The 57,544-nt window shown below is 61.0% G+C and carries 49 protein-coding genes and 4 pseudogenes (1 of these 53 cut by a window edge); 19 read left to right on the top strand and 34 right to left on the bottom strand.

Annotated features, from left to right (window positions below; all coding sequences use genetic code 11):
- From urtC to PMI34_RS01240, 16 genes are all read right to left on the bottom strand, one after another.
- Positions 1-435, bottom strand: partial view of an urea ABC transporter permease subunit UrtC gene (urtC, locus tag PMI34_RS01165; RefSeq protein ID WP_008053998.1) — the start only. The gene continues 645 nt to the left of window position 1, outside the view; 435 of the gene's 1,080 nt are visible here — the first part of the coding sequence; it begins with the start codon at positions 433-435; its stop codon lies off the left edge, out of view.
- A complete protein-coding gene (gene urtB / locus PMI34_RS01170; RefSeq protein WP_008053997.1) occupies positions 435-1,937 on the bottom strand; it encodes an urea ABC transporter permease subunit UrtB in 1,503 nt (500 codons plus the stop codon). The genes urtC and urtB overlap by 1 nt, the downstream gene beginning before the upstream one ends.
- Before the next feature lie 161 nt (positions 1,938-2,098).
- Positions 2,099-3,364, bottom strand: coding sequence for an urea ABC transporter substrate-binding protein (gene urtA, locus PMI34_RS01175; RefSeq protein ID WP_008053994.1), 1,266 nt, complete (start codon positions 3,362-3,364; stop codon positions 2,099-2,101).
- Between the two features lie 329 nt (positions 3,365-3,693).
- Positions 3,694-4,116 carry a hypothetical protein gene (locus tag PMI34_RS01180; RefSeq protein ID WP_008053993.1) on the bottom strand — a complete coding sequence of 141 codons (423 nt, stop codon included), beginning with the start codon at positions 4,114-4,116 and terminating at the stop codon, positions 3,694-3,696.
- A 200-nt stretch (positions 4,117-4,316) separates the two neighbouring features.
- Positions 4,317-5,327: a FecCD family ABC transporter permease gene (locus PMI34_RS01185; RefSeq protein ID WP_008053992.1), complete on the bottom strand. Its 1,011-nt coding sequence runs from the start codon at positions 5,325-5,327 to the stop codon at positions 4,317-4,319.
- A complete protein-coding gene (locus tag PMI34_RS01190; protein ID WP_008053990.1) occupies positions 5,324-6,283 on the bottom strand; it encodes an ABC transporter substrate-binding protein in 960 nt (319 codons plus the stop codon). The genes PMI34_RS01185 and PMI34_RS01190 overlap by 4 nt, the downstream gene beginning before the upstream one ends.
- Positions 6,280-7,068 carry an ABC transporter ATP-binding protein gene (locus PMI34_RS01195; protein WP_008053989.1) on the bottom strand — a complete coding sequence of 263 codons (789 nt, stop codon included), beginning with the start codon at positions 7,066-7,068 and terminating at the stop codon, positions 6,280-6,282. Before PMI34_RS01195 ends, PMI34_RS01190 begins: the two co-directional genes overlap by 4 nt.
- Before the next feature lie 180 nt (positions 7,069-7,248).
- Positions 7,249-8,628 (bottom strand): PepSY-associated TM helix domain-containing protein, encoded by a 1,380-nt coding sequence (locus PMI34_RS01200; RefSeq protein WP_008053988.1) that lies wholly within the window; start codon positions 8,626-8,628, stop codon positions 7,249-7,251.
- A 106-nt stretch (positions 8,629-8,734) separates the two neighbouring features.
- Positions 8,735-10,852, bottom strand: coding sequence for a TonB-dependent copper receptor (locus tag PMI34_RS01205; protein ID WP_008053987.1), 2,118 nt, complete (start codon positions 10,850-10,852; stop codon positions 8,735-8,737).
- A gap of 192 nt (positions 10,853-11,044) precedes the next feature.
- Positions 11,045-11,494: a DUF2946 domain-containing protein gene (locus tag PMI34_RS01210; RefSeq protein WP_008053980.1), complete on the bottom strand. Its 450-nt coding sequence runs from the start codon at positions 11,492-11,494 to the stop codon at positions 11,045-11,047.
- A 21-nt stretch (positions 11,495-11,515) separates the two neighbouring features.
- Positions 11,516-11,995, bottom strand: a complete 480-nt coding sequence (locus PMI34_RS01215; RefSeq protein WP_008053978.1) for a copper chaperone PCu(A)C — start codon at positions 11,993-11,995, stop codon at positions 11,516-11,518.
- A gap of 47 nt (positions 11,996-12,042) precedes the next feature.
- Positions 12,043-12,441, bottom strand: a complete 399-nt coding sequence (locus PMI34_RS28520; protein WP_081498122.1) for a DUF2946 domain-containing protein — start codon at positions 12,439-12,441, stop codon at positions 12,043-12,045.
- A gap of 384 nt (positions 12,442-12,825) precedes the next feature.
- Positions 12,826-13,554 (bottom strand): cobalt-precorrin-6A reductase, encoded by a 729-nt coding sequence (locus PMI34_RS01225; RefSeq protein WP_008053975.1) that lies wholly within the window; start codon positions 13,552-13,554, stop codon positions 12,826-12,828.
- The gene (locus tag PMI34_RS01230; protein WP_008053973.1) at positions 13,551-14,648 is read right to left on the bottom strand and encodes a cobalt-precorrin-5B (C(1))-methyltransferase; all 1,098 of its coding nucleotides are present in this window, start codon (positions 14,646-14,648) and stop codon (positions 13,551-13,553) included. The genes PMI34_RS01225 and PMI34_RS01230 overlap by 4 nt, the downstream gene beginning before the upstream one ends.
- Positions 14,641-15,852: a bifunctional cobalt-precorrin-7 (C(5))-methyltransferase/cobalt-precorrin-6B (C(15))-methyltransferase gene (locus PMI34_RS01235; protein ID WP_008053972.1), complete on the bottom strand. Its 1,212-nt coding sequence runs from the start codon at positions 15,850-15,852 to the stop codon at positions 14,641-14,643. Before PMI34_RS01235 ends, PMI34_RS01230 begins: the two co-directional genes overlap by 8 nt.
- A gap of 138 nt (positions 15,853-15,990) precedes the next feature.
- Positions 15,991-16,638, bottom strand: coding sequence for a hypothetical protein (locus tag PMI34_RS01240; protein ID WP_008053970.1), 648 nt, complete (start codon positions 16,636-16,638; stop codon positions 15,991-15,993).
- A gap of 300 nt (positions 16,639-16,938) precedes the next feature.
- Between PMI34_RS01240 and cobG the strand changes: the two genes are divergently transcribed.
- The 6 genes from cobG to PMI34_RS01270 all read left to right on the top strand — a co-directional run bounded on the left by cobG (position 16,939) and on the right by PMI34_RS01270 (position 23,017).
- The gene (gene cobG / locus PMI34_RS01245; protein ID WP_157222744.1) at positions 16,939-18,246 is read left to right on the top strand and encodes a precorrin-3B synthase; all 1,308 of its coding nucleotides are present in this window, start codon (positions 16,939-16,941) and stop codon (positions 18,244-18,246) included.
- The gene (locus tag PMI34_RS01250; protein WP_008053967.1) at positions 18,239-18,865 is read left to right on the top strand and encodes a precorrin-8X methylmutase; all 627 of its coding nucleotides are present in this window, start codon (positions 18,239-18,241) and stop codon (positions 18,863-18,865) included. The genes cobG and PMI34_RS01250 overlap by 8 nt, the downstream gene beginning before the upstream one ends.
- Positions 18,865-19,596, top strand: coding sequence for a precorrin-2 C(20)-methyltransferase (locus PMI34_RS01255; RefSeq protein WP_032829935.1), 732 nt, complete (start codon positions 18,865-18,867; stop codon positions 19,594-19,596). Before PMI34_RS01250 ends, PMI34_RS01255 begins: the two co-directional genes overlap by 1 nt.
- Positions 19,596-21,299, top strand: coding sequence for a precorrin-3B C(17)-methyltransferase (cobJ, locus tag PMI34_RS01260; protein ID WP_008053964.1), 1,704 nt, complete (start codon positions 19,596-19,598; stop codon positions 21,297-21,299). Before PMI34_RS01255 ends, cobJ begins: the two co-directional genes overlap by 1 nt.
- A 167-nt stretch (positions 21,300-21,466) precedes the next feature.
- On the top strand, positions 21,467-22,297 hold the full coding sequence (locus PMI34_RS01265) for a hypothetical protein (RefSeq protein ID WP_238538842.1): 831 nt from the start codon (positions 21,467-21,469) through the stop codon (positions 22,295-22,297).
- A 69-nt stretch (positions 22,298-22,366) separates the two neighbouring features.
- The gene (locus PMI34_RS01270; RefSeq protein WP_008053962.1) at positions 22,367-23,017 is read left to right on the top strand and encodes a hypothetical protein; all 651 of its coding nucleotides are present in this window, start codon (positions 22,367-22,369) and stop codon (positions 23,015-23,017) included.
- A gap of 58 nt (positions 23,018-23,075) precedes the next feature.
- Here the strand turns inward: PMI34_RS01270 and PMI34_RS01275 are convergent, their stop codons facing one another.
- From PMI34_RS01275 to gcbA, 14 genes are all read right to left on the bottom strand, one after another.
- Entirely contained in the window at positions 23,076-23,672 is a 597-nt protein-coding gene (locus PMI34_RS01275; protein WP_008053960.1) for a MarC family protein, read from the bottom strand.
- A 65-nt stretch (positions 23,673-23,737) separates the two neighbouring features.
- Complete coding sequence (locus PMI34_RS01280) at positions 23,738-26,515, bottom strand: hybrid sensor histidine kinase/response regulator (RefSeq protein ID WP_008053959.1); 2,778 nt, start codon at positions 26,513-26,515, stop codon at positions 23,738-23,740.
- A 100-nt stretch (positions 26,516-26,615) separates the two neighbouring features.
- The gene (gene purD / locus PMI34_RS01285) at positions 26,616-27,911 is read right to left on the bottom strand and encodes a phosphoribosylamine--glycine ligase (RefSeq protein ID WP_008053958.1); all 1,296 of its coding nucleotides are present in this window, start codon (positions 27,909-27,911) and stop codon (positions 26,616-26,618) included.
- A 155-nt stretch (positions 27,912-28,066) separates the two neighbouring features.
- On the bottom strand, positions 28,067-29,674 hold the full coding sequence (gene purH, locus PMI34_RS01290) for a bifunctional phosphoribosylaminoimidazolecarboxamide formyltransferase/IMP cyclohydrolase (protein ID WP_008053956.1): 1,608 nt from the start codon (positions 29,672-29,674) through the stop codon (positions 28,067-28,069).
- 82 nt (positions 29,675-29,756) lie between these two features.
- Positions 29,757-30,077: a DNA-binding transcriptional regulator Fis gene (fis, locus tag PMI34_RS01295; protein ID WP_015093301.1), complete on the bottom strand. Its 321-nt coding sequence runs from the start codon at positions 30,075-30,077 to the stop codon at positions 29,757-29,759.
- A complete protein-coding gene (dusB, locus tag PMI34_RS01300; protein ID WP_008016791.1) occupies positions 30,074-31,084 on the bottom strand; it encodes a tRNA dihydrouridine synthase DusB in 1,011 nt (336 codons plus the stop codon). Before dusB ends, fis begins: the two co-directional genes overlap by 4 nt.
- A 184-nt stretch (positions 31,085-31,268) precedes the next feature.
- The gene (locus tag PMI34_RS01305) at positions 31,269-32,522 is read right to left on the bottom strand and encodes a DUF3426 domain-containing protein (protein WP_008053954.1); all 1,254 of its coding nucleotides are present in this window, start codon (positions 32,520-32,522) and stop codon (positions 31,269-31,271) included.
- Positions 32,523-32,552: 30 nt separating this feature from the next.
- On the bottom strand, positions 32,553-33,431 hold the full coding sequence (gene prmA / locus PMI34_RS01310) for a 50S ribosomal protein L11 methyltransferase (RefSeq protein WP_008053952.1): 879 nt from the start codon (positions 33,429-33,431) through the stop codon (positions 32,553-32,555).
- Between the two features lie 306 nt (positions 33,432-33,737).
- On the bottom strand, positions 33,738-35,096 hold the full coding sequence (gene accC, locus PMI34_RS01315) for an acetyl-CoA carboxylase biotin carboxylase subunit (protein WP_008053950.1): 1,359 nt from the start codon (positions 35,094-35,096) through the stop codon (positions 33,738-33,740).
- Positions 35,097-35,113: 17 nt separating this feature from the next.
- A complete protein-coding gene (accB, locus tag PMI34_RS01320) occupies positions 35,114-35,578 on the bottom strand; it encodes an acetyl-CoA carboxylase biotin carboxyl carrier protein (protein WP_008053948.1) in 465 nt (154 codons plus the stop codon).
- Positions 35,579-35,602: 24 nt separating this feature from the next.
- Positions 35,603-36,058: a type II 3-dehydroquinate dehydratase gene (gene aroQ, locus PMI34_RS01325; protein ID WP_007971361.1), complete on the bottom strand. Its 456-nt coding sequence runs from the start codon at positions 36,056-36,058 to the stop codon at positions 35,603-35,605.
- 132 nt (positions 36,059-36,190) lie between these two features.
- Entirely contained in the window at positions 36,191-37,936 is a 1,746-nt protein-coding gene (locus tag PMI34_RS01330) for a protein-disulfide reductase DsbD (protein WP_008053945.1), read from the bottom strand.
- A gap of 172 nt (positions 37,937-38,108) precedes the next feature.
- Positions 38,109-39,152 (bottom strand): methyl-accepting chemotaxis protein, encoded by a 1,044-nt coding sequence (locus PMI34_RS29820; RefSeq protein WP_443216138.1) that lies wholly within the window; start codon positions 39,150-39,152, stop codon positions 38,109-38,111.
- Between the two features lie 955 nt (positions 39,153-40,107).
- The gene (gcbA, locus tag PMI34_RS01340; RefSeq protein ID WP_008053941.1) at positions 40,108-41,778 is read right to left on the bottom strand and encodes a diguanylate cyclase GcbA; all 1,671 of its coding nucleotides are present in this window, start codon (positions 41,776-41,778) and stop codon (positions 40,108-40,110) included.
- Positions 41,779-42,264: 486 nt separating this feature from the next.
- On the opposite strand from gcbA, the gene PMI34_RS01345 reads away from it, so the two are divergent.
- The 6 genes from PMI34_RS01345 (at position 42,265) to PMI34_RS01370 (ending at position 49,065) form a co-directional block, all read left to right on the top strand.
- Positions 42,265-43,332 carry a DUF2333 family protein gene (locus PMI34_RS01345; RefSeq protein ID WP_008053939.1) on the top strand — a complete coding sequence of 356 codons (1,068 nt, stop codon included), beginning with the start codon at positions 42,265-42,267 and terminating at the stop codon, positions 43,330-43,332.
- Positions 43,333-43,335: 3 nt separating this feature from the next.
- The gene (locus PMI34_RS01350; protein WP_008053937.1) at positions 43,336-43,893 is read left to right on the top strand and encodes an NUDIX hydrolase; all 558 of its coding nucleotides are present in this window, start codon (positions 43,336-43,338) and stop codon (positions 43,891-43,893) included.
- Between the two features lie 330 nt (positions 43,894-44,223).
- Positions 44,224-44,595: a translation initiation factor Sui1 gene (locus PMI34_RS01355; RefSeq protein WP_008053936.1), complete on the top strand. Its 372-nt coding sequence runs from the start codon at positions 44,224-44,226 to the stop codon at positions 44,593-44,595.
- Between the two features lie 219 nt (positions 44,596-44,814).
- Positions 44,815-46,728, top strand: a complete 1,914-nt coding sequence (gene speA / locus PMI34_RS01360) for an arginine decarboxylase (protein ID WP_008053934.1) — start codon at positions 44,815-44,817, stop codon at positions 46,726-46,728.
- Positions 46,729-46,960: 232 nt separating this feature from the next.
- Positions 46,961-48,268, top strand: a complete 1,308-nt coding sequence (locus PMI34_RS01365) for a type VI secretion system Vgr family protein (RefSeq protein ID WP_008053932.1) — start codon at positions 46,961-46,963, stop codon at positions 48,266-48,268.
- Positions 48,265-49,065, top strand: a complete 801-nt coding sequence (locus tag PMI34_RS01370; protein ID WP_008053930.1) for a DUF4123 domain-containing protein — start codon at positions 48,265-48,267, stop codon at positions 49,063-49,065. The genes PMI34_RS01365 and PMI34_RS01370 overlap by 4 nt, the downstream gene beginning before the upstream one ends.
- Before the next feature lie 31 nt (positions 49,066-49,096).
- Here the strand turns inward: PMI34_RS01370 and PMI34_RS01375 are convergent, their stop codons facing one another.
- Together PMI34_RS01375 and PMI34_RS01380 are read right to left on the bottom strand one after the other, a co-directional pair.
- Entirely contained in the window at positions 49,097-50,446 is a 1,350-nt protein-coding gene (locus tag PMI34_RS01375) for an MATE family efflux transporter (RefSeq protein WP_008053928.1), read from the bottom strand.
- 71 nt (positions 50,447-50,517) lie between these two features.
- Positions 50,518-50,811 carry a hypothetical protein gene (locus tag PMI34_RS01380; protein ID WP_008053926.1) on the bottom strand — a complete coding sequence of 98 codons (294 nt, stop codon included), beginning with the start codon at positions 50,809-50,811 and terminating at the stop codon, positions 50,518-50,520.
- A gap of 277 nt (positions 50,812-51,088) precedes the next feature.
- On the opposite strand from PMI34_RS01380, the gene PMI34_RS01385 reads away from it, so the two are divergent.
- The 5 genes and pseudogenes from PMI34_RS01385 to PMI34_RS29565 all read left to right on the top strand — a co-directional run bounded on the left by PMI34_RS01385 (position 51,089) and on the right by PMI34_RS29565 (position 54,089).
- A complete protein-coding gene (locus PMI34_RS01385) occupies positions 51,089-51,391 on the top strand; it encodes a MazG-like family protein (protein WP_008053924.1) in 303 nt (100 codons plus the stop codon).
- Positions 51,391-52,140 (top strand): methyltransferase domain-containing protein, encoded by a 750-nt coding sequence (locus PMI34_RS01390; protein WP_008053922.1) that lies wholly within the window; start codon positions 51,391-51,393, stop codon positions 52,138-52,140. Before PMI34_RS01385 ends, PMI34_RS01390 begins: the two co-directional genes overlap by 1 nt.
- Before the next feature lie 12 nt (positions 52,141-52,152).
- Complete coding sequence (locus PMI34_RS01395; protein WP_008053920.1) at positions 52,153-52,761, top strand: DUF4136 domain-containing protein; 609 nt, start codon at positions 52,153-52,155, stop codon at positions 52,759-52,761.
- 37 nt (positions 52,762-52,798) lie between these two features.
- Positions 52,799-53,362 carry a DUF4136 domain-containing protein gene (locus PMI34_RS01400; protein WP_008053918.1) on the top strand — a complete coding sequence of 188 codons (564 nt, stop codon included), beginning with the start codon at positions 52,799-52,801 and terminating at the stop codon, positions 53,360-53,362.
- Positions 53,363-53,514: 152 nt separating this feature from the next.
- Positions 53,515-54,089 (top strand): annotated as a pseudogene (locus PMI34_RS29565) (hypothetical protein).
- On the opposite strand, the gene PMI34_RS01415 reads toward PMI34_RS29565, so the two are convergent.
- Positions 54,086-56,620, bottom strand: coding sequence for a PAS domain-containing protein (locus PMI34_RS01415; protein WP_008053915.1), 2,535 nt, complete (start codon positions 56,618-56,620; stop codon positions 54,086-54,088). The pseudogene PMI34_RS29565 and the gene PMI34_RS01415 overlap by 4 nt on opposite strands.
- A pseudogene (locus tag PMI34_RS01420) lies at positions 56,617-56,841 on the bottom strand (hypothetical protein); the annotation flags it as partial. The pseudogene PMI34_RS01420 and the gene PMI34_RS01415, both read right to left, overlap by 4 nt.
- Positions 56,842-57,008: 167 nt before the next feature.
- Between PMI34_RS01420 and PMI34_RS29595 the strand changes: the two are divergent.
- Together PMI34_RS29595 and PMI34_RS29465 are read left to right on the top strand one after the other, a co-directional pair.
- Positions 57,009-57,116 (top strand): annotated as a pseudogene (locus PMI34_RS29595) (prepilin peptidase); the annotation flags it as partial.
- A 90-nt stretch (positions 57,117-57,206) separates the two neighbouring features.
- Positions 57,207-57,449 (top strand): annotated as a pseudogene (locus tag PMI34_RS29465) (helix-turn-helix domain-containing protein); the annotation flags it as partial.
- Positions 57,450-57,544 lie beyond the last annotated feature (95 nt).

Raw genomic sequence — 57,544 nt, 5'->3', positions numbered from 1 at the left:
GAACACCAGCGCCAGCAACCCCGGCGCCAATACCACCAGGCACAGGGTCCAGAGGAAGCTGCTGGTGCCGGTCCAGAACCACGGCATTTCGGTCCACGACAGGAACGTCATGAACGCCGGCAAACCATCGCCCGAGGTCTGGCGCATCAGGTACATGCCCATGGTATAGCCGCCGAGGGCGAAGAACAGACCGTGGCCGAGGGACAGCAGCCCGGCGTAACCCCACACCAGATCCAGTGCCAGTGCGACGATGGCGTAGCAAAGAATCTTGCCCACCAGCGTCAGCGTATAGGCTGAAACGTGCAGTGTGCTGTCCGGCGATAACAGCGACAGCAGCGGCAGCGCCAACAGCAGAACGAGGATCACTGTACCGACGGCAATCGAGACTTTAGGGCCGGCTTTTTGGGTCGCGGTAACGAGCAGGGGCTGGTTCATCAGTCGATCACCCGTCCTTTGAGTGCGAAGAGGCCTTGCGGACGTTTCTGGATGAACAGAATGATCAGCGCGAGGATAAGGATCTTGCCGAGCACGGCACCGATCTGCGGTTCGAGAATCTTGTTGGCGATCCCCAGGCCGAACGCCGCCAGCACGCTACCGGCCAACTGACCGACACCGCCGAGCACCACCACCAGGAACGAGTCGATGATGTAGCTCTGGCCGAGGTCCGGGCCGACGTTGCCGATCTGGCTCAGGGCCACGCCACCGAGGCCGGCGATGCCCGAGCCGAGGCCGAAGGCGAGCATGTCCACGCGCCCGGTGGGTACGCCGCAGCAGGCGGCCATGTTGCGGTTCTGGGTGACGGCGCGCACGTTCAGGCCCAGGCGTGTCTTGTTCAGCAACAGCCAGGTCAGCACCACCACAAACAGCGCAAAGGCAATGATGACGATGCGGTTGTACGGCAGCACCAGGTTCGGCAACACTTGAATCCCGCCCGACAGCCACGCCGGATTGGCCACTTCGACGTTCTGCGCGCCGAACACCAGGCGAACCAGTTGAATCAGCATCAGGCTGATACCCCAGGTGGCGAGCAGGGTTTCCAGCGGACGGCCGTAGAGGTGGCGAATCACCGTGCGCTCCAGCGCCATGCCGATGGCCGCGGTGACGAAAAACGCCACGGGCAGCGCTATCAGCGGATAGAACTCGATGGCCTGCGGTGCGAAGCGCTGGAACATCAGTTGCACCACATAGGTCGAGTAGGCGCCGAGCATCAGCATCTCGCCGTGGGCCATGTTGATCACGCCGAGCAGGCCGAAGGTGATCGCAAGCCCCAGGGCGGCGAGCAGCAAAATCGATCCTAGTGACATACCGCTGAATGCCTGGCCGAGCATCTCGCCGACCAGCAGTTTGCGTTTGACTTGAGCGAGGCTGGTTTCGGCCGCCGTGCGCACATTGGCATCGGCCTCAACGCCAGGTTCGAGCAAACCTTCGAGGCGGGTGCGGGCCAGCGGGTCGCCGGTCTCGCCGAGCAAACGCACCGCGGCGAGGCGCACAGCCGGGTCAGCGTCCACCAATTGCAGATTGGCCAGGGCAAGGCTGAGGGCGGCGTGAACGCTCTCGTCCTTCTCGCCCGCCAGTTGCTGGTCGAGGAATTTCAACTGTGCCGGCCTGGCGCTCTTCTGCAATTGCTGCGCGGCGGCCAGACGGGTTTTGGCGTCGGCAGCGAGCAACTGATGACTGGCCAGTGCGGTGTCGATCAGTCCCCGAAGGCGGTTGTTCAGGCGCAAGGTTTTCGGCTGGCCGTCGACAGTCAACTCGCCTTGTTGCAGGGCGTTGATCAGTTCGATGCGGGCCGGATCGGGCTGCGCCGCCCAGGTTTCCAGCAGCCTGGCTTGCTGCACTGGATTGGCGGCGACGAAGTCTTCGGCGTCGCCGGCGTGGGTGGCCATCGGCAATAGCAGTGCGAGAGCCAGAAGAATTCGGTAAAGGGCGGTGGACATAGTTAGTCGCCTTGACGCGGACATTGTGGGAGCTGGCTTGCCAGCGATGCAGGCGACTCGATGTATCTGCTGCACCGAGGTGATGCCATCGCAGGCAAGCCAGCTCCCACAGGGATTTGTGTCGGCCTGAGACAAAGTACCCGGGGCCGACATCCAGTGGCTCAGTTGCTCTTCACCGCATACTCCGGCTTCTTGTCGTTGCCCTGGATGAACGGGCTCCAAGGCTGGGCGCGGATCGGCCCTTCGGTCTGCCACACCACGTTGAACTGACCGTCGGCCTGGATCTCGCCGATCATTACCGGCTTGTGCAGGTGGTGATTGGTCTTGTCCATGGTCAGGGTGTAGCCGGACGGCGCGGCAAAGGTCTGGCCGGCCAGGGCTTCGCGGACTTTGTCGACGTCGGTGGACTTGGCTTTTTCCGCCGCTTGCGCCCACATGTGGATGCCGACATAAGTGGCCTCCATCGGGTCGTTGGTCACTGCTTTGTCGGCACCCGGCAGGTTGTGTTTTTTCGCGTAGGCCTTCCAGTCATCGACGAACTTCTTGTTCACCGGGTTCTCGACCGATTCGAAGTAGTTCCACGCCGCCAGGTTGCCCACCAGTGGCTTGGTGTCGATGCCGCGCAGTTCTTCTTCGCCGACCGAGAACGCCACAACCGGAACGTCGGTGGCTTTCAGGCCCTGGTTCGCCAGTTCTTTGTAGAAAGGCACGTTGGAGTCGCCGTTGACGGTGGAGATGACTGCGGTCTTGCCGCCCGCCGAGAATTTTTTGATGTTGGCGACGATGGTCTGGTAGTCGCTGTGACCGAAGGGGGTATAGACCTCTTCGATGTCCTTGTCGGCCACGCCTTTGGAGTGCAGGAACGAACGCAGGATCTTGTTGGTGGTGCGCGGGTAGACGTAGTCAGTGCCGAGCAGGAAGTAACGCTTGGCGCTGCCGCCTTCTTCGCTCATCAGGTATTCAACGGCAGGGATTGCCTGCTGGTTCGGCGCGGCGCCGGTGTAGAACACGTTCGGCGACATTTCTTCGCCTTCGTACTGCACCGGGTAGAACAGCAGGCCATTGAGCTCTTCGAACACCGGCAGTACCGATTTGCGCGATACGGAAGTCCAGCAACCGAACACCACGGCGACCTTGTCCTGGGTCAGCAACTGGCGGCCCTTCTCGGCGAACAGTGGCCAGTTCGACGCCGGGTCGACCACCACCGGTTCCAGCATCTTGCCGTTCACGCCGCCCTTGGCGTTGATCTCGTCGATGGTCATCAGCGCCATGTCTTTCAACGACGTTTCGGAGATCGCCATGGTCCCGGACAACGAATGCAGAATACCGACCTTGATGGTCTCGGCGGCCTGGACGGTCCAGGTCATGCCCATTGCGGCAATGGATGCCGAGAGAGTGAAAGCCTTGATCAAACTGCGACGCTTCATTGTGCGATCTCCATGAACTTATGAGTTTTCTTGGTTGGCAGATGCGGACTACTGAAGGTGTGTTTTGCAAGGGCTGTGCCCAGTCGGCAAAAGGCAGGGAAATGTCGTTTTAGAGCGGTTGCACGGTTTGATGGCGCACCATGAGAGGACATGGTCGGAGGTCTGGTGCACCGAGGTGCGTCACATTGGGGCGCGAATGTTATGAGCAGCACAAATCAAACGTGGGAGCGGGCTTGCTCGCGAGGAGGGCGTGTCAGTCACCATTTAAGGTGTCTGACCTACCGCTTTCGCGAGCAAGCCCGCTCCCACAAGGTCAGTGGCGCATCAACTCAGCTTTTGATGCAGGTTTCAAAACCATGTCCGCCACCTTCGTACTCCGGGCCGTAATAGTACTTGGTGAATGAAGTTTTCCCGTCAGGCGTGGAAGCGATGTTCGCAATCCCGACGCCGTAATCCTTGAGCGACGGATCCGTGTGAGCAAAGTAAATCGCCAGCGAATTCAAGTTGGCGGCAGCAAACCCGTCATACCGGGAATTGTCGAGCAATGTCAGAGTAAATCCGTATGCGCCATGTTCGCCGGTACTTTGTTCGGCATTGAGCTTCATGTCGACAACACCTTCAAACGCACCGATATGGCTGTCCATGCCGGTACATTGGTATCGGCCACTGTAATCAACGCCAGTAAAGGGGGGCTGGGCTGCCCATGCGGGCGTTGAAACAAGTGCGATGGATATGATGAGTTTTTTGAACATGTTTACCTCTTTCCGCTCTTGTAGGAGTTGTGACGATTAGTATGTAGGAATAATCGCCATTGAAGTGCGCGAGTGTTTTTTATTATTCAACTCGCGGGAGCGGAGTATGAGCGTGGTAATGGATTTGTTAAGTGCTAACTCAATACGAGGTTTTTCCAGGTATACATGCAGTTTTGAAGTTTATTTTAATTAAACATGCGTTAACGACTTCGCATCAAGCCTATGAAGAACAACCCGCCAATCGCCGCCGTGGCCACACCAATAGGCAAGTCTTCGGGCGCGATCATCGTCCGGGCGGCGACGTCGACCCAAACCAGAAACACGCTGCCGAGCAGCACGCACACCGGCAGCAATCTTCGGTGTTCAGCCCCGACCAGACGTCGCGCAATATGCGGCACCATCAGCCCGACAAAACCGATCGAGCCGCTGATCGACACCAGCACCCCGGTCATCAATGACGCAATCAAAAACACCCGCAGGCGCACGGTGCGCGCATTCAGGCCCAGGGTCACTGCGGTCTGCTCACCGGCCATCAGCGCATTCAACGGTCGCGCCATGCCCAGCAGCAGAGTCAGCCCGAGCAACACACTGGCTGTCGGCACCGCCAGCAGTTCCCAGCGTGCCAGTCCGAGCCCGCCGAGCATCCAGAACATCACCGCCGAACTGGCCCGATGGTCGCCCATGAACAGCAGCAAATTGGCAATCGCCATCATCACGAATGACACCGCCACGCCACACAGCAGCAAGCGGTCACTGTCGAGGCGACCGTGACGACTGGCGATCATCAGCACCACCAGCATGCTCAGCAATGCCCCGATAAAAGCAGCGATCGGCAAGGTCAGCAGGCCAACGATTTCACCGACATGCAGCACCACGATCACGGCACCCAACGTCGCGCCGGACGTGACCCCGAGCAAGTGCGGGTCGGCCAACGGGTTGCGCGTGACCGCTTGCAGCACCGCGCCGATCAACGCCAGCCCGGCGCCCACCAACGCGCCGAGCAGCATGCGCGGAACGCGGATCAGCCAGACGATATGTTCCTGCCCAGGACTCCAGTCCGGCACACCGAAGCCGAACAGTTTGTGCAACAGGATGCGCCACACCACGTCCAGCGGTACCCGCGCCGGGCCGAAACCCAGGGACACCACGCACGACACCAGCAACAGCGCACCGAGGGCGATCAGTAACAGGGCATAGCGACGGTTGATCATTCGCCGTGGAAACCCTTGGCCAGGGTTGCGACCGCCTGCACATTGTCGATTCCCGGCGTGGCCTGCACGTACGGGATGACGATGAAGCGCCGGTGCTTGATCGCGTCCACCGATTGCAGGGCTTTGTTGTCCAGCAGGAATTGAATCTTCTGTTCGGCGGTGATTTCGCTGTAGTCGACGATCACGATCACCTGCGGGTTGCGCTCGACCACGCTCTCCCAGTTGACCCGGGTCCAGCTCGCGTCGACATCCTCCAGGATATTGCGCCCGCCAGCGGCATCGATCAGCGCTTGCGGCATGCCCAGCCGGCCGGAGGTCATGGCCCGGTCTTCGCCGCTGTCGTACAGGAAGACCCGTGGTTTTGCCGCGGGCAGGTTTTTGCGAATGTCCGCCACTTGCGCTTGCATGTTGGCGATCAGGGTATTGGCGCGGTCTTGCACGTCGAAAATCCTGCCGAGGTTGCGCAGGTCGTTGTAGGTGTCTTCGAGACTGCCCGGCGGGCGCTTCATCACGAAGGCGCAGGACTCGGTCAACTCATAGACATTGATGCCCAGCGGTTGCAGGGTTTGCGGCGTGAGATCGCCGCCGATACGCATGCCGTAGTCCCAACCGGCGAAGAAGAAATCGACGTTGGCATTGAGCAGGGTTTCCACCGACGGGTACTTGGCCGCCAGTTCCGGAAGGCCTTCGAGAATGCCCTGCATCTCGGGCGTCACGGCCTTCCACCCACTGATGCCGCTGTAGCCGGCCATCCGTGGCTTGAGGCCGAGGGCGAGCATCATCTGGGTCATGTTGATGTCGTGGCTGAGGGCGTGTTGCGGTGCTTGCGTGAAGGTCACTTCGCGGTTGCAGCTTTTGACTGTCAGCGGGTAACGGGTGGCTTCGGCCAAGGCCTGGGCGCTGCCCAGCAGCATCACGAGAGAGAGGCCGCAGCGCAGCAGGGAACGCAAAGTCATGGTTGGGTTATCCAGGTGATTCGTGGGTAGCCGTGCAAGGGATGTTCATCGATCAGGGCTTCGACACCGAACACATTGCGCAGCAGCGCAGCCGTCAGGACTTCTTTCGGCGTGCCGCTGGCGACGATGCGGCCATGGTTGATCACGTACAGCCGATCACAAAAAGCCGCCGCCAGATTGAGGTCGTGGATGCTCGCCAGGGTGCCGATGTCCAGGCGCTTGACCAACTTCAACAGCTCAAGCTGATAGCGCGGGTCGAGGTGGTTGGTCGGCTCGTCGAGGATCAGCAACTGTGGCTGCTGGGCCAGGGCGCGGGCGAGGATGACCCGCTGTTTTTCGCCACCGGAGAGGGTGGCGAACCCGTGGTCTTCGAACCCCTCGAGACCGACCGACGCCAGGGCTTGATTGATGAGATTCGAGTCTTCAAGCGTGTCGCCATCGAACAAGCCTTTGTGCGGCGTGCGGCCCATGGCGACCACCTCAAAGACAGTCAGGCCGAAGGCATCCGGGAACTCCTGCAACACCACGGCGATGCGTTGCGCACACCAGCGTGAGGACTGCTTCCAGACATTGTGGTGATCAAGCCTGACCTCGCCGCTTTCCGGTTTGTTGAGGCGCCAGGCACAACGCAACAGGCTGGTCTTGCCGCTGCCGTTAGGGCCGATCAGCCCGACGAACTCACCGGCGGCCACATGCACACAGGCATCACGCAGCTGGAATTGGTGATGGCAGTGACCGTGACCCAGGGGCGTCCAGGAAATGTTTGCGAGGTTCAGCGAGGTCATGCAGTGGCTCTTGAGGTGATGCTGATGGCCTCTTCGCGAGCAAGCCCGCTCCCACAGGGATTGCGTAAGACCTGTGGGAGCGGGCTTGCTCGCGAAGAGGCCCGAAAGGACACCCTGAATGCGAGAAGGTGACGCGCGGGGGAGTTTACAGCCCATTGAGCCCCGCGCATCTCAGCTGTTTCATGATGAAGATGAGGCGCTCTCAGTCTGCCGGGTAAAACGCGACAGCAGCACACGATCCAGCACCCACACCACCACCAGCGAAGCACCCACCAACGGAAAGGCTACGGCCAGGGCAAACATGATCACCATCGCGGATTTCCATTTCGGCAGATCGTGGCGCAGCGGCGGCACGCCAAGTTTTCCTTGCGGGCGACGCTTCCACCAGATCACCACGCCGCTGACGGCACTGAGCAGAATCATCAGGCAGATCAGCAACACCACGATCTGGTTGAAGGTGCCGAACATCTTGCCTTCGTGCAGCATCACGCCGATTTCCGTGGCGCGGGCGACGCTGCCGTAGTGTTCGAAACGCACGTCGGCCAGAACCTTGCCGGTGTATTGGTCGATGTGCAACGTGGCGTCATTACGCGGGTCGTCGGCGAACACCGAGATGGTGAACACGCCGGTCGCGGATTTCGGCAAAGTGATGCTGTAGCCCGGTTCGACCTTACTCTGCGTGGCGATGTCTTGTACGTCTTGCAGGCGGATCGTCGGCGCGGCCTGGCCGGTCGATGCACCGTCGTGGGCCATGTGTTCGGCATGGTCGCCGGACATCGGCATCGGCGTATTTTCCATGGCCCATGGCACGGTCTGGCGGGTCGCGGTGTTGAGGCTGCGCGCCTCGACATCGGACTTCGGTACGTCATCCCACATCGTCGCCGGAAAGACGTTCCATACCGCCGCGTACTGCTGGCCCCAGAACCCGGTCCAGGTCATGCCGCTGAGCAGCATCACCAGCAACAGGGACGCGCCCCAGAACCCGGTGACCGCGTGCAGGTCACGCCACAATACGCGCCCGCGACTGTTCAGGCGTGGCCACAAAATGCCCGCCGCCTGACCGCGCGGCCACCACAGGAAAATGCCGGAAACCACCAGCACCACCCCCCAACCAGCGGCCAGTTCGATCAGCCGATCGCCGACGGTGCCGATCATCAGCTCGCCGTGAATCGCGCGTGCGATGGCTTGCAGGTTCTTCTTGGCGTCTTGCTCGCCGAGGATGTCGCCGTGGTACGGGTCGACAAAAACGTTCAGCTCGTTGCCGTCGTTGAGCACGACAAACTGGGCGCTGCGTTCGGCATTGACCGGTGGCAGGTACTGTTTGATCGTTGCCTGGGGATACGCATCTTTTACCCGCTTGAGCAGGTCGTCGGCCGGTACGGTGTGATGACCGGCCGGTACGTTGAGCAGGCTGCTGTACATCAGCGAATCGAGTTGCGGCTTGAACAGGTAAATGGTGCCGGTCAGGGCCAGCATCACCATGAACGGCGCAACGAACAATCCGGCATAGAAATGCCAGCGCCAGGCCAGGTTGTAGAAATTCACTTTGGGTTGTTTCATCACGTGTGCTCCGCTTGGCTGGATCTTTTAGTTGTTTGTTTTGCGGTTGCTGCGCAACCGATCGCGGGCAAGCCCGCTCCCACAGAGGGAGCGGGGCCCTCAAGGGTTAGAAACTCATGTCCACTTTGGTCCAGAGCGTTCGCCCCGGTTCCTTGATGGCTTGCGGGTCATTGGCCGGGTAGCCGAAGCCGGCGTTGCCGGCCAGGTTCAAGTGCTCGGCGTAAGCCTTGCCGAACAGGTTGTCGACGCCGCTGCTGACCTTCCAGTTGCTGTTGATCCGATAGGCACCGTTGAGGGAGAACACGCCGAAGCCCGGCGTCTTGCCGAAGTCCTTGCCGACCACATTGCCCTTGTTCTGGTCGATACGGTTTTGTGCGGCGACCACTCTCCACAGTGCGCCGGCACTCCAGTTGTCTTCGCTGTAGGTCAGGCCGAAACGGGCATCCAGCGGCGGCATCTGCGGCAATGCAGAGCCATCGCTGCTGTTCTTGCCCCAGGCGTAGGCCAGGGTCGCGTCGGCTTTCCAGTGTTCAGTGAGGCTGTACGCGGCGCCCAGTTCGCCGCCCATGATTCGCGCGTCGATGTTCTCGGCTTGCGAGGTCGTGCCCATCATCGTTGGGGTGTAGTTGAACAGGATGTAATCGCGCACCTGGCCGACGTAGCCCGAGGCCCAGGCTTCGAGTGCTTCGGTCTTGTATTGCAGGCCGAAATCGAGCTGGGTGGTTTTTTCCGGTTTGATCGAATCGAAGGCATTCACCGAACCGGCGGGGCCGGATTTGGGTGAAAACAGCTCCCAGTAATCCGGGAACCGCTGGGTGTGACCGATGCCCGCGTACAAGGTGGTCGGGCTGTCGGCCAGGTCATGCTCGTAGCGGATGAAGCCACTGGGCAGGGTATCGGCGCGGGTGTCGTTGGCGGTCGGATTCGGGCGGGTCATCATGCCCGAGCCGATGGTCTGCCGATAATCCTTGGCCGAGGCGCGGTCCAGGCGTGCGCCGCTGATCAAACGGTCACGGTCGGCGGCGTACCAGGTCAGTTCGCCGAACACACCGTAGTTATGGAAGTCGGCATCCTTGGTGTACGGCAGGTCCTTGTAGGTGTCGACGCCCATGGCGCCGCGCTGGCGATGCTCGTTGGTCTGCGCGTCGATGCCGCTGATCAGTTGCGCATCTGCCCAGCGCCAGGTGGCCTTGACCCGGGCGCCGAGGGTACGGCGGTCGACGTTGGAGGCCATCGGGCCGGCCATCTTGCCGGTGCCGGACGGCGTGCGCAGGGTGTAGTTGTCCATCACGTGGTCAGCGTAGTTGTAGTAGACCTGGGCTTCGAGCTTTTCCAGTACGTCGCTGATGTTGGATTTCTCGAAGCGCAGGCCGAGGCTTTCGCGCAGGAACTGCGAACCGTCCATGCTGCGCCCGGCGTAGCGCGCCTCGCCGTCACCCTTGCCGGCGGTCAGCTCCAGCAGGGTATCGGCATCCGGGGTCCAACCGAGTGCGACGTCGCCGTTCCATTTGTCGTAGCGCGATGGGACGGTGTCGTTGTTGCCATCCTGGTAGTCGTCTGCATGTGCGGTGTTGCCGATTACCCGCACGTAGCCCAGTGACCCGCCGGCAGCAGCGTCCACCAGTTTGTCGAAGCGCCCGTTGGAGCCGGCCAGCACGCTGGCGTTGACCCGTGTGCCGAGCTCGCCGAAGTGTTCCGGCTCACGGTCGAACAGGATGGTGCCGGCCGAAGCGCCCGGTCCCCACAGCACGGTTTGCGGGCCTTTGATCACGGTGAGCTTGTCGTAGGTTTCCGGCGAAATGTAGGAGGTCGGTGCGTCCATCCGCCCAGGACAGGCGCCGAGCATCAAACCGCCGTTGGTGAGGATGTTCAGCCGCGAGCCGAACATGCCGCGCAGCACCGGGTCGCCGTTGGTGCCGCCGTTGCGCACTTGGGCGAAACCCGGAATGGTTTTCAGATAATCCGAGCCGTCGCTGGCCGGCACCGGTTGGCGCGGGTCCTTGGGGTTGGTGACGATGGTCAATGGCGAGCTGGGGGCAACGGCGGTAATCACCGTCGGGCTCAGTTCTTCAGTGTGACCGGCGTGTTCATCGGCCAGCGCGGAAGGAACCAGCAATGCACTGCACAAAATCGCAGTGGCGTGCCTGAAACGAATGCAAGACTCGTTCAGGGCAAAAGAGGCTTGGGCAGTACTCAAGCACGGGACAGCAGAAAACCTGGACATGACAACTTCCATCGAACAGTCGTAAACGACACGGCCGGCAGCCTGAAGCTGTCCCTGTGGGAGCGGGCTTGCTCGCGAAAGCGGTGTGTCAGACAACATCAACGTTGACTGACACTCCCTCTTCGCGAGCAAGCCCGCTCCCACAGGTTGCTGTGGCTGTCTTGCGGACCGTGTGAGATCGGAGGTGGGTGTTTACGCGACGGAAGGCGGGGCGCGGGTGCGGGCGCCGGGGAAGAAGGTTTGCCGGGCATGGCCCAGGCGCGGAGAGGGTGTGGTGAAGGTGTTGACGGGCGGGATGACGAAGTTGGCGAAAGACACGCCACCGGTCAGCGCCGGGCAATTGAACAACAGGCTGCAATAGCCGCACTTTTCCCACAGCACATGCTGACCCGGGGCAGGCGGGCAATGCTCGGCGGAGGTTTGCGTGCCGTGGTCGGCATGCTCCATCGCCGCCATGCTCATGTCCATGCTCATACCCGCAGGCATGCTCATCGACATGGCGCGCGAATCCATCGGCATCGACTGAGAAATCAGCGGACCGATAAAGATCATCAGCATGGCGAACAGGCTGATCCAGCTGCCGCGTGTCAGGCTCAATGCCTGACTGCGTGGCCTGGATGACCTGGCGCTAAGCGGGCGCATGGGCGTTTTCAGCTCAGGCGATTACGGCTTGTGCACGTGCGCTTGCATGGTGTCCGGCGCCTGTTTCTGTACCGCGACTTCGACCGTCACGTCACCGGACTTCTCGAAGTGCAGCGTCATGGGAAAGCGCTTTCCGTCAACCAGCAGACTGCGGTCCTTGAGGCCCAGCAACATCACGTGATAGGCCATCGGCGCGAAAGTGACCTGGCCACCGGCGGGCACCTCCACGCTCGGTACGTGCTGCATTTTCATCATGTCGCCTTGCATCACGTGCTCATGCAATTGCGCTTCGCCCGCAATCGGAGTGTCGACGCTGAGCAGGCGGTCGGCGGTCTTGCCTTCATTGTCGATCACGAAATACGCCGCAACGGTGGGCGCATTGGGCGGCAACTCCTGGGACCACGGATGAGCGATTTCCAGTACTCCGACCTTGTATTCGTGGGCATTGGCAAAGCAGGCAGGCAGCAGCAACGCAGCCAGAACGATGAGTTTGTTCAACATGGCAGTTCTCCGGAACGATTTGAAACGCAGGTCAATTGCGAAAAAAATCACACCAGAGGGGATGCGCGGGGGTTGAGACTCGGCCATTGCTGGCGCGGTGACGGGCTTTCGAGAGAAGTCGCAGGCAGGCTTCGGTTGGATTCGAAGTGCGCGAAATACAGCTGTGGCGAATGCCCCGGCAACGCCACCAATGGCGCAGAACCCGAGCAGCACCAGCAATGCTGCATGTTGGAGTGATCGTCGCTTTGCGGGGCTTTCTGTTCAAGGTCGCCGATGGAAATCGCCACCATCCTGGTGCCGCTGGAGCTGCAGAAACTGCCCCACAACAACTGCTCGGCCGGTGACTTCACCGTTTGCGCCATCGCTCCGGACATCGGCATGGCGAGCAAATTGAACAGCACTGCGAAGCAGGCTATCCAGGCAATTGCGAGCCGATGTCGGGACATGGGACAAAATCCGTTTGAGTGGGCGATCAGGCGCGGGCTATTTAGCCTGATCAGGGCCGATAAGTAAAAAGGCGGCGTGCGGTTTGGTGTCGCAGCGCGTTGCGTTCATTGATTTCATCATAGCCGCGAATTCCAGAATGCCAGCACCGCTTAAACATTGTTCAGAATCTCAAGAGAGTCAGTCGTTCCTTAAAGGTTTGTATGTAAAGTCTGAGTGACTGGCAGGTTCCAGCCTTTGCGTCACCCCTGGTGGCGCTTCGCGGCAAGCCCGCTCCCACAGGTTTCTTTGTCTAACCCTGGATTTGTGCTCAGTGAGGTCCACTGTGGGAGCGGGCTTGCTCCGGGCGGTGATCCGACGAAGGCGTCCTGACGTGTTCGCAAAAATCAGATCAATTGCTGCTCTGCCATTACCTGCAGTATCTCGGCCACCGCCGCAAACTCTCGCTCAACCCCAGGCAACACCGGGCGTTTCAAAACAATCACCGGCACCCCACGCTCACGCGCCACTTCCAGCTTCGGTTCAGTCGCCGTGCTGCCGCTGTTCTTGCTGATCAATACGTCGATGTTTCGCCGCTCGAACAACGCACGTTCATCGTCGATCAGGAAGGGCCCACGCGCGCCGATCACTTCGCAGCGCTCGTTGCCCGGATAGACGTCCAGCGCGCGCAGGGTCCAGAATTGCTCCGCAGGAATTTCATCCAGGTGTTGCAGGGGCTCGCGACCGAGGGTGAACAGTGGTCGACGGAAGGGCTTCAGGGCTTCGATAAGTTCGGCCCAATCGCTGACTTCCCGCCAGTCATCACCTGCCTGGGCTTGCCAGGCCGGACGCCGTAGCGCCCAGCAGGGGATGCCGCTCAAGCGCGCTGCGGTCGCGGCGTTCTGGCTGATCCGGGCGGCGTAGGGGTGAGTGGCGTCGAGCAGCAGATCGATGCCTTCATCGCCAATGAATTGCGCCAGGCCTTCGGCGCCGCCGTAGCCACCGACGCGAACCTGGCATTGCAGATCCGTTGGTATCCGACCGACACCGGCCAGGCTGTAGATATGTTGCGGTCCCAGCGTGCGGGCAATGGCGAGGGCTTCGGTCACGCCGCCGAGCAACAGAATGCGCTTCATTGAAAAGCTCCCGCATGGCCAACAATCCCGCCCTGGCGATCGATGGCGAAGACTTCCACCTGAACCTGCGCCGGTACCACGCTGCGGGCAAAGTCCAGGGCGTGCCGGCAGACTGCATCACCCAGGGCGACTCCGGCCGCGGCGGCCATGGCCAGTGCCTGCTGGCTGGTGTTGGCTTCGCGGATGCTCTGCTGCAACGCTGCATCGGCGCCGACCTGCGCCGCCCATAACGCCAGTTGCGGCAGGTCAATGCTCGAATGACGACTGTGCAAATCCATATGCCCGGCCGCCAGTTTGCTGATCTTGCCGAAACCACCGCACAGGCTGAGTTTATCCACCGGTACCTTGCGCAGGTGCTTGAGCACGGCACCAACGAAGTCGCCCATTTCGATCAGGGCGATTTCCGGCAGGTTGTAGACCCGGCGCATGGTGTCTTCGCTGGCGTTGCCGGTGCAGGCGGCGATGTGCAGGTAACCGTTGGTTTTCGCCACGTCGATGCCCTGGTGGATCGAGGCGATGTAGGCCGCACAGGAAAACGGCCGGACGATGCCGCTGGTGCCGAGGATCGACAGACCGCCAAGAATGCCCAGGCGCGGGTTCATGGTTTTGAGTGCCAGCGCCTCGCCGTTCTCGACATTGACCGTGACCTCGAAACCGCCGCCGTAGCCGAGTTCGTCGGCCAGTCGGGTCAGGTGTTCGCTGATCATTTTGCGTGGCACCGGGTTGATCGCGGGCTCGCCGACACCCAGCACCAGCCCGGGCCGGGTCACTGTGCCGACGCCGCGACCAGCCTTGAAGCGAGTCCCCGGTTCGCTGCTCAGGCGCACCTGGGAGTAGAGCAGGGCGCCATGGGTCACGTCCGGATCGTCACCGGCGTCCTTGAGGGTTCCCGCTTCGGCGCCATCCTCGGTGAGGCGGCAGAACTCCAGGCGCATCTGCACTTGCTTGCCTTTGGGCAACACGATTTCCACCGCATCGGCCGTCGTGCCAGCCAGGAGTAGGCGCGCGGCGGCGAGGCTGGTGGCCGTGGCACAACTGCCGGTGGTCAGGCCGCTGCGCAGGGGGGCGGGTTGTTCGGCGGTTTCGTCACGCATCGAAGGGTTTCGTCACGTCCAGCAAGGTAATCGGCAAGGCTTGGCGCCAGGTGTCGAAGTCGCCCAGCGGTTGTGCCTGGGCGATATGAATGCGGGTCAACTCCCCGCCGTGTTGCTCGCGCCAGGCCATCAGGGTCATTTCACTTTGCAGGGTGACTGCGTTGGCGATCAGCCGGCCACCGGGTTTGAGTTCGGCCCAGCAGGTATCGAGCACGCCTTCGCGGGTAACGCCGCCACCGATGAAAATCGCATCCGGCCGCTCCAGCCCAGCCAGGGCCTGTGGTGCGCTGCCACGAACCAGTTGCAGGCCGGGAACGCCGAGGGCATCGCGGTTGTGTTCGATCAACGCTTGTCGACCCGTATCCGCCTCGATGGCCAGTGCTCGGCAACCGGGGTGAGCGCGCATCCATTCGATGCCGATCGAACCGCTGCCGGCGCCGACGTCCCACAGCAGTTCGCCGGGGATCGGGGCCAGGCGCGCGAGGGTGATGGCGCGTACATCGCGTTTGGTCAGTTGGCCGTCGTGCTGGAAGGCCGAGTCCGGCAGGCCGGCCAGTCGCGACAGGCGCAGTGTGTTCGGCTCGGCGATGCACTCGATGGCGATCAGGTTCAGGTCGGCGATCGGCGAATCGTTCCAGTCGCTGGCGATACCGTCGATACGCCGCTCGGTTTCGCCGCCCAGGTGTTCCAGCACGGTGAGCCGGCTGGGGCCGAAGCCACGTTCACGCAGCAGGGCGGCGATGGCGACGGGGCTGCGGCCGTCGTTGCTCAATACCAGCAAGCGCACGCCGCTGGACAGGTGGGCATTGAGTGCGGCGACCGGCCGGGCCACCACCGAAAGGGTGACCACCTCCTGCAAGGGCCAACCCATTCGCGCAGCGGCGAGCGAGCAGGAGGAGGGGGCGGGAAGCGTCAGCATTTCGCTGGCAGGGAGTTGTCGGGCAAGGCTGGCGCCGACGCCATAGAACATTGGATCGCCGCTGGCCAGGACGCAGACGGGCTCGCCACGTCTGGTCAGGACCGGTTCGAGGGAAAAAGGACTTGGCCATAATTGCCGTTCGCCACGGATGCAGGATGGCAGCAGATCCAGTTGTCGTTGACCGCCAATGATCCGCGAAGCCTTCAGCAGAGCATGTCGGGCATTTTTTCCAAGCCCCTTGAAGCCTTCCTCTCCGATGCCTACTACTGTCAGCCAGGGGGTCATGCCGTTCCTCTTCTATCAATCGAAGCCAAATCATCACGCAGCCGATCCGTGTCGACCCGTGCGGTTGTGCATCATAGCGCGGTGTGGGTTGTATTCGCCTGTCGCCAGTGTCTGTAAATGTGCTCAGGGCTTATCCGGTTAACGGTTCTTTTTCAGGTCAAATCTCTTCATTCTGATTTCGAGCCGCTTGCGTTCCATGAGTGGTCTTTTGCTTTCGAGTATGTTTTTGTCCAGTTTAAGATAGGCGCGTTGCTGGATGATTTTTGCAGCGTGGTCTTCCATGTTGAAAAATAGAAAGTCACTTTTTTTGATTGTAGTAACTAATTCAAGATTAAATATTGCGATTTCAAGAAACCCCTTTGAATCGTAGCGCGTGGGTATTACTTGAAAGCGCGCTCCCAGGGAACTTTGTTGATCCAGTGAAAGAAGCGCCGGCTGGTTGGGTTTCAGTGCGTCGAGCGTGTCAATCATGGCATTTCCTTGCTGGCTATCCGGCATGCTTTGAGCACTTTGGACCAAGAACTCGGCAATGCTTTTCGAGACAGAGTGTTTAGTGCGGGTGAAGATGGCATCCTGATAGACCGACCAACCGAAAAAATTCAATGTCGTTATGTATTCATTCAGCCAGGTTGTCGAGTCCGCGAAGCGGCTGCCGACCATGTCTGCAGACTGGGTGGCTATCTGTGTGCAATGGGCGAAGTCGTCGTAATCTTGCAGTGAAAGTTCTTCGGTGCACGAAACAAGATTGTGGGCCGTCAGTATTCCATTCGGTTTTTCAATGTTCATTTTTTTCCTTTGATGTAGCTGATTTTTTTGCTGTTGTTTTTCTTCGGGTTGCGGTGAAAAGTACAAGAGTTAGTGTGTGGTTTAAATAATTCGGGTTGGTTGAATTGATTCTTGCTGTTAGCTTTTTTCGCTGAGTGTTCAACTAGAACTTGCGATGGCGGTCAGGCTTGAAGCGAAAAACCTGGGGCCGGGATCACGCGCTTTTCGTCGTCAACCCGCCAGGGTTTTTCATCAGGCCGGGCAAAGCAGGCATAATGCTGTCCTTCGTCTTGTACCGGTCGTCCTGTGAAGTCACGTCAGATACCCAACCGCTTGCGCCCTTCCGCCTGTCCCGGGTTGTTGCGTGTCGTCCAGGCATTGGACGGTGGTATTTGCCGGATCAAACTCGACGGTGGCGCCATCCGTGCGCACCAGGCAATCGCTGTGGCCGATGCCGCCGAGCGATATGCCAGCGCAGCGATCGAGGCGACCAACCGGGCCAACCTGCAGATCCGCGGCATCGGCAACGAGCAAGCGGCGTTGATCGACAGCCTGCTGGCCGCCGATCTGGGGCCGCGAACGGCGGCTGGCGATGATGTGCGCAACCTGATGCTCAGCCCCGGCGCCGGGATCGATCGGCGCATGCTGTTCGACACTCGCCCGCTTGCAGGACAGATCCTCGCCACACTGCAAAGCCACGAAGCGTTCCACGACCTCAGTGCGAAATTCGCCGTGCAACTCGATGGCGGTGAAGACCTGGCGATGCTCGAACATCCCCATGACCTTTGGCTCTCGGCGTTTGAGCAAGATGGCGAGCGACGGTTGGCGTTCGGTCTGGCGGGATGCCCGACGGACAGCCCCGTCGGTTCGGTTGCACTGGCTGACGGGCACGCGCTGGTGGTTGCGGTCCTTGAGTTATTTCTTGAACTGGCGCGCCCCGAGCAGACGCGGATGCGTCATTTGCTGGTCGGGTATTCGGTCGAGGACGTTGTGCTTCGGTTGGCTGAGCGTGTATCGATCCAGGCTGTTGTCGGTTGGCAGCGGGTTTCGGGCTCCAGTGACATGCACATTGGCGCCCATCCCCAGGCCGAGCCCGGAGTTGTCTATGTGGGGGCTGTGCCGCCGCTGGGGCGACTCGATCCGGCGATGCTGCGGGGCGTGGCGCAACTGTCACGGGAGTTCGGTGATGCCAGTCTGCGCTTCACACCCTGGCAAAGCCTGCTGTTGCCCAATGTCCACACGAACAATGCCGCCGACGTCATGGGGCGTTTGCAACGCTTGGGTTTGGCGTGTGAAGCCGATCAGCCATTGTCCCGGCTGGTCGCCTGCACCGGTTCCAGCGGTTGCGCCAAAGGCCTGGCCGAGACCAAGGGCGATGCCCTGCAATTGGCCGCGTTGCTGCACCGCCACGGACCGGCGCCGAACATACACCTGAGCGGTTGCCCGCGTTCCTGCGCCGCCGCGCATATCGCACCCGTCACCTTGCTGGCCGTCGCCCCCGGTCACTACGATCTATATTTTCGCGATGCAGCGCAGCCGGGTTTCGGCGCGCTGCACGCACGCAACCTTACTATTGAAGCGGTCGCGGCCTTGCTCGACGCCCGCTCACGGAGCCCCCTTGATGCTTGATTACATCCGCGACGGTCAGGAGATCTATCGCAACTCCTTCGCGATCATTCGCGCCGAGGCCAACCTCGACCGAATCCCGGCCGATCTGGAGAAACTCGCAGTCCGTGTGATTCACGCCTGCGGCATGGTCGAGGCCATCGACGGTTTGCAGTTTTCCGAAGGGGCGGGCAAGGCCGGGCGTGATGCGCTGGCGGCCGGCGCGCCGATTTTGTGCGATGCGCGAATGGTCTCCGAAGGCGTGACCCGCGCGCGGTTGCCGGCGAACAATTCGGTGATCTGCACCTTGCGCGACGAAAGCGTTCCGGAACTGGCCCGTGAGTTGGGCAACACCCGCTCAGCCGCTGCGCTGGAACTGTGGCGTCCCCATCTGGAAGGTAGCGTGGTAGTCATCGGCAACGCCCCGACGGCACTGTTTTACCTGCTGGAAATGCTCGACGCCGGTGCGCCGAAACCGGCGCTGATCCTCGGGTTCCCTGTAGGTTTCGTCGGCGCCGCCGAATCCAAGGCCGCGCTGGCTGCTGACAGCCGTGGCGTGCCTTTTGTCATCATGCAGGGACGCCTGGGCGGTAGCGCCATGGCTGCCGCTGCCGTCAATGCCCTCGCTACGGAGATCGAATGATGCAGCAACCTGGACGTTTGATCGGCCTCGGTGTCGGCCCCGGTGATCCGGAACTGATTACCGTCAAGGCCCTGCGTTTGCTGCGCGAATCCCCGGTGGTGGCGTACTTCGTGGCCAAGGGCAAGAAAGGCAACGCCTTCGGCATCATCGAGGCGCATCTGCAGCAAGCACAGAATCTGCTGCCGCTGGTGTACCCGGTGACCACCGAAGCCTTGCCGGCACCGTTGTCCTACGAGCAAGTGATCAGCGACTTCTACGATGACGCTGCCGATGAGCTGGCGATGCATCTCGATGCCGGTCGCGATGTGGCGGTGATCTGCGAAGGCGATCCGTTCTTCTACGGCTCCTACATGTACCTGCACGACCGGCTCGCCGAGCGTTATCAGGCCGAAGTCGTGCCGGGTGTGTGCTCGATGCTCGGCGGTGCCTCGGTGCTCGGTGCGCCGCTGGTGTATCGCAATCAGAGTCTGTCGGTGTTGTCCGGTGTGCTGCCGCACGACGAGCTCAAGCGTCGCCTGGCCGATGCGGATGCGGCGGTGATCATGAAACTGGGACGCAACTTTCCCAAGGTCCGCCAGGTGCTGGAAGAGCTCGGCCTGGCCGAGCGTGCGCTGTACGTCGAACGCGCAACCATGGCCAATCAGAAAATCGTGCCGCTGGATCAGGTCGAGCCGATGTCTTCGCCGTACTTCTCGTTGATCATCGTTCCCGGTGAAAGGTGGCAAGGCTGATGACCCGTCCAGTTCCGGCGATTGTCATTCTCGGCAATGGCAGCCTTGCGACCGCACAGAAAATTCAGCAGTTTTATCCGGGTGCGTTGATCCACGGCCTGACCGGGCGGGTTGAGGGCGCTGACCGCGTCTACCGTGAATTCGGTGCGACCCTGCGTGAGCTTTATCAGCAGGACACGCCGATCATAGCCTTGTGCGCAGCCGGGATCGTGATCCGCACGCTGGCGCCGTTGCTGCTGGAAAAAGGCGCCGAGCCGCCAGTGCTGGCCGTGGCCGAAGACGGCAGCGCGGTGGTGCCTCTGCTTGGTGGTCTTGGCGGCGTGAATGTGATGGCGCGGGAGATTGCCAGCGCGCTTGAAGTCTCTGCAGCGATCACCACCAGCGGTGAGTTGCGTTTCGGCACTTGCCTGCTCAACCCGCCCAGCGGTTATGCCCTTGGCGACCTGGAACTGGGCAAGCGTTTCGTTTCCGATTTGCTCGCCGGTGAAACGGTGCGCATTGAGGGTGAGGCCCCGTGGCTGGCGCAGGCGCAGTTGCCCGAAGATGCACAGGCCCGATTGGCGGTGCATGTCGGTCATGCCGAGCGCGCACCAGCCGCCAACGAATTACTGATCTATCCGCGCAACGTGGTGGTCGCCGTCAGTGCCAGCGTGACCAACGTAGCGACGGCGGTTCGCGAGGCGTTGCATCAGGCAAAAGTCGCTGTGCAGTCGCTGGCTTGTCTGTTGGCCGCCGACACCGAAATGGCCAACCCGGCGCTGCGTGAAGCGGCGCTGGAACTGGGTGTGCCGTTGCGTTTTGCCAGTGCCGAGGCAGGTATCGGTGAGCGACTGCGCGCCGCCATCGGTCAGCCTGTTTTTATCCTGGGTAACGACACCGTTGCCATTGCGGTAGCCGGGCAACCAGTGGGCCCGTTGCAGATTGGCCGTCCACGCGGACGCCTGGCCGTGATCGGTCTGGGGCCGGGTGCCGCCGAACTGATGGTGCCGGCCGTGAAGGCGGAACTGGCCCGCGCAACCGACGTGCTGGGTTACGAAACTTACGTGCGCATGGCCGGACCGTTTCGTGCCGATCAAGTGCTGCATTGCACCGACAACCGCGAAGAGATGCAACGCGCCCGTCACGCTTTCGAATTGGCGGCCCAAGGTCGTTCGGTGGTGGTGGTTTCGTCTGGCGACCCGGGTGTTTTCGCCATGGCCGCTGCAGTGCTGGAGGCGCTTCACGAATCCAGCGACGCCCATTGGCATAATGTCGATCTCGAGATTTTGCCCGGGGTTTCCGCCTCGCTGGCGACGGCCGCCCAGGCCGGTGCACCGTTGGGGCATGACTTCTGTGTGCTGTCGCTGTCGGACAACCTCAAGCCCTGGGCAATCATCGAGAAACGCCTGGACCTTGCCGCTCAAGCCGATCTGGCCCTGGCCTTCTACAACCCGATCTCGCGTTCTCGCCCGTGGCAACTGGGGCAGGCGCTCGATATCGTCGCCCGGCACCGCGTGCCTGAGACCCCTGTGGTGCTGGGCCGGGATATCGGGCGTCCGGGCCAGACGCTGCGGGTCACCACCCTTGGCCAATTGACGCCTGATCAGGTCGATATGCGCACCATGGTATTGATCGGTTCTTCGACTACCTGTGTATTCCCTCGCGCCGAAAATGGAGTTTGGGTCTATACACCGCGTTGGTATGGGAGCAAGCCCGGTTCTTGAATGAGTGCGGCCTCTAATAAGAGGCCGCTATTTCACGCTTTAACTATGCCGGCTTCAATACGGGTCGTTACGGTCTGGTAATTATTGGCATAAGTTAAATCTTATATTCGGGTTGATGGTTATTCTTGTATGTCTTAGTTTTGGTTTGCGCCGCATGGAGCGGCAGATTGTTAACCAAGGAACTTGATATGCAAAACTCGAACATTAATGACGCGGCACAATTGCCTTTTGATGTTGCCGCGCAAGATAAATACTTCAAACAGATCGAAGCTCAACTCGCTGCCGTGCCTGCACGTCCACGGGCCAGGAGCCTGGCTGCAACGGTGAGCGTTTCAGCCATTCGCACCGCTCAGGATCATGATGCTTCGGTGGTAGGTCCGTCGCTTGTAGTGTTCGAGGAAAAACTTTCCGAAGACGACAAGCAAGATGCCCTGGACAGCCAGTCCTTTGCCGAAGCGGTGGTTCGCAAGCTACCCGCCAACAGTACGCAAGAGCAACGCTACGCCGCCTATAACGAGGCACTGACCGCAATCGGCTGGGTGACGGAAAGCTATACGCGTAAAAAGTACGATTCCAAAACGCTGACATTGACCATGAATGACGCGCTGCTGCAGATCCTTCAAACCGTTATCAGTGCCGGCTCCGGCAATGTGTTGAGCCTGGTGGCTGCCGGTTTCGAAAAGCTCAAGGGTGACAAGGAAGCGTTGAAGATCGTCGATTCCGGAAGCAAGAACAGTGAGCTTGTCAGCTTCAAAACTGTCCCTTGCGTCGTTGCGCCGGGTGGCGGCATGGCGATGGTCATGGGCGGGCTGGATGTGTACAGCAAGAACTACAACGGCAACTTTCTGTTTATCACTATCAATACTGAGGGTGTGCAGCTTTTTCAAGCGGCAGGTATTCGAAAGTTCAATAGGCGCGCTTTCGATCGCAAACGTCAGCAGGTTTACAGTTATATCGATAAGTTTGGTGATGATTTATTTAAAAAGTTGACGAGCTAATAAGCTCGTAAGGGAGTTGGTCAATGCAAACTGCTGATTGTCCAGGTTCTGGTTGGTGGGGGTTGCAATATGCCGGATCTTGCTGATGCGATTGTAGTGGGGGGCTGTCTGCTGTCCTTTGCAGGCAAGGTGCGCTTGCAGGATCAGCAAGACATACAGGACTGCTTGCTGTACGCAGAACTGGCGACAAATGATAAGTACCCTGGGCAAGTATCGAAGAAGGTCTGGTTCGATTATTACCAAGGCCGTTTGCTCAAAGCCGGCTTTACCTTGAAAACCATTGTTCCGTCCGAACCTTTCAGGGTGTCGAATGTTCGCCAGCTGCTGAACATCAACCATACCGTGATTGGTCATTTGGGTTCGGAACGCTTGGGACAACTCGTCAAGGAAACCTACAGAGCATTGCAGCTCGACGAATTCGCCTGGGAGTTTTTCCGTGGCAATGTCATGCAGGGTGGTTTGGGTATTCTCAAGTGCGCACCTTGCGAACGCCTCGATTCGGGTGAAACGGTGGTCTGCCTTTACGGGATGCGCTACGACACCACTGTTATCGAGCAGGACTTCTTTTTCTGGAGCGAGTTTGACAAAGAAGTGGTCATCATCCCCGATGGCGGGGTGTTTGCTTTTGATCCCGAGGTGTTTGAAAACTATCGAGCGCGAGTACACGAAAAGATAGATAAGTATTCGGACAAGCTTCTCGTGCGCAAGCTAACGCTTTGAGCCGTTCGCAAAACGAAAAAGAAAAGGCCTTGTTGTGAGCAACAAGGCCTTTTTTCGGTCAAGGCACAAGGTATCCCTTCACCCCGGTAAAGATGATCTGTGCCGCCAGTGCGCACACAAACAACCCCATCAACCGGCTGACGATCTGTAATCCCTGATCACCGAGAATGCGCTCGATACGACCGGACAAAAACAGCACCACGCCCACGGTAAAACTGGCCAGGGCAATGCTGACAATGGCCGTGAGCTTGTCGTCCCAGTGCGGCTGGCTCACGCCCATCACCAGCAACGCACCGATGGTGCCGGGGCCGACGGTCAGCGGAATGGTCAGCGGGACGATGGTCACATCCTGCTGCACGTTGTCGGTCTGTACCGCCGATTTTCCTTGTGCCATGCCCAGCGCCGAGATGAACAGCACACTGCCGGCACCGATACGAAAGGCATCCACGGTAATGCCGAAAACACTGAAAATCACTCGGCCGAACAGATACAGCAGCACACTGGAGACCAGGGTGGCGACCGCTACTTTCCAGGCCAGCCGACGCTGTTCCTTGCGTGAATAACCACGGGTCAGGCTGATGAAGCAGGACAACACGAAGAATGGGCTGTAGAGCACCAGCATCTTCAGATAAACGCTGAACAACACATGGAGCATGGTGCCGGGCTCACTGGCAAGGGAAGTCGGGAGGGAGTCTATCAGGGGTTGCGAAGTCTGTCGGCTCAGGACGTTTGGGTTGTCGTGCGATTGTGCAGGTCACGCTGGGCGACCCAGTGCTCGATCAGTTCGCGCAGCTGCGACAGTTCCACCGGCTTGGCCATGTGTCCGTCCATGCCGGCCTGGCGCGCACGCTCCTTGTGTTCGGCAAGGATATGGGCGGTCAACGCCACCACAGGGGTGCGAACCCGCTGGTTGCCGACCTCCCAGGCGCGCAATTGCTGGGTGGCCGAGAAGCCGTCGAGGATCGGCATTTCGCAGTCCATCAGCACCAGATCGTAACGCTGGGCTTTCATCGCCTGCAGGGCTTCTTCGCCATTGCAGGCGGTATCCGGTTGCAGATTGAGCTTGCTCAGCATGCCGCGGATCACCTTGGTCGAGATGCTGTTGTCTTCAGCCACCAGAATGCGGAAGTCGCAAGGGACCTTGACCGGCAGCGTCGGGCCGATTGGCACGGGTTGGGTCGCGACGAGCCCTTTGTTGCGCTGGGTCAGTTCGTCCGCCAGGGTGGTCTTGAGGGTGTAGCCGGCAACCGGCTTGGCGAGGATGCGCTTGATCCCGGAGTTGCGCGCGATGATCTTGCTCGGTGCATTGCTGATGCCTGTGAGCATGATCAGCAGGATGTCATGGTTCAGGCTCGGGTCTTCCTTGATCTTGGCCGCCAGTTGCATGCCGGTCATGCCGGGCATGTTCTGGTCCAGCAGGACCACATCGAAGTAATCGCGCAAATGCGCCTTGGTGCGCAGCAGGGCCAGCGCTTCCTTGCCGGAAGGTGCGGCGCTGACGTTCAGGCCCCAGGCGCTGCATTGCTGCACCAGGACCTTGCGACAGGTCTCATTGTCGTCCACCACCAATACCCGCGCACCTTGCAGCGGGCCGTCGAGGTCGGAGGTCGGATGTTCGAGGCGATCCGGGTCCAGCGGCAGGGTCAGCCACAGGGTGCTGCCCTGGTTGCTGCCGCTCTTGATCCCGAATTCCCCCTGCATCAAGCGGATCAGCTGGCGGGCAATCACCAGCCCCAGGTTGCCGCCCAACTGGGTGGCGGAAAGAAAATGCCGGCTGTGCAGTTCGGCGTGCATCAGGGCGTCGCGTTCTTCGGCGTCCATGGGCTCGCCGCTGTCCTGCACGGCGATACGCAGGCGTGGTTTGGTGTTGCGCTCGTCGAGCGCCACGACGATCAGGATTTCGCCTTCGTCGGTTTTTTTCAGGGCGTTTTCAAGCAGGCTCAACAGCGTCTGGCGCAGGCGTGTCGGGTCACCGCTGATCACCCGTGGCACTTGCGGCTGGATGAAGCTGATCAACTCGACGTTTTGCTGCTCGGCCTTGGCGCGGAAGATGTTCAGGCAGTCTTCGATCAGCGCGTTGAGGTCGAACTGCACATCGTCCAGTTCGATCTGTCCGGACTCGAGTTTGGAAATGTCGAGAATTTCGTTGATCAGCGTCAGCAGTTCGTTGCCGGCGCTGTGGATCGTCTGCACGTAGTCGCGTTGCTTGACCGAAAGCGGGGTGCCCAGCAGCAGTTCGGTCATGCCGAGGACACCGTTCATAGGGGTGCGAATCTCATGGCTGATCTTCGCCAGGAACTCGGCCTTGGCGTTGATCTCGGCGTTGCTGGCCGCCAGGTCACGACTGATGCTGAAGCGGTCTTCGGTGATGCGGCGCTGGCGCTCGCTCAGCGCAATGCTCATCAGCAGGCCGCTGATGCAGATGAAGACCAGCAAGGTAGTGATCAGGCCATGGGGTTCGACCAGGGTCAGCCCCAGCAGGGCGGGCAGGATGACCAGGGTCCCGAGGTTGAATACCACCATCGCCGCCACGAAGAGGCGGGCCGGGCGATAACCTTTTTGCCAGTGATAGGCGCTGATGAACAGCATCGTCAGGCCCGCCAGGGCGACCAGGCCGTAGGTAATGAAGTTCAGCGGCAAGGTATTGACGAACAGCAGCATCAGGCCGCAGGCGGTGATGAGCAGGATCTCGCCAAGCAGCAACCGGTTCAGCGGATGTGGCCCGAGTGGGGCGAAGAAGCGATAGGCAAGCATCAGGCCGCAGGGCGCAGTCATTATCAATGCCAGGTAAGCCCCTGGCGTTTGCAGTGCATGCCAGTCCGGCAGCCAGGGTCCGGCGAGGTTCAGCAACAACAGCAGGCTGAGCATCAACAACCCTTCACACGTCGCCAGCCAGAGGGCGCTGCGCGAGCGGGTGTAGGCGTAGCGGATGAGGTTGTGCAGGATCAGCATGGCGATGCAGCCGAACAGCAGGCCATAGATCAGCGTCTGGTTCTGGTTGGCGGCCGAGAGAATCGCCGATTGCAGGGTGATATAGGGCCGTAACTGGTGGTCGGAGGCCAGTCGCAGGTATACGTCGAGAGGGCTGTCGCTTTGCGGCAGGGCCAGCATGAAGTCGCTGCTGGGCAATGGTCGCTCGGATTGGGGGCGTTCGTTGCCCGTGCTGGATTGATCGATCAGCTTGTCGCCGTCCAGTACGTACATGTTGAACTGGCGCAGGTCAGGCGCAAACACGCGCAGCAATTGTTCGTGTTTGCCCGGTGCAAGCCTGAATCGCAACCATAGCGCGCCATCGGGTTCGGCCGCGGTAATGCGGTCGAGTTCGATAGGGCTGAATTGGTTGGTGTAGCGTGCGGAACGGATGTCGCTCAGCTGCAGGTCGCCCTGTTCGTCGAGCAATACCGCCCAGCCACTGCCTTGCGCGGCCTGGGCCGGTAGCATGCAGAGCAAGGTCAGCAAAGTGACGGTCAAGCTTATGGCAATCCTGAGCCAGCGCACGGCGAAATCCCTTCGTTAGGTTGATGCCAGAATATAACGATGCGCGGCGCCGGAATAGCCAGGCAATAAACGGTGTTCATTGCCTGGCGCGGTGTTTACCTTATTCCTGACTCTCGCCGCGCTCGCGGGCAATGGCGCGATAGCCAATGTCCTTGCGATAGAAACAGCCTTCCCAGTCAATCGTAGCCGCCAGCCTGTAGGCCTGCTGCTGCGCAGCATCGACGCTGGCACCCATGGCGGTGGCGCACAACACCCGACCACCGGCCGTCACCACTTGACCATCCTTGAGCGCGGTGCCGGCGTGGAAAACCTTGCCTTCCAGCGCGGCGGCTGCATCCAGCCCCTTGATGACCACGCCTTTGGCGTAGTCACCAGGATAGCCGCCAGCGGCCAGGACGATTCCGACGCTCGGACGTGGATCCCATTGTGCTTCTACTTTGTCCAGCGCCTGGGCCAGGGCGGCCTCGACCAGCAGCACCAGGCTCGACTGCAGGCGCAGCATCACCGGTTGGGTCTCAGGGTCGCCGAAGCGGCAGTTGAATTCGATGACTTTTGGATTACCAGCCTTGTCGATCATCAGGCCGGCATACAGGAAACCAGTGTAGACGTTGCCTTCCTCGGCCATGCCGCGCACGGTCGGCCAGATCACCAGGTCCATCACGCGCTTGTGCACTTCGGCGGTGACCACTGGCGCCGGGGAGTAAGCACCCATGCCGCCGGTGTTCGGACCGGTGTCGCCGTCGCCGACGCGTTTGTGATCCTGGCTGGTGGCCATCGGCAGCACGTTCTTGCCGTCGACCATGACGATGAAGCTGGCTTCTTCGCCGTCCAGGAACTCTTCGATGACCACGCGCGAACCCGCATCGCCAAAGGCATTGCCCGCCAGCATGTCGCGCACGGCGTCTTCGGCTTCGGCCAGGGTCATGGCGACGATCACGCCTTTACCGGCGGCCAGGCCGTCGGCCTTGATCACGATCGGAGCGCCTTTTTCACGCAGGTAAGCCAGGGCCGGCTCGATTTCGGTGAAGTTCTGGTAGTCGGCAGTCGGGATCTTGTGGCGCGCCAGGAAGTCCTTGGTGAAGGCTTTCGAACCTTCCAGTTGGGCGGCGCCAGCGGTCGGACCGAAGCAGTCCAGGCCACGGGAGCGGAACAGGTCAACGACACCGGCAACCAGTGGCACTTCTGGGCCAACGATGGTCAGGGAAACGTTTTTCTCGGCAAAGTCTGCCAGTTGCTCAAGCGCCAGTACGTCGATGGCGACGTTCTCGCACTTGGCTTCGATGGCCGTACCGGCGTTGCCCGGAGCCACGAAAACCTTCTGTACGCGCGGATCCTGAGCCACTTTCCAGGCCAGGGCGTGTTCACGGCCACCGCTGCCAATGATCAAAACATTCATTTCAAAAACCTCGGATGACGCTAATTCTTGATAGCACCGCTGGGATGCTCTTATGTGGGAGCGGGTTTGCTCGCGAAAGCGGTGTTTCAGTCACATCAATATTGAATGTGCCGCCGTCTTCGCGAGCAAGCCCGCTCCCACAGTTGATCGGTGTATCAGTGACGGAAGTGGCGCATGCCGGTGAACACCATGGCGATACCGGCTTCGTCGGCAGCCGCAATCACTTCGTTGTCACGCATCGAACCGCCCGGCTGGATAACCGCCGTGATACCGGCCTTGGCCGCGTTGTCGATGCCGTCGCGGAACGGGAAGAATGCGTCGGAGGCCATGACCGCACCCTGAACCTGCAAGCCGGCATGTTCTGCCTTGATTGCAGCAATTCGCGCCGAGTTCACGCGGCTCATCTGGCCGGCGCCGACACCGATGGTCTGGCGATTCTTGGCGTAGACGATGGCGTTGGACTTCACGTACTTGGCAACTTTCCAGGCGAAGATCAGGTCATGGATTTCCTGCTCGCTCGGTGCGCGCTTGGTGACCACTTTCAGGTCGTCGGCGCCGATCATGCCGATGTCGCGGCTCTGTACCAGCAGGCCACCGTTGACGCGCTTGTAGTCCCAGGCAGCAGCGCGGTCAGCCGACCACTCGCCGCAGGCCAGCAGGCGCACGTTGGCTTTGGCAGCGACGATGGCGCGGGCCTCTTCGCTGACGCTTGGGGCAATGATCACTTCGACGAACTGACGCTCGACGATGGCCTTGGCGGTTTCGGCATCCAGTTCGCGGTTGAAGGCGATGATGCCGCCGAATGCGGATTCGGTGTCGGTGGCGTAGGCCAGGTCGTAGGCCTTGCGGATGCCGCCTTCGGCATCAGGGCTGACAGCCACGCCGCACGGGTTGGCGTGCTTGACGATCACGCAAGCCGGCTTGACGAAGCTCTTCACGCATTCCAGCGCGGCATCGGTGTCGGCCACGTTGTTGTACGACAGTTCCTTGCCTTGCAGCTGGGTCGCGGTGGCGATGCCGACTTCGGCAGGCTTGGCTTCAACATAGAACGCCGCGCTCTGGTGCGGGTTCTCGCCGTAGCGCATTTCCTGGGCCTTGATGAACTGGCTGTTGAAAGTGCGCGGGAACTCGCTGCGACCTTCTGTGCTGAGGGTATCGGCAGCCTGGTTCACGGTGCCCATGTAGTTGGCGATCATGCCGTCGTAGGCGGCGGTGTGCTCGAAGGCCTTGAGCATCAGGTCGAAACGCTGGGCGTAGGTCAGGCCACCGACTTTCAGGTTTTCCAGTACGTTGGCGTAATCGCTGGCGTTCACCACGATCGCTACGTCTTTATGGTTTTTCGCTGCCGAACGAACCATGGTCGGGCCGCCGATGTCGATGTTCTCGATGGCGGTCGGCAGGTCGCAGCCTGGCTTGTTGATGGTGGCTTCGAACGGGTACAGGTTGACTGCTACCAGGTCGATCGGCTTGATGCCGTGCTCGTTCATGATGGCGTCGTCGATACCGCGACGACCGAGGATCCCGCCGTGGATTTTCGGGTGCAGGGTCTTCACCCGGCCGTCCATCATTTCGGCAAAACCTGTGTAATCCGCGACTTCCACTGCGGCAACGCCGTTGTCCTGCAGCAGCTTGAACGTCCCGCCGGTGGAGAGGATCTCGACGCCCAGGGCTTCAAGCTCCCTGGCGAATTCGAGGATCCCGGTCTTGTCGGAAACGCTGATCAAGGCGCGGCGGATCGGCAGGCGGGTAGTCTGGTCGGTCATCTCAATTTCCATCAAAAGCAAAGGAAGTCAGCAAAAAAGGCGACCGGTTTTACGCGGGCGCCTTTCTGGTTTGATTGAATGCTTACAACAAATCGTACTGCTTGAGTTTCTTGCGCAGCGTGCCCCGGTTAAGCCCGAGCATCTCGCTGGCCTTGGTCTGGTTGCCCTTGACGTAGTTCATCACGCACTCGAGCAGGGGAGCCTCGACTTCGGAGAGCACCAGGTTGTACACATCCGTGACGGCAGCGCCCTCAAGGTGGGCGAAATAATTGTGCAGCGCCTTCTCGACACTCCCGCGAAGGGTCTGGCCTTCTTCGCTTGGCGTATTGAGGTGCTGTTTCAAATTCACGTTGTCGCTCACGGGTGTTGTTCCACTCACTAAAGTCTCGGTCATCATCGTCATGCGGCCACCCACTCTCCGTCCCCTGTCAGGCTCTTGTAACGCTCGGCGAAAAACGCCCGAACGTTGGCGCATTGTGTATCCGTACCATCCAAACGATTGAAGTGGGCGCGAAACTCCCTGGCGCCCGGCAGGGTTGCGAGATACCAGCCCACATGCTTTCGAGCAATGCGCACACCCATGACATCACCATAGAAGGCGTGCAGGGCAGCCAGATGCTCTAGCAGAATGCGTTCCACCTCGATCAGTTCCAGCGCCGGAAGTTTCTCGCCGGTACGCAGGAAATGGTCGATCTCGCGAAAAATCCATGGCCGCCCCTGGGCAGCCCGGCCAATCAACAGGCCATCGGCACCGGTCGCGTCGAGCACGTACCGGGCTTTTTCCGGCGAATCGATATCGCCATTGGCGAAGACCGGGATCGACACCGCCTGCTTGATCGCGGCAATGGTGTCGTACTCGGCTTCACCTGTGTACAGGTCGGCACGGGTGCGGCCATGCACCGCCAGCGCCGTAATGCCTGCCTGCTCGGCGATCTTCGCCACCGTCAGACCGTTCTTGTTGTCCCGGTCCCAACCGGTCCGGATCTTCAGGGTAACCGGCACATCGACCGCAGCCACGACGGCCTGCAGGATCTCGGTTACCAGGGGTTCGTCCTTCAATAGTGCGGAACCGGCAGCCTTGTTGCAGACTTTCTTTGCCGGACAGCCCATGTTGATATCAATGATCTGCGCACCCATTTCAACGTTGGCACGGGCGGCGTCCGCCAGCATCTGCGCGTCCCCACCGGCGATCTGTACCGAGCGTGGCTCGGGATCACCTTCGTGGATCATGCGCATGCGCGACTTGCGGGTGTTCCACAAACTCATGTCGCTGGTGACCATTTCCGAGACGACCAGTCCCGCGCCCAAGCGCTTGCACAGCTGACGAAAGGGCTGGTCGGTGACACCCGCCATGGGGGCGAGAATCAAGCTGTTATGTAATGTGTATGGGCCGATGCGTACCGCCGACATAGGACTTCCCTGTTGTGGGGCCGGATCATGAGAGTTCGAAAAAGGGTTGGCATGATACCCGCTCTCGATGACTGGATAAAGGCTGAATTGAACAAATTCTGAACAGTTATTCTGTTATTACCCGTGGTTTGGTTTGCCTGGAGCACTCAGAAAGCCGGGGTTAATCCGGGAGCAATGAAGCGTTTCACTCCGGAGAGTGGAAGCTCAGACTGTAGTTCACGGCCTTGGCACCTGGGTCGAGAATGTCCAGGGCGATGTGGATCGGCGTTTGCGGAGGCATCTCCGCCATGCCTTCTAGATCGCCATTGAGGTACTCGCCCGGCTTGAAGCGACGACTGGCGATCAGATGGCCATTGAGGTCGGCGAAGCGCAGTTCCAGCAACGGGAAGGGCTGGGAGAAGGGCGCACGGTTATAGATGATCGCATCGACCACCAGGGCGCCATTGAACTCGGGATGGCTGCGCACCACCAGGTTGCTGCTTTTGATTTTCGCGATGTCTACTTTGGAGGGCACGGTGCAGCCGATTTGCGGGCACAGTTGCTGGAACCACGGGCGATACTGATCCTGGCGCGCCAGTTCGTCGAAATGGTAGGCGATGTACTGGCCGGCGAGGGCGCCAGCGGCAATCAGCACCAGCAACAGCCAGAGCAGCCGTCGGCCCCAGGGCGAGCGGCGTTTTTGCCAGTCCAGTTGCAACGGGTCGTCGGTCAGGTCTTGCAGCATTTCGGCGCGCACGCCCGGTTCGCTGCGTTCGCGTCGTTTGCGCAGGGGTTCTATCGAGGGCAGGTTGTCGTCGATTTCGCTCTCGTCGGCGGCCGTCAGGCGTTCGTGGTTCAGTGGCGCATCGAGAGGGTCGTGCAATCGCAAATGGGGTGGTTGCGGTTGGTCGTCGAGATCGACCGGTTCCAGGGACAGCGAAGGTTCGGTGCGCGAGGCCTTGCTCGGTTCGACCGTCGGTTCTGGCGTTTCAAGGCTGTCGAGCGGTTCGTCGAGTAGCGCACGGTCGGCCGCCGACTCACTGAACAGGCTGTCGGACCACGGTTCCACGTCATCCTGCCCGGTGCTGTCGCGACGGGCGCTCAGCGAGTCCTCGCGATGGCGGCCAAACTCGGTGGTCGGCTGGATTTCCCGTTGTTCGAGCCGGGCGAGCTCTTCGTCGAGGTCGAGGCTGTCCAGGTCCAGTTCGGTCGCGCTCCATTGCTTTTGGCTGATGGCGCGCGGCGGTGTTGGCTCAAGGGGTTCCTCAGGCTGCACAGGCGGGATCGGCGCCACGACCGGTGCTTCCTTGCCGGCCTGCTCAAGCAACTGCCTGGCGGCATTGAACACCTGCAGGCAAGAGCCGCAACGAACCACCCCGCGAGCCACGCTCAACTGGGCATGGCTGACGCGGAAACTGGTTTGGCAATGCGGGCACTGGGTGACGAAGCTATCGGTCATGCGGCGATCCGGATTATGCAGACTTTCATTCTAGCGCCGACGGCCAGTGATGCGCACCCAGCCATCGCGATTGGCGATCGGGTCCAGATCGAAGTCCCTGGCGTAGGCGGCAGCGACTTCGTCACCCTGTTCGGCGAGAATGCCCGACAGCGCCAGGCGCCCGCCCGACTTGACCAGGCCCGACAGCTGCGGCGCCAGGGAAACCAGCGGGCCGGCGAGAATGTTGGCCACCAGCACATCGGCCTGGACCTGCGGCAAATCTTCCGGCAAATACAGCGGGAACAATTCATCAGCGATGTTATTGCGCCCGGCGTTGTCGCGGGACGCTTCCAGCGCCTGCACGTCGATGTCGGTACCCACGGCCTCCTTGGCGCCCAGCAGCAGGGCGGCAATCGCCAGAATCCCCGAGCCGCAGCCGAAGTCCAGCACGTTGCAGCCTTTCAGGTCCTGGCCGTCGAGCCATTCCAGGCACAGTGCGGTGGTCGGGTGGGTGCCGGTGCCGAACGCCAGACCCGGGTCCAGCAGCAAATTCACGGCATCCGGTTCCGGCGCGGCGTGCCAGCTCGGCACGATCCACAGGCGCTGGCCGAAACGCATTGGCTGGAATCCGTCCATCCAGCTGCGTTCCCAGTCCTGGTCTTCGATCACTTCGCTGTGGTGCTCGGGCAGCGGACTACCGGTCAACAGCTCCAGATGGGCCAATACCGGGCCTGGCTCGGTGCCGCCTTCGAACAGGGCCAGCAGGTGCGTGTGGGACCACAGCGGCGTGGTGTTGAGTTCCGGCTCGAAGATCGGCTGATCTTCGGCGTCCATGAAGGTCACCGACACGGCGCCCACTTCAAGGAAAGCGTCTTCATAGGTTTCGGCTTGTTCTGGGCTGATGGCGAGACGGACTTGCAGCCAAGGCATGGCGGGCACCTTTGAAAAATATTGATTGCAGCCTGGCGGACTGCGAGAAGGGCGCAAGTTTACGCGAGCGCGGGGCTTTTGTGGGAGTGGCTCGCTGTGATGCCGCTTGTAGCAGCTGGCGAAGCCTGCGTTCGGCTGCGCAGCAGTCGTGAATCAGATTGATGCGGTGTGTCAGGAAAGCTGTGCTCTCTGGTTTTACGACTGCTGCGCAGCCGAACGCAGGCTTCGCCAGCTGCTACAAAGGTTGTTGCAATGCGCAGTTACAACAAAGCCGCCCGAAGGCGGCTTTGTCGATGGGGTCGAAGCTTAGTGCTTCTCGCCAGCCAGCTTGTGCTCGAGGTAGTGAATGTTCACGCCCCCTTTGCAGAAGCCTTCATCGCGGGTCAGGTCGCGGTGCAGCGGGATGTTGGTCTTGATCCCGTCGACCACGATCTCGTCCAGCGCATTGCGCATGCGCGCCATGGCTTCGTCGCGGGTTGCACCGTAGGTGATCAGCTTGCCGATCAACGAGTCGTAGTTCGGCGGAACGGCATAGCCACTGTACAGGTGCGAGTCGACGCGAACGCCGTTGCCGCCTGGAGCGTGGAAATGCTTGACCGTGCCCGGGCTTGGCATGAAGGTTTTCGGGTCTTCGGCGTTGATCCGGCATTCCAGCGCGTGACCGCGGATGACCACGTCATCCTGGGTGAACGACAGCTTGTTGCCGGCGGCGATGCTGAGCATCTCCTTGACGATGTCGATGCCGGTGACCATTTCCGAAACCGGGTGCTCTACCTGGACACGAGTGTTCATCTCGATGAAGTAGAAGCGGCCGTTTTCGTACAGGAACTCGAAAGTGCCTGCGCCACGGTAGCCGATATCGATGCAAGCCTTGACGCAGCGTGCGAGTACTTCCTCACGTGCGTTTTCGTCGATACCCGGTGCCGGCGCTTCTTCAAGAACCTTCTGGTGACGACGTTGCAGCGAGCAGTCGCGGTCGCCCAGATGGATGGCCTGGCCCTGGCCATCGGAAAGTACCTGGACTTCCACGTGACGTGGGTTGGTCAGGAACTTTTCCAGATAGACCATCGGGTTGCCGAACGCCGCGCCAGCTTCGGAGCGGGTCAGTTTGGCCGAGGAAATCAGGTCTTCTTCCTTGTGCACGACGCGCATGCCGCGACCACCGCCGCCGCCAGCGGCCTTGATGATCACCGGGTAACCGACTTCGCGACCAATGCGCAGAGCGGTTTCTTCGTCTTCCGGCAGCGGGCCGTCAGAGCCCGGAACAGTCGGTACGCCGGCAGCGATCATGGCGTGCTTGGCCGATACCTTGTCGCCCATCAGGCGAATGGTTTCGGCTTTCGGGCCAATGAACGCAAAGCCGGAGTTCTCGACCTGCTCGGCGAAGTCGGCGTTTTCCGCAAGGAAGCCGTAGCCCGGGTGAATGGCGGTGGCGCCAGTCACTTCGGCCGCGGCAATGATTGCCGGAATGTGCAGGTAGGAGTGGGCGGCAGATGCCGGACCGATGCAGACGGATTCGTCTGCCAGGCCCAGGTGCATCAGTTCCTTGTCAGCCTTGGAGTAAACGGCGACGGTCTTGATGCCCATCTCTTTGCAGGCGCGCAGGATCCGCAGGGCGATCTCACCGCGGTTGGCGATCAGAACTTTTTCCAACTTCGCAGTCATCAAAGGCTCTCCGCGGTTCAAACGATGGTGAACAGCGGTTGGTCGTACTCAACCGGCTGGCCGTCTTCGACGAGGATGGATTCGATCACACCGCTGGTTTCAGCTTCGATGTGGTTCATCATCTTCATGGCTTCAACGATGCACAGGGTGTCGCCTTTCTTCACGGTCTGGCCGACTTCTACGAAGGACGGCGAGGTTGGCGAAGACTTGCGATAGAACGTACCGACCATCGGCGAACGGGCAACGGTGCCGTTCAGTGCTGGCGCGGCGGCGGCAGCAGGTGCGGCAGCGGCAACCGGAGCGGCGGCAGCGACAGGCGCGGCAGCCGGAGCATGCATTGGAGCCGGCGCGTAGTACTGCTGAGCCGGGGTCTTGCTATGACGGCTGATGCGTACGGACTCTTCGCCTTCCTTGATCTCGAGCTCGTCGATGCCGGACTCTTCCAGCAATTCGATCAGTTTCTTAACTTTACGGATATCCATGAATCATCAACTCCCAAGGGTCGGTCAGGGGCGGTTAACTTGTTGTTCAAGCTGTTCCAGGGCAGCCTCCAGGGCCAGTCGATAACCGCTGGCGCCAAGGCCGCAGATCACTCCCACCGCTACGTCGGAGAAGTAAGAGTGATGGCGGAAAGGTTCGCGTTTGTGCACGTTGGACAAATGCACTTCGATGAATGGGATGCTCACCGCCAGCAGCGCGTCACGTAATGCGACACTTGTATGTGTAAAAGCTGCTGGGTTGATCAGAATGAAGTCCACGCCTTCACTGCGGGCAGCGTGGATGCGGTCGATCAATTCGTACTCGGCGTTGCTTTGCAGGTGCAGCAAATGGTGACCGGCTTCGCGGGCGCGGCGTTCCAGGTCCTGGTTGATCTGCGCCAGCGTCGTGGCGCCGTAGGTGCCCGGTTCGCGAGTGCCGAGCAGGTTCAGGTTGGGGCCGTGCAGAACGAGTAGCGTCGCCATCGGCGGTTCCTATGTTATCTGTGAGCAATTGTCAGAACCCGGCGACTATGCCGCAAAGCCTTTGTGACTGTCCAGTTCTCTGCAATAGCCAGCACGATGACCGATGTTTGCGCGAAATATATGACTGCTTGATTAAATTTGGTCATTCGCCCTGGCAACACGTTCGGCGAAGTCCCTGGCGTTGATCTCGCCGATCACCCGCACATCGGCGCGTTCCACACCATCCTTGCCGAAAAACATCAGGGCCGGCGGGCCGAACAACTGGTAGCGATCGAGCAGGGCGCGTTGCTCGGCGTTGCTGGCGGTGATGTCGAAGCGGATCAGCCGGTAACCCTTGAGGCGCTCGACGACGACAGGGTCGTCCAGCACTTCGCGTTCAATGACTTTGCAGCTGATGCACCAGTCGGCGTACCAGTCGAGCAGCAGCGGTGTGCCGGATGAGCGTGCGTCGGCGAGTGCGCGGTCCAGATCGGCCGGTGTGCTCACGGTTTGCCAGGTGCTGGTGTTTTGCCCGGGGCCGCTGTTGGCAACGATGCGGGGCTGGCCAATCGGGTTGAACGGGTCGGTCTGGCCGCTGAAGGCGCCGTACCAGCAGGCCAGTGCATAAAACAGCAGGAACATGCCGAGCAATTGGCCCAGGCGTTTGCGCGGTGGTTTATAGACGAACTCCAGCGCCCCCATGAACAAGCCGACGCCGCCGGCCAGCAAGCCGATCAGCAGCAAAGTGACCTGGCCCGGCAAGACGCGGCTGAGCAGCGCGACGGCCAATCCGAGCAATAACACACCAATCGCATTTTTCACGTAGACCAGCCACGGACCGCTCTTCGGCAGCCAGGCTGCGCCACCGGTGGCCACCAGCAACAGCGGTGCGCCCATGCCGAGGCCGAGCATGAACAGCTTCAAGCCGCCGCCCAGCGCATCGCCACTGGCGCTGATGTACAGCAGCGCCCCGGCCAATGGCGCCGAAACGCAGGGTGAAACCAGCAAGCTGGAAACCACGCCCAACACCGCGGCGCCCAACAGTGACCCGCCTTTGGTGCGGCCGGCGATACGGTCCAGGCGACTGCTGATGGCGTGCGGCAACTTGAGTTCGAAGACGCCGAACATCGCCAGGGCAAACACGGCGAAAAACATCGCGAACGGCACCAACACCCAGGCCGACTGCAGTCGCGCCTGTAGATTGAGCTGGGCACCGAACAGGCCCATCAGTGCACCAAGCAGGGCAAAGCAGGCGGCCATCGGCAGCACATAGGCCAGTGACAGATTGAAACCGCGCCAGCCACCGACCTGACCGCGCAGCACCACGCCGGAAAGGATCGGCAGCATGGGCAGCACGCAGGGCGTGAACGTCAGGCCCAGGCCGGCGAGGAAAAACAACGCCAGTTCGCGCCAGCTCCATGGATAAACCGTCGCCGGAGCGCCGCTGCCGTCGATGCTCAGGCGCTCGGTTTCCGGCGGATAGCACAGGCCCTTGTCGGCGCACCCCTGATAGGTCACGGCCAGGGTGAAGGCGCGTTGGTCGGTGCGTGGCAACTCGACGTCGAGAATGCCGTGGTAGACCTCGACATCGCCGAAGTATTCATCGTGTTTTTTCTGACCGTCGGGCAGTTTCGCCGCGCCCAGGACGACATCGGCCGGATCGGCGCGAAATTGAAAGCGGTGACGGTAGAGGTAATAACCTTCGGTGGCGACGAAGCGCAGCTTGATCGAATGCGGTGTGCTTTCTACCAGGCTCAGCTGGAACGCTTCGCGCACCGGCAGGAAGTCGGCGCTGTTGTTGATCGAGCCCAGGGTCGAATTGGGACGATTTTCCAACAGGCCGGTGGCGCTGGCCGGCAGGGCTAACACTAAAAACAGTAGGCAGAGCAGGCGGCGCATGACGATCTCGCGTATCGGAATTGGGGGGATGATAGCGGACAGCGGCGGGGTGTGCAGGCTGGGAATCTGTGGTGATTGATCTGGCGCCTTCGCGAGCAAGCCCGCTCCCACAGGGGATTTGCGTCGTGCACAAATCAAATGTGGGAGCGGGCTTGCTCGCGAAGGCGGTCTGTCAGACGCGGAAGGCTTGAACGGCTGTATGCAGTCGCCCGCCCAACACCAGCAAATTTTCCCCCTGCTCACGGCCTTCGCCAATGCGCAGCAAGTTATCCCCGCCCAACTGGTGAATTCGCTCACTGTGGTCGCGGATCTCGCTGACAGCGCCGCTTTGCTGGGCAGTGACATCGGCGATGCGGACCGCCGTGTCGGAAATGGTCTGGATCGCGCCGACGATTTTATCCAGTGCGCCATCAGCGGCCTGGGCCTGGTTGGCCGTGGCTTCGGCGTGTTCGACCTGGGCGCGCATGCCTTCCACCGATTGCCGCGCGGCGGTTTGCAGTCCTGCGATCAGCGTCTGGATTTCTGCCGTGGCCCCGGCTGTACGTTGCGCCAGTGAGCGCACCTCTTCGGCCACCACCGCAAAACCTCGGCCCATTTCCCCGGCCCGGGCGGCCTCGATGGCGGCGTTCAAGGCCAGCAGGTTGGTCTGGTCGGCAATCGAGCGGATCACCGTCAACACGCCACCGATGGTGGCCGACTCTTCGGCCAGGTGCTCGATCATTTGCGCATTGCCTTGCACTTCACCCACCAGCGCATGCAGGCCGGCGAGGCTCAAGCCGATGACTTTTTGTCCGTGCTCCACGGCCAGACCGGCGTGGCGGCTTGCGTCGGCGGCCTGGCTGGCGTCGCCGGCGACTTGTTGAATGGTCGCTTCCAGTTCGCTGAGGGAGTCGCGGATCAGTGCCGTGTCACCGGCCTGATGCTCGGCGCCGTCATGCAGGTCGTTGCTCAGGTCCGCCAGGGTGCGGCTGCTGCCGGCCACCTGTTCGGCATTGCGGCGAATGGTCCCGACCAGGTCCACCAGGTAGGCGCGCAAGCGGTTGAGCGAAGCCTCAATGTCATGCAATTCGCGGTTGGTGTTGCCCAGTTGAATTTCGCGGCTGAAGTCGCCTTCGGCCCAGGTCGAAAGGGCCGGGGCGAGGTTGGTCAGGGTCCGGGCGAGTTTGCGCTGCAGGGTGTCGATCAGCAGTGCGATCAACAGAATCAAGCCGATCATCACGCCTTGTATCAGCCTCACTTCACTCTGGATCTGCCCGTGCTGGGCGCGCACCACCGGTTCGAGACCGGCAATGGCCTGTCGCACGTCGGCGATTTTCAGGTGGGTCGCCGCGCTGAGGTCGGCGCGCTTGCGGATTTGATCACGGGTGCGCGAGAGTTCGGCCGGGTAGCGGGTGAGCAGGCTGTTGAGCTCGCGCTTGAGGCCGACGCCGGCATCTTCGGCGACGGTTTTTTCCGTGTTCTCAAGGCCCATCATCGAGGCGAAATCATCGGTGTTCGACCCGTTGCTGGCGGTCACGCCCAATAATGGCAGGGCGTCGAGTTTCTCTGCCTGGGCACGGATGTTGGTCACTTCGCGTTCGACATCGGCAGCCAGTTCACTGCGGCCGCTGCTGACCAGTTTGTCCCGGGCCAGGGACAATTTGCCCAGGTGCTGCGATGCGGTGAGCAGCGGCGACAGGTAAGCCGCATTGCCACTGGCGTACTGGCTGAGCTGATCGAGACTGGCGCCCAGTTCGCGTTCGGCCTGCAGCAGCAGGGCCTGCGGATCGCCCGCCAGTTTGCCGGCGGCCAGCAGGTCGGTCTTGCTGAATTCTTCAAGGGTCGACAGGCTGGGGCGCAACGTCTCGGCCAGGGCCGGCGGCAATTCGCCGAGTTCTTTTTTCAGGCTGTCGATGCCTTGGGCGGCGCTGCTCAGGCGCAGTGCATCGCCGCTGCCCAGGTAATCCTCGACGCTGCGGGCGACGTCATTCTGAAACTGCTGCGACAGGCCCAGGTAGCGCTCCATTAATAGATACGGGCGCTCGAGAGCTTTCTGCGACCACCACAGCGTAGCGCCGAGGGCCACGCACACGGCCACCAGAAGGAGGGTATTAAGATTGGTCAGCAGCTTCAGGCGCATCACGGACTACCAACGGCAGAAATGGTAAGTGCCTGAAGTTATTGCGTTTCTGTTACAGGGTTATGACCGTATCGGTCGATTCCGATAAAAAAGTGGCACTTTGCTTTGACGTCCGCGCGGCCTGGACGCGATTGCGTCCGCTGTGTTTGGCGCGATACAGCGCTTCGTCCGCCTGGCTGGCCATCATCAGGCTGTCGGAGCTTTCGCAAAGCTCAACCACTCCGGCGCTGAAGGTGCACCACAGATCCTCGGGTTGTGCAGGGTAGTGAATTTCGGCAAAGCGCTGACGGATTTCATCGAGCACGTTGTAGGCCGCTTCGATATCGGTGTCCGGCATGACGATGGCGAATTCTTCGCCACCGTAGCGGCCGATGAAGTCGGATTTGCGCAGGCGTTGCTTGAGAAACAGCGCCAGGCTCTTGATCACCCGGTCGCCCATGGGGTGGCCGTGGCTGTCGTTGACCCGTTTGAAGTGGTCGATGTCGAGCATGGCAAAGCTCAGCGGCTTGTTCTCGCGGCGGGCGCGGAACGAGCAGTCTTCGAGCAATTGCAGGATGTGCGTGTGGTTGTACAGGCCGGTGAGGCTGTCGCGGACCATCCGTGCCTTGAGGTTGCGTGCCCGCGCCGCGCGGTTGCGCACGGTGGTGATCAGGTGCCGGGGCTTGATCGGTTTGGTCAGGAAGTCATCGCCACCTTCGCTCATGGCGTCGAGTTGCTTGTCCAGGTCGTCTTCGGCCGACAGGTAAATGATCGGCACGCTGACATAGCGGTCGTTATGGCGAATGACCTTGGCCAGTTCCGTACCGGTGCAGGCTGGCATGTACATGTCAAGGATGATCAGGTCCGGCTGGAAATCCGCCAGTTCGGCCATGGCCTGGATCGGCTCGATCAAGGTCCGGGTGACGATCCCGGCGCTGTTGAGCAGGCGCTCGGTGTGCAAGGCCTGGGCGCGGGAGTCGTCGATGATCAGCACTTTATAAGGCTCGTACTGGGCGACGCAGGTCAGGACTTCGATCTTCTCCAGCAGGCTCGACGCTTCGAGGGTGCCGGTGAGGAACTCCTGGCCACCGGCACGCACGGCGGCCAGGCGGGTAGGGGTGTCGGTTTCGTGCAGGCTGAAGAACAGCAGCGGCAGCTGATGATCGAGGCCTTCCTGGGCTTCGGCGGCCAGTTTCAGGCCGACGCCGGCGCCACTGAAATCCACGTCCATGACAATCGCCGCCGGCAGGCGCTCGACCATCGATGAGCGAAACGCATCTACGCTGTCCAGGGACTGGGCGCTGAGGCCGAAGAACTCCAGTTGCTTGGCCAGGCGCTCGGCTCGGTCGTGATCCTGCAGCATCAGGTAGATGGGCTTGCGCAGCGGCGGCAGGAAGGTTTGATCGAGTTGGTCGCCATGGCGCAGGCCGGTGCGTGACAGGCGCTGCATCAAGCGATTGAGGTCGGTGATCAGGCCGCTGCTCAGGCGTCCGCGATTGGCATCGACCGCCTCCAGGGACTGACCGATGTGGCGTGCCAGTTGCGTGTGTTCCGGTTGTTCGAAACGCTCGGCGAAACGCAGCAGGCGCAGATTGGCCTCGCTCAGTTCCGAAAGGTCGGCGGTGGACCACTCACTGCGTTGCAGGCGCTGCCATATCTCAAGAATCTGACGAGCCTGATGAATTACCCGCTGGGCAAAGTGGTGCTTGAGGCGCTCGCGGCTGGGGTCTTCTGGCTCGGTCATATCCTGACTACTAGTTAGGGTGAACACTGAGGTCGAGTGGTGGCTCTATGCTAGCACTGCTTTTCCATTACATGAGTGCTGTACGTCAATAATCTGCAATGTGACTTCATTCAGTTTGTGACTGAACGGTCTCATTCGAGCCTTTCTGGTCGCGCCTTGCGGGGGGCGAAGTGCTTGAATCAGGGCACTTGGCGGGCGGGGGTGGGAATGAGCGAATGACTGACAGCCGGCCATTCACGATTTTTTTGTCAGTACTGACCGGCTCGGTTTTTTGGGTTTTCGAGGGTCAGGGATTCCCTTGGCGTGGCAATCCAAACCATTAGGGGGGATTTCGATGGCTGCGGCATCGTCGGGTGCACAGGCGTTCTTTTGATCTGCAAGCCCGGTAATTTTGCGCATCGGTGCGATGGCGGGTGCCGGTCCAAGGCACGTTGTTGTATGGTTGCGGTCGAACCGTTGAACTCAAGAGCTTGAAAGGATATCGCCATGCTGGACTGGAAGAACCGCACAGACAGTGCGCCTGAACGTGCCGCTGAACCGAAGTCGGAGACCCGCAGTTACCTGGGCGGTCTGTTGTTCAGCCGGGCGCTGGCCACTCTGCTGGGCATCTACCTGTTGGTGGCGAGTGTCCTGGGCTGGTACTGGAGCCAGGAGCCGGCACTGTTCCCGGTCCAGCAAACCGCGCAACTGGCGGCCGAGAAAGAAGGCAAGCAGATGGTCGTCGGCTACACCACGGTGGAAACCCTCAAGACCGTCGCCGGCACCTTGCTGACCAAGCCGGGCGGCTATATTTCCAACGACCGGTTCCCGCCAGGCCTGTGGATGGACAACATGCCGAGCTGGGAATATGGCGTGCTGGTGCAGGTCCGCGACCTGAGCCGGGCAATGCGTAAAGACTTCGCCCGTTCGCAGTCGCAGTCCGCCGAAGACGCCGACCTGGCCAAGGCCGAGCCGCGTTTCAACTTCGACAACAAGAGCTGGGTGCTGCCATCCAGTGAGTCCGAGTACCAGGAAGGCATCAATTCCCTGAGCCGCTATCAGGCGCGCCTGTCCGATCCGAACCAGAAGAGTGCGTTGTTCTATGCCCGCGCCGACAACCTGAACAACTGGCTGGGTGACGTCGGCACCCGCCTGGGCTCGCTGTCGCAACGGCTGTCGGCCAGTGTGGGCCGGGTCAAGCTCAATACAGCATTGAAAACCGAAGTCGTGGCACCTGGTGTGGCGCCGCAGGTTGATGAAGAAATCGTCGAAACCCCATGGCTGCAGATCGACAATGTGTTCTACGAAGCTCGCGGCCAGGCCTGGGCTCTGTCGCACCTGCTACGTGCCATTGAAGTCGACTTCGCCGATGTGCTGGCCAAGAAGAACGCCACGGTCAGCGTGCGTCAGATCATTCGTGAGCTGGAAGCGTCGCAGGAGCCGGTGTGGAGCCCGATGATCCTCAACGGCAGTGGCTTCGGCGTATTAGCCAACCACTCGCTGGTCATGGCCAACTACATTTCCCGGGCCAACGCGGCAGTGATCGATTTGCGTCAATTGCTCAATCAGGGCTGAGTCATGGTTGATAACACCAGGGAGGCTGCGCACCGTGCGGCTTCCGATGCCGAACAGATCGCCTGGGTCGACGAGCAGGACAACCTGCTCGGCGCCCTGGTCCGTTCCGATTTGCGCGAGCGCGGGCTGATCGGGCGCGGCACCTACATTATGTTGTTCAACTCCGCTGGCGAGCTGTGCGTGCACCGGCGTACCCTGAGCAAGGCAATCTATCCCGGTTACTGGGACGTGGCGGCGGGGGGCATGGTGCTCGCCAGTGAAACCTACGCCGAATCGGCGGCCAGGGAACTGGAAGAGGAACTGGGAGTGAGTGGCGTGGAGCTGACCGCCCACGACCATTTTTTCTTCGAGGACACCGGCAATCGTCTGTGGTGTTCGGCGTTCTCGGCAGTGTGGGACGGCCCGTTGATCCTGCAACCGGAAGAGGTGCTCGAAGCGCGCTTTATCCCCATCGATCAGGTCATGCTGGAAATCGAGCAAAAGCCTTATTGCCCGGACTCTCTAGCCGCGTTGAAGCGCTATTTGCGCTCACGCGGGATCGACGTCGCAAAACAGCTATAAATTGGCGCCGATTGGCTCTTAGCAATCGGCGTTTTTGCCGTTACACTGCGCGACCTTTTCAAACTGAACCGGTATTGCTGGTTGTTTTTGTAGGAGCGAGCTTGCTCGCGAAAAACGCAAAGGCGACGCATGCTGCCTGATGCCGCGCATTATCGTTGACGTCCATCGCGAGCGGGCTCGCTCCTACAGAAGACGTCATCGTTCGTGAGCCATTGCGTTTCAGCAATGTTGTACCGTTTCAGTAGCGCTGCCCCTGCCTGAGTGGGGCTTCGCGGTCGATAGCCTTCCCAAGTGCTGCGACCAGTCTTTGTCCTCCGAAGAGGATTGCCGGTGGCCAAAAAAGCCGCATCCTTCGCCGCCTTGGGCGGCCTGGTATTTTCCACCGACGCAGGTCGTCATTGCCCGGAATGCAGTAAACCGGTGGACGCCTGCATCTGCAAACAGACCGTTATCCCGGCCGGCGACGGCATCGCTCGCGTGCGTCGCGAAAGCAAGGGCCGTGGCGGCAAGACGGTGACCACCATCACCGGCGTGCCGTTGGCTGAAGACGCGCTCAAGGACCTGGCCACGACGTTGAAGAAACGTTGCGGTACCGGTGGGGCGCTGAAAGACGGAGTCATCGAAATCCAGGGCGATCATGTCGAGCTACTCTTGGCAGAACTGATCAAGCTCGGTTTCAAAGCGAAGAAGTCCGGCGGCTAGCAGCCTCTGTGAAAACCACCCTCGGCTTGATCCGGTCCTGATGACATTCAGGTCCGGCATCGTCTACATGGTTTTCACAGAGCCTGTTCATGACCGGTATCTAAACTCACTGCGGTCGGCGGGGTCTATTGCCTCGTTGACGAACCGTCATTTTCATTCTTTAGACTGCGCCGGCCTGAACCCAGGCGACGCACTATGACTTCTTTATAGGGGACTTCGATGTCCGTACGACGCACACGCAAAGACGATGGCAGCCAATGGACAGTTGCGGACAGCCGCAGTGTTTACGGGATTCGCCATTGGGGGGCCGGGTATTTCGCGATCAATGACGCCGGTCGCGTCGAAGTTCGTCCGAACGGTCCGAGCAGCTCGCCTATCGACCTGTTCGAGCAAGTCGACCAGCTGCGCAAAAGCGGCCTGTCCTTGCCATTGCTGGTCCGTTTCCCGGACATCCTGCAAGACCGCGTGCGTCAGCTGACCGGTGCGTTCGACGCCAACATCGAGCGTCTGGAATACCAGAGCAAGTACACAGCGCTGTACCCGATCAAGGTCAACCAGCAGGAAGCGGTGATCGAGAACATCATCGCCACCCAGAACGTTTCCATCGGCCTGGAAGCCGGCTCCAAGCCTGAGTTGCTGGCGGTGCTGGCACTGGCGCCGAAGGGCGGCACCATCGTCTGCAACGGCTACAAGGACCGCGAATTCATTCGCCTGGCGCTGATGGGCCAGAAGCTCGGCCACAACGTGTTCATCGTGATCGAGAAAGAATCCGAAGTCGGCCTGGTGATCGAAGAAGCCAACTCGCTCAAGGTCAAGCCACAGGTCGGCCTGCGAGTGCGCCTGTCGTCCCTGGCGTCGAGCAAATGGGCCGACACCGGCGGCGAGAAATCCAAGTTCGGCCTGTCGGCGGCGCAACTGCTGTCGGTGGTCGAGCGTTTCCGCGCGGCCGGCCTGGACCAGGGCATTCGCCTGCTGCACTTCCACATGGGTTCGCAGATCGCCAACCTGGCGGACTACCAGCACGGTTTCAAGGAAGCGATCCGTTATTACGGAGAGTTGCGCAACCTCGGACTGCCGGTGGACCACATCGACGTTGGCGGTGGTCTGGGCGTGGACTACGACGGCACGCACTCGCGTAACGCCAGTTCGATCAACTACGACATGGACGACTACGCCGGTGTCGTGGTCGGGATGCTCAAGGAATTCTGCGATGCGCAGAGCCTGCCGCACCCGAACATCTTCTCCGAAAGCGGCCGTTCCCTGACCGCGCACCACGCCATGCTGGTGATCCAGGTGACCGACGTCGAGAAACACAACGACGACGTGCCGCAGATCGAGAACAAGGAAGCGCTGCCGGAAACCGTGCAGTGGCTGGTGGACCTGTTGGGTCCGACCGACATCGAGATGGTTACCGAAACATACTGGCGCGCCACGCACTACATGAGCGATGTTGCCTCCCAGTACGCCGACGGCAAGCTGACCCTGGCCGAGAAAGCCCTTGCCGAACAATGCTACTTCGCCGTGTGCCGTCGCCTGCACAACTCGTTGAAGGCACGCCAGCGTTCCCACCGTCAGGTGCTGGACGAACTCAACGACAAGCTGGCCGACAAGTACATCTGCAACTTTTCGGTGTTCCAGAGCCTGCCGGACACCTGGGCCATCGACCAGGTCCTGCCGATCATCCCGCTGCACCGTCTCGACGAAGAGCCGCTGCGTCGTGCGGTACTGCAAGACCTGACCTGTGACTCCGACGGCAAGATCAACCAGTACGTCGACGAGCAGAGCATCGAGACCAGTTTGCCGGTACACGCGCTGAAAGAAGGTGAGGACTACTTGCTCGGTGTGTTCCTGGTCGGTGCCTACCAGGAAATTCTCGGCGACATGCACAACCTGTTCGGTGACACCGACTCGGTGAACATCTACCAGAACGCCGACGGCAGCGTGTACCACGCCGGTATCGAAACCCACGACACCATCGAAGACATGCTGCGCTATGTACACTTGTCGCCGGAAGAACTGATGACCCACTACCGCGACAAGTGCGCCAGTGCCCGCATCAGCGCCAGCGAGCGCACGCAGTTCCTCGATGCCTTGCGTCTGGGGCTGACCCGTTCGTCTTACCTGTCTTCCTGAGGTAAGCGTCACGCTCATCAGGTTGTCTGAAATTTTTCCTTTCGCTGAGGAAATTTCAGATGACCTGGTGCGGCAATTCTCCTGTTCCAGGCGAAATTTCCTGCATCTTCGACAACCCAACGCATTTGGTCTTCTTTTCGCGTAGGTTATTTCCTAATTTGTTGTTCGGCACTCTACTCGGCCATGTCTCTCAGCGAGAATCCCCGGCCGCCCCTCCTGTAGAGAAACGCCGATGTTCAATCCAGTCAGCGAACCTTCATTTCGTCTGGATGTAGCAGGTCTGCCCGACTCCTTAGAGGTCCTGGCCTTTACCGGCAGAGAAGCCATCAGCGAGCCGTTCGTGTTCGACCTGGAACTGCTGATCGAAGACCCGGTGCTTGACCTGGCCAGTTTGCTGTACCGCCCGGCATCGTTGCATTTCGGACCAGCCGCAAACCACGTGCACGGACAATTGCATGAACTCGTCCAGCGCGACCATGTTGCGGGACCCCGACTCTGCCACGTGCGCCTGGGGCCGAAAATAGCTTGCCTGGCCCAGCGCTTCAGCCAACGAATCTTCAGCGCCCGTTCAGTGCCGCAAATCCTCGACCAGGTGCTCAAGGAGCACGGCATTACCGGCAGGGATCGACGTCTGGAGCTAAGCGGCGAATACCCGCCCCGGGATTTTTGCACGCAATATCGAGAGTCAGACCTGCAGTTTCTCCAGCGACTGTGCGCCCGGGAAGGGCTTCACTACCACTTCGAACACCGGGCCCGCGGGCACTGTGTGGTGTTTGGGGATAACCGGCGGCATTTTCCAACCGGCGAACCTGCGGTATTGAGAAGCGAGGGCGATCGGCCGGCGGTGCGGCATTTCGAACGTCAGCGCAGCGGTGGGACAGCGGTGCAGTGCGCCGAATGCCGGACGGACCTGGCGACTATGCGCAGCGGTCGGCTGATGCCGCTGTCAGGTCATCCGGTTGCCGATTGCAATCGGCTCTGGCTGCTGACCCGCGTTGAGCATTGGGGCCGCCAGGATGCGACGACGCCTTACCACAATCAGGCCCGTGCCCTGCGCTGGCCGGCATCCATCGAGCCGCCCGGTGCGACGGTCAAACCAAGGATGCATGGCCCGCAACGGGCGTGGGTGGTCGAGGTCGATGAGCCAGGCCCCGACCCGACAAGGCCGGTACCGGTGCAATTCGACTGGCTTTATCAGGGCGAAGGGGCGACGCCCAGTCATTGCTGGCTGCCCCTGGCCAGGCAGTTGCAGGCCTCGGCCTTCTCGTCATTACGGGAAGGGACTGAACTGGTCGTGAGTTTTGTCGAGGGCGATCCCGATCAACCGCAGATAACCGGGGTGCTGCACGCACCGGCAACGATCGAGGAGACGCCCCAGCCCACCTGCGCCCATGAAGAGGGCCTGGAGCAATGGTTGCGCTCGGGGGAGCCATTGCTGATGTTGTGCCTGCTGCCCGGTGGCGGCAGCTTCAACCATTGCGCACAGGCTTTGTGCACCTGTCGTCTGGCGACGCAGCTTGGCCAGAGCTCTGGAGCATGATCGCCACACGCACGCCCGAGGCATCCCCGCAGTGGCTGTTGCTGGATGTGCCGGGGGCGCCACAGGCGGGTATCACACTTCGGCAGATGTTTGCCCAGGCCCGATGGTTCGGGCTGTTCGAAGGTACGGAGTGGCACGCGCTGCATGAACAGGGGCCGGTCCTGGTCGATCTGCGCACCTGCCCGGCACTGGCCGATTTATGCATCGTCGACGGACAACGCTGGCCCGGATTGCTGATGGTCAGCGAGGCCGGCGCTGCGTCATTGCTGGCGCATTTGCGGCGCATGCTCACGGTCACGCTTGGCCTGCACCGGGCCCTTTTGAGTTACTACAACCCAACCACGGCCAGTTATTTCTTCGATGCCTGCGATGCCGTTGAACTGAGTCGCTGGCTAGGGCCCATCCACCAGTTACGCTGGTTCGGCGGCAGTTGGGCCGACCGAGCGATGGGGTGTGAGGGCTGGCAGCGCTTGTCCAATCCGGGGTTGGGGGTCAGCCCGTTGGCCGTCGAGGAAAGCCTCAGCGCCGGGCAGCAGGGAAAATTGCAAACCTGCCTGCTGGAACAGCATGCCTGGCGCTGGAACCGATCCACTGGTGTCGATTTCCCCCGCCTGTGGACCCATGTGCAGGAAGGGCTGGCGCTAGGTTTCAGCGAGCGCCCGGTGCTCGATGGCTGGATATGGCTACGTTTGCAATATCCCGATGCCGTTCCCGTGCAACCGTTGCCAGGCGGGACTCAACAGGACCGACTCGATAGCCTGCGTCGTCTGTGGCAGAACGATCGACCTTGGCCGTGAGGTCGAAATTGATTGCCAGGGCCAGGCGCGATCAGTGAATACCGCCGACGAACCAGCCATCGTTACGGCGCAGGCGCCAGGCGATCATCCCGAGGGTCAGACTGCGCAGCAGCATGAACAACAGAAAGGTTATCCACAGGCCATGGTTGCCACCGCCTTGCAGTGCCCAGCCGAAGGGCAGCACCAGCGCCACGGTCAGCAACATGCCGTTGCGCATTTCCCGGGCGCGGGTGGCGCCAATGAACAGGCCGTCGAGCAGGTAACTCCAGACGGCAATCAGTGGCAGTACGGCGAGGTAGGGCAGGTAGATGAACGCGGTGTCGCGCACACTTTGAATGTCGGTCTGCATCTCGATGAACAGATGCCCTGCAAACAGAAACAGCGCGGCAAAGCCCAGGCTTGCCAGCAACGACCAGCCCCCCGCCACCACCAGTGAACGGCGCAGGGCATCGCGGTCACGGGCGCCAAGCGCATGTCCGCACAGGGCTTCGACAGCGTGGGCCAGGCCATCGAGGGCGTGGGCGGTCAGCAGCAAGCCATTGAGTAAAAGAGCGTTGGCCGCGACCGTGGCGTCGCCCAGTCGTGCGCCTTGCACCGTGATCAGGAAGAACACCGATTGCAGCGCCAAACTGCGGATGAAGATGTCGCGGTTGACCGCCAGCAATGGCCGCCAACTCTGCCACAGCGCCAATGCCGCCCATACGATATGCCCTGGGTAGGCGCGCAGGGCTTTGCGGGTCATCAGCAAACCGATCAGCGCACCGGTCCATTCGGCAATCACCGAGGCCCGGGCAGCACCGACCACGCCCCATTCCAGGCCGAGGACGAACCACAGGTTCAGGGCAATGTTGACCAGGTTGGTGCTCAGCAGAATCGCCAGGGGCGCCCGGGCATTCTGGGTGCCGAGAAACCAGCCGACCAGTGCATAACTGGCGAGCGCCGCCGGCAGGCCGAACAGGCGGGTGTGGAAGAATTCGCGGGTCAGTTGATCGAGCTCCGCCGACGGTTGCATGAAGTGCAACGCGACCCCGCTCAAAGGCACGCCCACCGCACCCAATATCACGGCCAGGCCGATGGCGAGCAGCAGGCCTTGCAACAGGATTTGCCGCAGGGCCGCGCCATCCCCGCGACCGGCCGCCTGGGCGGCGAACCCGGTGGAGCCCATGCGCAGAAAACCCATGGCCCAGGCGAGGAAGGTGTACAGACTGGCCCCGACCGCGACGGCGCCGAGTTGATGGGCGTGGGGCAGGTGACCGATGACGGTGCTGTCGACCAGCGCCACCAGCGGTACGGAAATGTTCGAAAGAATCATCGGCGCAGCGAGCGCCCAGACCCGGCGATGGGTAGGGCGGTCGCGCCAGTCGGCGGTCAGGTTGGACATGCAGGCTCCTTGGGGAGTCGGCATTGTAGCGGCACATCGAGAGCAAGCCGCTCCCACAGTGTCCGGTTGTGTCAGTGGATGATCCAGCTGAGCAGCCAAAGCCCCAACATCAGCCAGATGAAACCCATGATGAACGACGCATTGAGGAAGGCGCGGATCGCCGACCACAACAGTATCAGCCCGAGGATCAAGGTCACGATGCTGATGACCGAGGTATCCATGCCCAGTGCCTGGGACAGGCCTTCGACAAAATTGCTGCTGGCGTTGCTCAACAGACTGAACAGCCCGCTGAGGGCATCAACGATGAAGCGGATGATCGAGCCGAGTACCTGGCCGAGCCATTCGGAAAAACCTTCTACCTGCATGGAATGAACGTCCTGATTAAAGTGAAATGAGTCTTGGGCTGTCGATCATGCTGCCGAGTTCCCACAAGCATAGAGAGTTGCACAGTACCTGTGGGAGCGGCGGTGCGGCGATCCGACTTGCTCGCGAAGGCGTCATAACATTCAACATCAATGTTGACTGTCAGTCAGCTTTCGCGAGCAAGCCCGCTCCCACAAAAAAACAATGCCAACCGCTCAATCTTTGTCACTTGCCTTCACTCGTCATCCCCCCGAAGCTATACGCCTTCAGGAGAGCCCGATGAACCTTGTTGAACTGACCGAACGCCTGCACGCCATCCGTGACCGCAATGACTGGCGGCAATTTCACAGCCCGAAAAACCTGGCCATGGCCGCGAGTGTGGAAATGTCCGAGCTGGTGGAGATTTTCCAGTGGCTGACCGAAGACCAGTCCCGCCAGTTGTCGGCGGACAAACTCGCCCACGCCGGGCAGGAAGTCGGTGACATCGTGCTTTATCTGTTGCTGTTGTGCAGCGAACTGGGCCTGGACATGGATGCCGTGGTGCGCAGCAAACTGGCGGACAGCGAACGGAGGTTCAGCTGATGAGCGACCGTCATTTCGATCAACTGGCGACCCGTTTCGCCGAAAAAATCTACGGCGGCGCCAAAGGTGCGATCCGTCTGGCGGTGTTACAGGCCGACCTGGCCGAAATCCTGCCCGACCGCCCTCTGCGAGTGCTGGACATCGGTGCCGGCCTTGGCCACATGTCGTTGTGGCTGGCCCAGCGCGGCCATCAGGTGACCCTCGCCGAGCCCGCCGAGCCGATGCTCGAAGGCGCCCGCCAGCGTTTTGCCGAAGCCGGGCAGAGCGCCACGTTCATTCAGGCACCCTGGCAGGAACTGTTGGGGCAGCTCACCGAACCCTACGACCTGGTGCTGTGCCACGCCGTGCTGGAATGGCTGGCCGAACCCCACGCCATACTGCCGGTGCTGCATCAACTGACCAAGGCCGACGGCTGGCTGTCCCTGGCGTTCTACAACCGCGACGCGCTGATTTATCGCAACTTGCTCAAGGGCCATTTCCGCAAGATGCGCAAGAACGACATGGCCGGCGAAAAGCAGAGCCTGACCCCGCAACAGCCCCTTGATCCGCGCGAGCTGGCGGCGCAACTTGAAGGTCTGTGGCAGGTCGAAACCATGAGTGGCGTGCGGGTTTTCCACGACTACATGCCAGTGGAGTTCCAGGCCCGCGCCGAGCTGGCGGACCTGCTGGAAATGGAGCTGGCCCACCGTCGTCATCCGAGCTTTGCCGGGCTTGGGCGCTACTTGCACTGGATCTGTCGGCCTGTCTGATCGGAGCACGCAATGAAAAGTCATACAGGTGTATTGGTGTTCTGCCTGGGGCTGGCTGCCTGTCAGGGCAGCAACCCCTATGTCGCCACGTCCAACCCTTTGCCACCGGCACCGCCCCAGGCCGCCAAGACCTTTGACCGCAGCGCTTACCCGGCAGCGCCGCGTGACTATGGACGCTACCGCAGTTGGGCCTGGCTCGACGGGCATCTGCCACCGGGCACCGCCTGGGCCGACTCGGCGCAGATCGCCGAAGCGGTCAGCAATGCGCTGGATCAACGCGGCTTGCGCCCGCTGCACGACAACCGCCCGGCCGACCTGTTTGTCAGCGCCGACCTGCGGATGGAAACCCGTTTGCGCCAGGTTCAGGACGACTATTACGGCGGCGGTTATGGTGGCTACAACGGTTACGGCCCTGGATATGGCGGGTACGCCACCGTACCGGTCGTTCGTACCTATCAGGAGCAAGTCGTAGTGGTTCAGGTGGATATGTATGACGCCAGAAGCGGCCAGCCGGTGTGGAGCGCCAGCGCTGAAACCGGCAACCGGGGCAGTGAAAGCGAGCGGGCCGATGCCATACGGGAGGCTGTGGAAAAGGCAATGTCGGCGTATCCTCCTAGTTAGCTTCTGTAGATAAGAAGCATTTCGCAGGAGAACCATCATGTTCCGCCGTTTCATTCTACTGGCCATGGTCGCGCTGCTCAGTGCCTGCGCCGCCAACCAGGTCAATCATGATTTTGACGCCAGCCGCGATTTTGCTGCCTATCGCAGCTGGGCGTGGAAAGAGCCCGCCGTGCAATATCGTCCCGATGATCCACGGATCAAGAGCGACCTGACCGACCAGCGCATCCGTCAGGCGGTTGCCGATCAACTGGACCAGCGCGGTCTGCGCCCGGCCGCCGCGGGTGCCAAGGGTGACTTGAATGTGCAGACCTACCTGATTGTCGAAGAGCGGCAACAGCAGGTGACCACCAACTACGGCGGCGGGTGGGGGTACCCGTGGTATGGCTACTATGGCGCGCCCATGTATAACGAAACCCGTAATGTCAGCTACAAGGTAGCGACCATCCAGATCGACCTGCTCGATGGCAAGGACGGCAAACTGGTGTGGCGCGGCAGTGACGAACAGATACTCAGCCGCACACCGAACCCGTCGGATCGTCGTGATGCCATCCTGGAAACAGTCACGCGGATATTGGCCAACTATCCACCGCACTCAACCTGATCCACTCAATACCAACAATCATCCCTGTGGGAGCGCCGCACCGCCGCCCCCACAGGGTTTTTTATTGCCTGTGCTGGCGAGTTGCCGGCGGTCTAGGCCACCCTTGTCTACATCGCTTTTCACCAACGGGTGCGCCGGCAAAGGAGTGCGCCATGTCTCCCCGCCTGCAGTTTCGCGGCCCGGCCCGGCAACGGGGGGCGATCGGCTTGATGGCCGCTTTGACCCTGACGTTGGCTTTGGCATTCATGTTGTTGATGGTCGATATCGGCGTACAGACCTGCCAAAGGCTGCTGATCCTGCCGCCAACCTGCTACAACCATCAGCCCGGCGTTGGCGGTAGCATCGATATCATGGTCAATACCGCGGTTGCCCAAAATGCCAACATGTCCACGTCTATTCCGCGCCGGCGGCCGCCAACTTACCGGAGATCAATCAGCCACCGTTTTACTACGCCTTTACCACGACCAATATCGTCAACAGCCTGAGCACCACAGTGAGTAACCTTAGCGTGAACATGTACGGGCCGTCGGGCAGCATCGTGGGTGGCTTGGGCAGTATTTTGAGTGATGTCACGACGGCGTTGGTCAATGCGATCAATACGGTACTCAGCCCGTTACTGGATACGCTGATCAATACGTTGCTGGCGAGCCTGGGGATCGACCTGAACAAAGTCGAAGTGGGTGCCAACCTCAGTTGTCACTCGGGACGCCCATCCCTGGTGATCTAGTGCGGCAGCACAATCGGCAGTTCGATGCAGAACCGCGCACCCTCGGTGGCGTTTTGCACGCTCAGTTTGCCACCCATGTTCTCGACGATACCGTAACTCACCGACAAGCCCGTGCCCACGCCGACGGGTTTGGTGGTGAAGAGCGGCTCGAAAATCCGCTCCAGCAAGCGTGGGTCGATACCGCCGCCGTTGTCCTCGACCCACAGGCGGACCGAGTGTGTATCCCGTTCGGCGTACACCGAAATCCACGGTTTGAAATCGGGGTTGGCCTCGCGCTTGCCGAGCAATGCATCCCGGGCGTTGACCATCAGGTTGATCAGCACCTGCTCAAGCTGATCGACGTAGCCGCGTACCTGCACTTCAAACCCGGGTTCGCTGATGCGCAGATCTACGCCTTTGCCGCGCATCCCCTCGGACAACAGCGACAACGTGCCTTCGATGGCCTGGGCCGGGTTGAACGGTTGCTGCTCGATTTCCGAACGGCCGAACACCCGCATATGGTCCACCACCCGCGCGGCGCGCTGCACCTCGGTGTTGTCGCGCCCTACGGCCTGGACCTCGAGCAACCGGCCCTGTTCATCGAATACCCCGCGATCGGACCAGACCCACCAGGCGTGTTCGCGGCCGGGCAATTGCAGATTGATCTCGGCGGTGCTGACCGGAAACTCGGGGCTCAACTGGTTCAGCCGTCGGGTGAATGCCTCTCGCTGTTCTCCGGACATCCAGTCGCCCAGGTTCACCCCCGGCAATTGCTCGGGCGCCATTTCCAGATAGGTGGCCAACGGGCGGTTGCCGAAGGTCAGGGTCAGGTCCGGCTGGTAGCGGCAGATCATTGCCGGAGAATCTTCCACCAAAATCCGGTAGCGTTCTTCACTCTGCCGGACCTGTTCGGTGGCCAGGGTCGCGTCCGTGACGTCCAGCCACAGGCCCACGGCTTCCACCGGCAAGCCGAGGTCGTCGCGCAACAACTTCGCTTCATCGAGCAGCCAGTGATAGTCGCCCCGACTGTCGCGCAACCGATAGCGGGCGCGCACCGAGCCTTCACGCAGTAACTGCCGGGTGCGCTCGAAATACTGCAAGCGATCGTCGGGATGCACTCGCTCCACCAGCGCTCCGGGGGCGCAGTCGGCCAGGGTCCAGCCGAGCAGCGGCAACAGGCTGTCGCTGAAGAACACCGGTTGCAATGTGCCTTCGACATAACGCTGTACGTAAATCACCGCTGGCGAGCTGGCGATCAGATTGTCCAGGCGTGCACGGGCGGCGGCCGCGCTCTGCTCCTGGTTCTTGATGTCGCTGATGTCGAGCATGAACCCCACCAGCCGACGGTTTTTCCCCGCGCCCAGGGCCTGGCCCTGCAGGCGATACCAGATGGGGTCGGGCGCACCGTAATGGCGATACAGGCGCACGCACAGCAGCAGGGGAGTGCCTGTCTCCTGCAAGTCTTGCAGGCAGATGCGCAGCTCTTCGCGGTCGGCGGGATAAACCTGATCGAGCCAGTCCTGCATGGATAAACGCGACGTTCCAAGTTTCAGGGTAGTGGCCAGCGAAGGTGCCAACTGAACCTCGTCGCTGTCGCTCAAGACTTCCCACCAGCCGGTTCCCAGCAAGGCTTGCAGTGATTCCAGGCGTTCCAGTTGCAAATGATGCCGGTGCTCTCGCAGGCGCTCGAGCAAGGGGCTGGCCAGCGCGGCGGTGATTTGCAGCCAGTCGCGTTCCGTGATATCGGGGGCGCGTTGTTGCGCCGTGTAGAAGCCGCACAGCAACCAGGCAACCACCCCTTGTGCGTCGTGATAAGGCACGGCGAAACCATCGGTATTGCCGAACGTGCCTTGCAGGCGCGGGTGTTCGCGCGGGGTCAGGTGCTGCGGCGCCGAGCCGCTCAAACTGTCCAGCCCCGTACCCAGGCGCTGACCGTTTTGCCAAAGTTGCGGTGCATCGAGGGCCACGTAGTGCTGGTAAATTTGCCAACCCTGTTCCTGCTCATCGAGCAAGGCCAGGGCAATGCACGGAATCTGAAAACGCTGGGCCAGGCTTTGCAGTTGTTCGGCCAGCATCTCGGGCAGGCGAGTCAGGCTGCTCAGGTGTAACTGTCCGGCGATCTGCAGTGCCAGCACCTGGCATTGCTCGCGGTTGCGCGATTGCCGGCGTTCGAGCAGCAAGTCGCTGATGTCCAGCATCTGCAACAGCCAGGCATCGGCCAAGGGTTGCACCCAGCCGCGCAAATGCAGCGGCGGACCGTTGAGGCTGTAGAAGTCCAGGTCCAGGGTTTGTCCCTGCCAGTCCGCCGGCGAGCCTTCGATGGCGAGACTGCTGTGGGGCAACAGGAAGTCGAGCAGGTGCGGTGCCTGTGCGCCGGGGGGCTGCTGGGCAAGCAAGTGCCGCAGCGGACCGCTCAATTGAACGACACGCCCCTCGGCATTGAGCTGCATCTGCAAGCCGAAGCTGTGCACCCGCAGTGCCTCCGGCGGCTCCGGTGGGGGCGGCGGGTGGCGGTGGAGCAGGCGCCCGAACAATTTGTCCCCGGCACTCAAAATTGCAGGCTCGCACTGGCTGTGAGAGTCGCCGGCAGGTTCGGCACCTGACCGATGCCGGGCAGGTTCAGGAACGGGATGACAGCGCTGATTTTATTGGTGGGGTAGGTGATGCGAACTGTCAGCAACCCGCCCACGTAAGTAACGGTGGCGTCAGTGGCGACATTGAAATTCAGGGCCGGCGCAATCCAGCCCGTTTGCGAGGTCAACTCCGTCGTGGCGCGGGCGATCAGCGCGGCGGCGTCTTTTTGTTTGTGGGGGAGGCTGGCTTTCATGAGTGCGTCTACCCTGACCAACACTGAGTAATGTCAGCATAGAATCATTCAGCTAAAACGGACGTTTTTTACCGAATGCAGAGCTTTGTCCTATTGATCTGGCTGGCGCTGCCTTGGCCCTGGCGTGGCTGCTGTGGAGCGGTACGACCTGGCTGGGGGCCGAGGCGCAGCAGGGTGGCTGGGCTTTTTTGTTGGCCCTGGGTTTCACACTACCGGGCTACGCCATGAAGCGAATGGGCGGCGGGGACGTGAAGCTCATGGCCGCCCTGGGTCTTGCGACGGACGCGGGTGACCGGGGTGTCGCTGATACTGATGCGGTGGAGGTTCCGGCGATTTTCAATCAGCTGTCTCCGCGGCAGCTGGAAGTGGCGCGGCTGGTGGGCAAGGGGCAGACCAATTATCAGATTGCCTGTGAGTTGGGGATTACCGAGAACACGGTGAAGCTGTATGTGTCGCAGGTGTTGCGGTTGGCGCATATGCATAATCGGACGCAGTTGGCGTTGGCTTTGTCGCCCAGCAGTTCCGGGGGGCGGCAGCGGGTTACGGCGCACTGAGGCTTGGCGGCCTCTGGGCCGACCATGCTGGTGGTTTGAGTTGAGTACATATCCATTCCTGCGGTAACGGCGGCTTACGGTTCCGCTCTTACAGC

This window comes from Pseudomonas sp. GM74 (assembly GCF_000282455.1).
Classification (GTDB): Bacteria; Pseudomonadota; Gammaproteobacteria; order Pseudomonadales; family Pseudomonadaceae; genus Aquipseudomonas.
Note: the sequence above shows the minus strand (reverse complement) of the source record. Positions and strands in the feature narration are given on the sequence as shown.

Excerpts from the sequence above, each read along its gene's own strand:
- PMI34_RS01390 (WP_008053922.1), top strand. The coding sequence starts at position 51,391 with ATGAGCGACCGTCATTTCGATCAACTGGCGACCCGTTTCGCCGAAAAA.
- accB (WP_008053948.1), bottom strand. The coding sequence starts at position 35,578 with ATGGATATCCGTAAAGTTAAGAAACTGATCGAATTGCTGGAAGAGTCC.
- PMI34_RS01190 (WP_008053990.1), bottom strand. The coding sequence starts at position 6,283 with ATGACTTTGCGTTCCCTGCTGCGCTGCGGCCTCTCTCTCGTGATGCTG.
- PMI34_RS01370 (WP_008053930.1), top strand. The coding sequence starts at position 48,265 with ATGATCGCCACACGCACGCCCGAGGCATCCCCGCAGTGGCTGTTGCTG.
- PMI34_RS01215 (WP_008053978.1), bottom strand. The coding sequence starts at position 11,995 with ATGTTGAACAAACTCATCGTTCTGGCTGCGTTGCTGCTGCCTGCCTGC.
- PMI34_RS01330 (WP_008053945.1), bottom strand. The coding sequence starts at position 37,936 with ATGCGCCGCCTGCTCTGCCTACTGTTTTTAGTGTTAGCCCTGCCGGCC.
- PMI34_RS01350 (WP_008053937.1), top strand. The coding sequence starts at position 43,336 with ATGGTTGATAACACCAGGGAGGCTGCGCACCGTGCGGCTTCCGATGCC.
- PMI34_RS28520 (WP_081498122.1), bottom strand. The coding sequence starts at position 12,441 with ATGTCCCGACATCGGCTCGCAATTGCCTGGATAGCCTGCTTCGCAGTG.
- purH (WP_008053956.1), bottom strand. The coding sequence starts at position 29,674 with ATGACCGACCAGACTACCCGCCTGCCGATCCGCCGCGCCTTGATCAGC.
- PMI34_RS29820 (WP_443216138.1), bottom strand. The coding sequence starts at position 39,152 with ATGATCGGCTTGATTCTGTTGATCGCACTGCTGATCGACACCCTGCAG.
- PMI34_RS01210 (WP_008053980.1), bottom strand. The coding sequence starts at position 11,494 with ATGCGCCCGCTTAGCGCCAGGTCATCCAGGCCACGCAGTCAGGCATTG.
- PMI34_RS01230 (WP_008053973.1), bottom strand. The coding sequence starts at position 14,648 with ATGCGTGACGAAACCGCCGAACAACCCGCCCCCCTGCGCAGCGGCCTG.
- PMI34_RS01240 (WP_008053970.1), bottom strand. The coding sequence starts at position 16,638 with ATGAACATTGAAAAACCGAATGGAATACTGACGGCCCACAATCTTGTT.
- PMI34_RS01225 (WP_008053975.1), bottom strand. The coding sequence starts at position 13,554 with ATGAAGCGCATTCTGTTGCTCGGCGGCGTGACCGAAGCCCTCGCCATT.
- PMI34_RS01195 (WP_008053989.1), bottom strand. The coding sequence starts at position 7,068 with ATGACCTCGCTGAACCTCGCAAACATTTCCTGGACGCCCCTGGGTCAC.
- PMI34_RS01200 (WP_008053988.1), bottom strand. The coding sequence starts at position 8,628 with ATGAAACAACCCAAAGTGAATTTCTACAACCTGGCCTGGCGCTGGCAT.
- aroQ (WP_007971361.1), bottom strand. The coding sequence starts at position 36,058 with ATGGCGACGCTACTCGTTCTGCACGGCCCCAACCTGAACCTGCTCGGC.
- speA (WP_008053934.1), top strand. The coding sequence starts at position 44,815 with ATGTCCGTACGACGCACACGCAAAGACGATGGCAGCCAATGGACAGTT.
- PMI34_RS01205 (WP_008053987.1), bottom strand. The coding sequence starts at position 10,852 with ATGTCCAGGTTTTCTGCTGTCCCGTGCTTGAGTACTGCCCAAGCCTCT.
- PMI34_RS01250 (WP_008053967.1), top strand. The coding sequence starts at position 18,239 with ATGCTTGATTACATCCGCGACGGTCAGGAGATCTATCGCAACTCCTTC.
- PMI34_RS01385 (WP_008053924.1), top strand. The coding sequence starts at position 51,089 with ATGAACCTTGTTGAACTGACCGAACGCCTGCACGCCATCCGTGACCGC.
- PMI34_RS01255 (WP_032829935.1), top strand. The coding sequence starts at position 18,865 with ATGCAGCAACCTGGACGTTTGATCGGCCTCGGTGTCGGCCCCGGTGAT.
- PMI34_RS01375 (WP_008053928.1), bottom strand. The coding sequence starts at position 50,446 with ATGTCCAACCTGACCGCCGACTGGCGCGACCGCCCTACCCATCGCCGG.
- PMI34_RS01395 (WP_008053920.1), top strand. The coding sequence starts at position 52,153 with ATGAAAAGTCATACAGGTGTATTGGTGTTCTGCCTGGGGCTGGCTGCC.
- PMI34_RS01235 (WP_008053972.1), bottom strand. The coding sequence starts at position 15,852 with ATGACCCCCTGGCTGACAGTAGTAGGCATCGGAGAGGAAGGCTTCAAG.
- PMI34_RS01275 (WP_008053960.1), bottom strand. The coding sequence starts at position 23,672 with ATGCTCCATGTGTTGTTCAGCGTTTATCTGAAGATGCTGGTGCTCTAC.
- cobJ (WP_008053964.1), top strand. The coding sequence starts at position 19,596 with ATGACCCGTCCAGTTCCGGCGATTGTCATTCTCGGCAATGGCAGCCTT.
- prmA (WP_008053952.1), bottom strand. The coding sequence starts at position 33,431 with ATGCCTTGGCTGCAAGTCCGTCTCGCCATCAGCCCAGAACAAGCCGAA.
- PMI34_RS01185 (WP_008053992.1), bottom strand. The coding sequence starts at position 5,327 with ATGATCAACCGTCGCTATGCCCTGTTACTGATCGCCCTCGGTGCGCTG.
- PMI34_RS01270 (WP_008053962.1), top strand. The coding sequence starts at position 22,367 with ATGCCGGATCTTGCTGATGCGATTGTAGTGGGGGGCTGTCTGCTGTCC.
- urtB (WP_008053997.1), bottom strand. The coding sequence starts at position 1,937 with ATGTCCACCGCCCTTTACCGAATTCTTCTGGCTCTCGCACTGCTATTG.
- PMI34_RS01365 (WP_008053932.1), top strand. The coding sequence starts at position 46,961 with ATGTTCAATCCAGTCAGCGAACCTTCATTTCGTCTGGATGTAGCAGGT.
- urtA (WP_008053994.1), bottom strand. The coding sequence starts at position 3,364 with ATGAAGCGTCGCAGTTTGATCAAGGCTTTCACTCTCTCGGCATCCATT.
- fis (WP_015093301.1), bottom strand. The coding sequence starts at position 30,077 with ATGACGATGATGACCGAGACTTTAGTGAGTGGAACAACACCCGTGAGC.
- gcbA (WP_008053941.1), bottom strand. The coding sequence starts at position 41,778 with ATGACCGAGCCAGAAGACCCCAGCCGCGAGCGCCTCAAGCACCACTTT.
- PMI34_RS01180 (WP_008053993.1), bottom strand. The coding sequence starts at position 4,116 with ATGTTCAAAAAACTCATCATATCCATCGCACTTGTTTCAACGCCCGCA.
- PMI34_RS01345 (WP_008053939.1), top strand. The coding sequence starts at position 42,265 with ATGCTGGACTGGAAGAACCGCACAGACAGTGCGCCTGAACGTGCCGCT.
- dusB (WP_008016791.1), bottom strand. The coding sequence starts at position 31,084 with ATGTCGGCGGTACGCATCGGCCCATACACATTACATAACAGCTTGATT.
- PMI34_RS01400 (WP_008053918.1), top strand. The coding sequence starts at position 52,799 with ATGTTCCGCCGTTTCATTCTACTGGCCATGGTCGCGCTGCTCAGTGCC.
- PMI34_RS01380 (WP_008053926.1), bottom strand. The coding sequence starts at position 50,811 with ATGCAGGTAGAAGGTTTTTCCGAATGGCTCGGCCAGGTACTCGGCTCG.
- accC (WP_008053950.1), bottom strand. The coding sequence starts at position 35,096 with ATGACTGCGAAGTTGGAAAAAGTTCTGATCGCCAACCGCGGTGAGATC.
- PMI34_RS01305 (WP_008053954.1), bottom strand. The coding sequence starts at position 32,522 with ATGACCGATAGCTTCGTCACCCAGTGCCCGCATTGCCAAACCAGTTTC.
- purD (WP_008053958.1), bottom strand. The coding sequence starts at position 27,911 with ATGAATGTTTTGATCATTGGCAGCGGTGGCCGTGAACACGCCCTGGCC.